Raw genomic sequence first — 57,671 nt, 5'->3', positions numbered from 1 at the left:
CTCCCCGTGGTGGTGAGCGTCATGACCTGGCCGCGGCGCGCGAAGAGCAGCCCGTCTCCCGATGGGGCGGGAGTCGGGGTGCTGCCCTCGGTGATGCGTTCGGCCACGGCCGCGTTCGTGTCGAGCCGCACCCGCCAGATCGCCTGCTCGGCGCCGGCCGGGTCGCTGGTGGGGTTGGGGTGCTCCCCTGCACGGTTGGGACCACTGCCGCGAACGAACCAGAGCGTCCGTCCATCGGCCGAGAAGGCGAGCTGGGCCACCTCCTGTCCGTCATCGGCGCCGAAATGCACGACGCGCCGTGCGGCGTACGCGGGCGCCGCGGCCACGACGATGCTGCGCGCCCCTTCCGTGTTGTGCACCCAGGCCACCAGGTCACCCTGTGGCGAGGCCACCATGGCTGATGGAAACGGGGCGGCCTCGATGGCGCGAATCGAGGGCGGTGTTTGCGCCGTGGCGGGTGCGGCAGCCACCACCATCAGGGCGGCAAGCCGCGCCATCGGCGCACGGAGAGAGAGCGGCCAGTGCATCAGGGCTCCGTCGGGCCGCCGGGCGTGGCTCGGCGGGAATGGGCTTCGGTATCGACCTCCTGCTCCCACGCGAGCAGGCGCTGCCGAAGCCGGCGGGCGATTGCGGGGTGCAGGCGCGTGAGATCGCGGCGCTCCCCGGTGTCGGTACTCAGGTCGAACACGAAATCATGATTGGCATCGCGCACGTACTTCCAGCGGCCGTCGCGCACCGCGCGTTGCGTACGGCCCTCGAACGTCGACCGCCAGAAGAGCGTGCGTGGCATGATCGGTCGTGCGCCGCGCAGCACCGGGAAGAGATCGATGCCCTCGAGACGAGCGGAATCGGGCACGGGCGTGGCGGTCGCCGCCAGCACCGATGCCGTGAGGTCCATCGTGATGCCGACCTGCGCCGTGCGCGCATTCGCCGGAACCCGCCCCGGCCACCGCACGATGGTGGGAACGCGAATACCACCTTCCCATACCGTGTACTTGCGGTTGAAGAAGGGCCCGTTGTTCGAGAGCCACTCGCCGCCGTTGTCGTTGGTGAAGATCACGATGGTGCGTTCGCGCAGCGCCAGCCGGTCCAGCGCGCGCAGAATCGTGCCCACCCCGCGGTCCAGGCGCTCCACCATGGCCACATAATCGGCACGCGTCCCCGCCGCCGAATCGCTGGGGCTCAGGAGTCGGCCATTGTCACGAGCCACGGTGGGGCGATCGGGGGGCTGGAAGGGCCAGTGCGGCGCGTTGAAGGCCACGTCGATGAAGAAGGGACGGTCGCGCTCCCGCTCGATGAAGGCCACGGCCTGCTGCGCAATGAGATCGGTGCTGTACCCCTCCGCCCGAATGGGGGTGTCGTTTTCGAACAGGTCGGGGCGCCCGGCACCGTCCGTGTGCCGGTAATAGTCGTGATAGCCGCTCTTGAGCCCCCAGAACCAGTCGAACCCATGCGCGCCCGGGGACATCGTCGGGGCATAGCCCAGGTGCCACTTGCCCACGAGGGCAGTGGTGTAGCCGTTGGCCCGCAGCAGCTGCGGCAGCGAGGTGCCCGTCGGCACGAGACCGCCACGTTCACCGGATGCCGGCCCGCCCAGCGGCACCTCGAGGCCGTACCGCTGCTGATAGCGTCCGGTGATGAGGCCGGCGCGCGTGGGAGTGCACAGCACGCCGTTGGCGTAGAACTGCGTGAAGCGTGTCCCCTCGCGTGCGAGACGGTCGAGATGCGGCGTGCGCACGTCGGTGGCGCCGTACGGCCCGATGTCGGCGTAGCCCAGATCATCGGTGATGATGAGGACCACATTGGGCCGCGCCGCAGGAGCGGGCGGCGGTGCCGAGTGCGCCGGCGCCGCCGGCGGCACGGCGGTCAACACGCCGCAAGCGAGTATGCCGCACGCGATTACGCGCCACCGGTGAGACCGCGAAGCAAGGACAGCGAAACGGGCCATGTGCCAATATCCGACCGCGGGCATGGCGTCGGCTAGAGCAATCGGCGAGCTTTGAAGAACACAAACTATCCAGACCAGACTTCGTGACTGCTTCACACACGTTTACTTCGCTTCAGCTGCACCCGAGCCTTCTGCAAGGCCTCAAGGACCTCGGCTTCGCCCGGCCCACGCCCATTCAGGGCGAGAGTATCCCGCCGGCACTCGAGGGGCGCGACCTGCTGGCCTGCGCCATGACCGGCAGCGGCAAGACGTATGCCTTCCTGCTTCCCATCCTGCATCATCTCATGACGCGGCCGCGTGGCAAGACACGCGCCCTGGTGCTCACGCCCACGCGTGAACTGGCCGCCCAGATCGTGCAGAGCTTCAACGATGTGGCCACGCATACGCCGCTCACCGGTGCCGCCGTGTTCGGCGGCGTGGGCATGGGGCCGCAGGAGCACGCCTTCCGCAGTGGCGTGGATGTCATGGTGGCCACGCCGGGGCGTCTGCTCGATCACTTCCGTCAGCCGTATGCCAAGCTGGACGCGCTCGAGTTCCTCGTGCTCGACGAGGCCGATCGCATGCTCGACATGGGCTTCCTCCCCGAGATCAAGAGGATCTTGCGGCACCTGCCCACGACCAAGCGGCAGACGCTGTTCTTCAGCGCGACCATGCCGCCGCCGATTGCGGCGCTTGCGCAGGAGATGCTCAACAAGCCGGCCACCCTCAACCTCCAGCGCCAGGCCGCCCCGGCCAAGGGGATCACGCAGGCGGTGTACCCGGTGTCGCAGGACCTCAAGAGCGCCCTGCTGGTGGCGTTGCTCACGCGTGGCGACATGCCGCAGGCCCTGGTGTTCACCCGCACCAAGCACCGCGCGAACCGGCTGGCCAGCCAGCTCGTCACGGCCGGCATCAAGGCCGAGCGCATTCACGGCAACCGGTCGCAGAGCCAGCGCACACAGGCGCTCGCCGGCTTCAAGGACGGCACGTATCAGGTGCTCGTCGCCACCGACATTGCCGCGCGCGGCATTGATGTGGAGGCCCTGGGCCATGTGGTGAACTTCGATGTGCCGGTGGCGGCGGAGGATTACATCCACCGGGTGGGGCGCACCGCGCGCGCCGAAGCGACCGGTGAGGCCTTCACCTTCGTGAGCCCGGAAGAAGAAGGCGAACTCAAGCTCATCGAGCGCGCCATCAAGAAGCAGCTGCCGCGGGTCACCGTGCCGGACTTCGATTACACGGCCAAGCCGCAGGCGAAGCTCGAGGTGCCCATCGCCGAGCGTATCGCCGAAATCCGCAAGAAGAAGGCGGAGGATCGGGCGCGCGCGGCGGAAAAGGCGGCACGCCGAACCGCCGCGCAGGATGCCGAGGCGGCGCGACGCACGGCCAAGCCGGCGAAGACCGAGCGGGGGGCGCGTTCTGCGCCGGCTGGCGGCAGTCGCTCGACGTCCGTGGCTGGCGAGGCGCCCAAGGGCGGCGCCCGTCGTCGTCGTGGTCCGCGCCGTCCCGGCGGCGGTGGCGGTGGCGCTGGTGGGGGTGCCGGTGGGGCCCGGAACGACAGCCCCTACAAGTAAACCACGGCTGCCGCATGGATGACGTGCGGTATCCGATTCCCCGCGGTCCCCACCGTGTGGAGCAGGTGATCGAGCGCAGTCGCTTCATCTGCTCCATCGCGCCGGCTACGCGCACCGACGCGGCGCAGGCGTTCATCAAGGCTGTGGGGGCCGAGTTCGCGGACGCCACCCACAACTGCTGGGCGTACGTGATTGGTGCGCCCGGCCGCACCGATCGCATCGGCCTCAGTGACGACGGCGAGCCGCACGGCACCGCCGGTCGCCCGATGCTCACGGTGCTGCAGCACGGTGGCGTTGGCGACATCGTCGCCGTCGTGACGCGCTACTATGGCGGAACGAAGCTGGGCACCGGCGGTCTGGTGAAGGCCTACGGCGGTGCGGTACAGGAGGCGCTCGCGTCCCTGCCTACCGTAACGCGGGTGGATACCGTGCTGGCACGCGTCGCCGTGGGATACGCGCACATTGGTGCCGTGCAGCAGCTGCTCCCCACGGTGAACGCCGAGGTGGTGACGCAGGAATTCCACGAACAGGCCGCTTTCACCGTGAAGCTGCCGCGCGCCGAGGTGGCCGCATTCGAGACGGCCATCGCCAACCTCACCCGCGGCAGCGGCGCCGTGCAGCTGCTGGGCTGAGGTCGGCGGCTTCGCTCAGCTGAGCCCCTCGATCGTCCCGTCGGGACGCAGCCGCATCCCCTCGGCGGCGGGCTTCTTGGCCAGGCCGGGCATGGTCATGATGTCGCCACACTTGGCCACCACGAAGCCGGCGCCGGCGCTGCCGTACACTTCGTTCACCGTGATGCGGAACCCCGAGGGGACGTTCAGTTTCGTCGCGTCGTCGGTGAGCGAGTACTGCGTCTTGGCCATGCACACCGGCGTGTGGCCCAGTCCATTGGCCTCGAGCCAGTCGATGCTCTTCTCGGCGGCACTGGAGAAGTCCACCCCGTCGGCGCCGTAGACCTGCTGGGCCACCGTGCGGATCTTCTCGCGAATGGGGCGGTCGGTGTCGTACAGCGGCCGGAACTGCGCGCGCCCGCTGTCCAGCAGCGTGAGCACCTCGCGTGCGAGCGCTTCGCCGCCTGCCCCGCCCTCGGCCCACACGTTGCACAGCGCCACCGGCACTCCGAGCTGCTCCACGAAGGTGCGCACCATCTCGAGCTCCGCCGTACTGTCGCTGGTGCGACGATTGATGGCCACCACCACCGGCACGCCGAACTGCTGCACATTGCGCACGTGGTGCGCCACGTGCGGCAGCCCGCGCTCGAGAGCGCCCACATCCTCACGATCGAGTTCGCTCCTCGGGACGCCGCCCTGCATCTTGAGTGAGCGCACCGTCGCCACCAGCACTGCGGCTTCGGGGGTGAGTCCCCCGGCCCGGCACTTGATGTCGAAGAACTTCTCGGCGCCCAGATCGCTGCCGAAGCCTGCCTCGGTCACGACGATGTCGCCCAGCGCCAGCCCCGCGCGGGTGGCCGCGAGGGAGTTGCACCCGTGCGCAATGTTGCCGAAGGGGCCGGCGTGCAGGATGGCGGGCCCGCCTTCGAGCGTCTGCACGAGATTGGGGCGCAGCGCATCCTTGAGCAGCAGCGTCATGGCGCCGGTGGCGCCGAGCTCCCGCGCGTACACCGGCTTCTTGTCCTTGCCCAGGGTGGTGCCGACGATGATGTTGCCAAGCCGCTGCTCGAGATCGTCCGCGTCGGCAGCCAGGGCCACAATGGCCATGATTTCGCTGGCGGGAATGATCACCCACCGCTCCTCGCGCATGGTCCCGTTGCCGGTGCCCACGCCGATGATGGCGCTACGCAGGGCGCGGTCGTTCATGTCGATCGTGCGTGGCCACGTGATGCCCTTGGGGTTGATCCCCAACGCGTTGCCGTGGTAGAGGTGATTGTCGATCATCGCCGACAGCAGCGCATGGGCACTGGCAATGGCGTGGAAGTCGCCGGTGAAGTGCAGGTTGATATCGTCCATGGGCAGCACCTGCGAATACCCGCCCCCCGCTGCGCCTCCCTTCACGCCGAAGACCGGGCCGAGGCTTGGCTCGCGCATGCAGAGGATGGCGTTGTGCCCGAGGCGCCGGAACGCCTGCGAGAGCCCGACGCTGACCGTGCTCTTGCCCTCGCCCGCCGGCGTGGGGTTGATGGCGGTGACGAGCACCAGTCGTCCCTTGGCCGGGGCGGCCGCCAGGGAGAGCGGCAGCTTGGCCTTGTACTTCCCGTACAGGTCGATGTCGTCCTCGCCCAGCCCCAGATCGGCGGCAACCTCGCGAATCGGGCGCATGACCGCCTGTTGGGCGATCTCGATGTCGGTGGGGACGGCGGCAGGCAGCACTGTCATGGCGGTCCGGCGGGTTGCGGGTGCATGTTGTGGGATGGCGCTTTTTTTCATACTAGCACAGAACGCCGGGACTCGCCGCGCGCCCTGCGCCCCACCGCCTGCCCGTTCCAGCGGGGCATCGCGATGATCATCGCGGTGTACGGCGCCTCGAGTCGGCTGGGGCACCAGTTCATTGGCGTCGCGGCGGCAGGCGGGCATGCCCTGCGCCTGCACTACCGGGCCAAACCGGCCGAACAGGTGCCGGAGAACGCCACGGTCATTGTCGGCTCGCTGGCTGACCCCACCGCCGTGCGCGAAGTGTTGCGCGGCGCTGATGCGGCCCTGATGCTGCTGGGGCACAAGCAGGACGCCCGCGTGCCGTACATTGCCGCCGCCACGAAGCTGGTGGTGAGCACCATGAAGACACTCGACCAGTCACGCCTGCTGGTGGTGACCGGGGCGATGGTGGGGGAGAGTGCCGGCAACATGGGGCTCACGATGAAGCTCAAGAACCTGTTCGCCCGCCGGTCGGCGCACGACGGCATGATGGAAGACCGGGACGAACAGGAGCGCCTGATACGCGCCAGCCAGCTGGAAGGCTGGACGGTGGTGAAGCCGGGCACGCTGACCGATACCCCGGCGACCGACCACGTGCAGGTCGACCGCACCCTGTCCATGGGCGTCGGCAGCCAGGTGTCGCGCGCAACGCTGGCGCGCGTGCTCCTGCAGGAAATCGAGCAGCCGCGATTCATGCAGCAGGCGGTCTACGTGGCCGAGCGCTGAGGGCCGGGTTCCGTTCCTGATGCTGCCGTACGATACGCTGCTGACTTTCGGCGCCGGGATGCTCTTCTGCGGGTGGATGCTCTGGGACCTCCGCAAAGAGAACAAGAAGGCGGAAGCGCGCAAACAGGCGGCACTCGCCGCCGCTGCGCGCTTTGGCCCGCCTGCGCCGCCCCTCCGGGTGGCCGCGCCGCCACGGCCACCGTCGGCCGCCCCCGCTGTTGTTCGTCCGCGTCGCCCATCGGGCGGCGCGCCCCGCATGCCCACCCTGCCTTCCTCCCTGCATATGACCGACGTTCGCAAGCTGTCGTGGGACGACATGGCCGTCGAGGAGCTCACGCCACTGATTGGCCGGCGCCTCATCTACACCGATCGGCAGATGCTCGCCCACGTGTATCTCAAGCAGGGCGCCATCGTGCCCGCGCACGACCACGTGAACGAGCAGATCACGTACGTGCTGAGCGGCGCCCTGCGCTTCTGGATCGGTGAGCACGCCGACAACCCGGGCGACACGTTCACGGATGTGCGAGCGGGTGAGGTGCTGGTGCTTCCCAGCATGGTGCGGCATCGCGCCGAGGCGCTCGAGGACACGCTCGACGTGGACATCTTCAACCCGCCGCGGCAGGACTGGATCGACAAGAGCGACGATTACCTGCGCACGGGTGTGCCCATGAGCAACGGAGGACAGGGCTGATGGATCTCGGCATCCAGGGGAAGGTGGCGCTCGTCTGCGGTGCCAGTCGGGGCATTGCCTACGCCACGGCCGAGGAGTTGGCGCGCGAGGGGGTGGATCTCGTCATCTGCTCGCGCGATGGCGCCGCCATTCGCGAGGCACGCAGCCGGTTGAGCGCCCTCGGGGTGACCGTCATTGCGCTCGAGGCCGACCTGTCCACCATGGCCGGCATCGAGCACGTGGTGCAGCGCACGCGCGCCGCGTATCCCAAAGGGGTGGACATTCTCGTGTGCAACACGGGTGGCCCGCCAACGGGTGCGCCCCTGTCGCACGACTGGACGGCCTGGAGCGCGGCCAGCGACCTGCTGCTGCGCAGCGTGGTGGAGCTCACGCGCGCCTTCGTGCCGGCCATGCAGGAGAAGAAGTGGGGGCGCGTCATCGCCATCACGTCGTTGGCCGTCCGGCGCCCGCAGGGATCCCTCGTGTTGAGCAATGCCCTGCGCGCGGCGGTCACCGGCTTCCTGCGCACGCTGGCCGATGACGTGGGCAAGGACGGCGTGACGGTGAATACGGTGTTGCCGGGGTTCACGGCCACGGAGCGCCTGGATGATCTGGCGCTCGCCACCTCGCGCCGCACGGGGCAGTCGCAGGAGGCGATTTTCGCCGGCTGGGCGAGCGAGTCCCCGTTGGGGCGGGTGGGGCGCCCCGAGGAGCTGGCGTCGGTGATAGCTTTCCTCTGTTCTGCGCGGTCCGGTTTCATGACGGGGCAGGCCGTCCTGGTGGACGGTGGTGCCGTCAAGTCGCTCGTCTGATCACCGCTCCGTCACCTCCGCTCCCTCAGCACCACCACACATGAGCCGCATCACCGAGACGCAGTGGATCTGGCGCGATGGCCATTTCATTCCGTGGGCCGACGCCACGATTCACGTGCTCAGTCACTCCGTGCAGTTCGGATCGTCCGCCTTCGAGGGCATTCGTGCCTACAGCACGCCCCGCGGTCCGGCGATCTTCCGGCTGCGCGAGCATCTCGAGCGGCTCTTTCATTCGTGCAAGATCTACCGCATGGAAGTGCCGTACACGATGGAGCAGCTGGTGGAGGCCTCGCGCGAACTCGTGGTGCGCAACGGGCTCGACGCCTGTTACCTGCGCCCCATGGTCGTGCGCGGCTACGGCACGGCCGGGATGGTGCCCATTGGCGCGCCGGTGGAGACCTACCTCCCCTGCTGGCCGTGGGGAGCCTATCTGGGCGACGAGGCGCTCGATGCCGGGGTGGATGCCTGCATCTCGAGCTGGCATCGCGTGCAGCCCAACACCATTCCGGCCATGGCCAAGATCGCCGGCAACTACCTCAGCGGGCAGCTCATCAAGATGGAGGCGCTCGCCAACGGGTACGCCGAGGGCATCGCGCTCTCCCCGAGTGGGGTGGTGAGCGAAGGGTCGGGGCAGAATGTGTTCGTCGTGTCCAAGGGAACGCTCATCACCACGCCCCTCGACGGCAGCATCCTGGGCGGCATTACCCGCGCCACCATCATGCAGCTGGCGCAGGACGCGGGCATCCCGGTGCGTGAGCTGCACATTCCCCGCGAAATGCTGTACATGTCCGACGAGGTGTTCTTTACCGGCACGGCTGCCGAGCTCACCCCCGTGCGCAGCATCGACAAGATCACGATCGGCGCCGGCAAGGTGGGGCCCATCACCAAGCGGCTGCAGCAGGAGTATCTGGGCATCGTCAAGGGCCAGATCGAAGACCGGCACGGATGGCTGACGTACTGCCGGTGAGCTGAACGGAATTGGGGAAGCCGGATTTCCGACGTCGGATTTCGGACGTCGGAGGTCCGATGGATGCCGGAGGTCGGAGGCCGGAGACGGCGGTCCGAAGTCGGAGGCCGGATGAATACGCGGCCCGTGCTGTACGCGCAGGGCATCCGGCCTCGGACCTCCGACTGCGGTCTCCGGCCTCCGACCTCCGGCATCCATCCGGCCTCGGACGTTCGGGCTACTCCGACGTCCGGGCTACTCCGACGTCCGGGCTACTCCGACGTCCGGCACTGCCGACGTTCGCGCCCTTCCTCTCCCACGATCAGCCCCCTCAGCATGTTCACTGTTGTCCCCGGGAGTGCGTGCCCCTCTCATGCGCACCGCGGTCACGCCAGCGGTGCCGGTAGGCCGTGCGGAGGAACGTCGTGGCCCTGACGAGCACCATGTACACCCTGCAGGTGGAACTCGCCCACGTGGACCGCGGCGTGTACGAGTCGCTCGCGTTCCGCATGGCCATGCATCCGTCGGAGGCGCCGGAGTACTTCGTTGCGCGCCTCCTCGCCTACTGCCTCGAGTATCGCGAAGGGATGGCCTTCTCCAAGGGGGTGTCCGATCCCGATGATCCCACCGTGAGCGTACGCGACCTGACGGGTACGATCACCCACTGGATCGAGATCGGGCTTCCCGACGCGGCACGGCTGCACAAGGCCAGCAAGGCGGCGCCGCACGTGATCGTCTACACCCACAAGGATCCCACCGTGTGGCTCCGACAACTGCAGGGGGCGCGCATTCACAAGGTCGAGCAGATTGTCTGCCATGTGCTCGATCGCGCCCTGGTGGATGCCCTCGTCGAGCGGCTCGATCGCCGCCTGTCGCTCGACCTGTCGGTCACCGACGGGACGCTCTTCGTGAATGTGGGCAACGCCACGCTGACGGGCACGGTGGAGCGGGTACCGCTGAGCGTGTGAACCATGTGGGCACCGGACGGTGGCCCCCCGCGGTGGTCGTGCTCATGGCCGGGTGCCCGATGCCGACGGGTACGGATTGACGGATGGCGGCTGCGGGCTGAGGTTCAGGCATGCCGGTCACCGCCACCTACCGTGCCTTCGTGCTCGAACGGCTTCAGCGCGCCCTGCCGGACGTGCGCGCCCGTGACATGTTCGGCGGGGTGGGCATCTACGCCGGGGCCACCTTCTTTGCCCTCATCGGCAACGATGTGCTGTACTTCAAGGTGGATGAGCACACTCGCGGCGAGTTCGAAGCGCGTGGCATGCGCGCCTTTCGTCCCTTCGGCGAAGGCGGCGAGGTGATGCAGTACTACGAGGTGCCGGTGGACGTGATCGAGGATACCGACGCGCTGCGCGAGTGGGCGGCGGTGGCGGTGTCGGTGGGGCGCAAGTCGAAGCAGCGAAAGGCCAAGCGGTCCGCGTAGTGCGCGACGTGCCTGATCGCGCCTCGGTGCTCGACGTGGTGCGGGCCCACCCGCTGTGCGCCGAAACCCCCCTGGCCCTGCTGCAGCAGCCGGTCACACCGGCGCCCGGCGTGTACGTGCGCAGCAACTTCGAGACGCCTGCCGCCCACGCCAATTGGTCCATTGTCATTTCGGGCGACGTCGAGCACGTCACCCGCGTTACGCTCGACGCGTTGGCCGCCATGCCGCAGCACGAGCTGCTGATGACCATGGAGTGCGCCGGGAATGGGCGGCTGGGGATGGACCCGGTGCCCGAGGGTGAACCGTGGCAGTACGGGGCGGTCAGTACGACGCGGTGGCGCGGCGTGTCGCTGGCGACGCTGCTCGCTCAGGCGGTCCCGGCCCGCACGGCGGTGGAAGTGCTGGCGTGTGGTGCCGATGCGGGACCGCGCGACGACGCCACCGGCATCGTGCGCTTCGAGCGGGCGCTGCCTCTCGATGTGGCCATGCACCCCGACACGCTGGTGGCCACGCACATGGATGGTGATCCACTCACCGCCGATCATGGCGCGCCCGTGCGTCTCGTGGTCCCCAACTGGTACGGCATGGCGAGTGTGAAGTGGCTTGCCGGGGTGCAGCTGCTGAGCGCGCCCTACACGGGGTACTTCCAGCAGAAGCGCTACGTGTATGACGTGGACGGCGACGTGCGCCCCGTTTCGCGCGCGCTGGTGAAGAGCATGATCGTCTCGCCCATGCCGCAGCAGACCACGACGCCCCAGTGCACCGTACGCGGCTGGGCCTGGTCGGGGTCGGGCGCCATCACGCACGTGGATGTCGCCGTGAACTCGCGATGGCATCGCGCCACGCTGTCGGCCCCGGCGTCACCGTATGCCTGGACGCCGTTCTCCCTGGAGGTCGCGCTCCCCACGGGCAACGTGATGCTGCGCAGTCGCGCCACGGACGCCACAGGGGAGACCCAGCCCGAGGCGATCGTGTGGAACCGGCTTGGCTATGGCAACAACGCCGTGCGCGCCATTCCGGTGCTGGTGCGGTCGTGACGCACACGGACTCGGCGACGCTACGCATGCGCCGGGCCGAGATCGACGATGCCGACGTGCTGAGTCGCTTTGCGCGGCGCACATTTTCCCACACCTTCGCTGCCGACAACGATCCCGCCGACATGGCGGCGTATCTGGCCTTGGCGTTCAGTCCCGAACGGCAACGGGGCGAACTGGCGGAGCCCCGGCGCACCGGTCTCCTGGCCGAGCTGGACGGCGCGCTGGTGGGGTATGCGTACCTCATGAGCGGCACGCCGCACGAGGCCGTGGTCGCCGCGCATCCTGTACAGCTGGAACGATTCTACGTGGACCACGCCTGGCACGGTCGCGGCGTGGCCACCGCGCTCATGGAGGCGGTGCTGTGCGCCAGCCGTGAAGGCGGTGGCGATGTGCTGTGGCTCGGCGTCTGGGAGCGCAACGCGCGCGCCATTCGCTTTTACGCCCGATGGGGCTTCGCGGCCGTGGGCACGCAGACCTTCATGCTTGGCGCCGACCCCCAGCGTGACGCAGTGATGCGGCGGGCGCTGTAGGCACGCCGTGCGCCGTTGGCTCAGCCGCGCTTGCGGGCGAGAATGGTACCGCGACAGGTGATGGCGCCGCACGCACAGGGATAGCGTCGCTTGGCGGTCGGCGTGTGACGCTCCTCGAGCACGAAGGCATAGTCGTACACGAGCTCTTCCCCCACCTCGATGTCGTGCAGCGCCTCGATCCAGAGCCGCTTCTCGTCCACGACGACATCGCAATTGGGGGCACACGAGTGGTTGAGGAATCGCGCCTCGTTCCCGTTCACGGAGGCGTCCACCACCACGTCGTCGTCAATGGCGAACAGGAACGTGTGATGGCGCGAGCCCGGCTCGTCGGGGTACCGCGCCTCGGCCTCGGCGGGGGTGAGACGCTCGCCGGCGTACTCGATGATGCGCGTCCCGACCGCGATGGGGCGCGTGGCGAAGGCTCCGAGGCCCTGGATGGGGCTCGGTCGGACCTCGAAGGGCAGGCCGCTGATCACGTTCATGATGGAATTTCACCATCGGCGCCCCGGATGTGCTACCTTTGAGGGCTACAGGAGAAAATCATGACGAATACTGACGCGGACATGCCCGTGGGCGGCGCCAACAACGGCTTCGCTACCCTCGGCGTCGACCCGCGCATCGCCGACGCGCTGTCTGCCCTCGGCTACGAAGAGCCCACGCCGGTGCAGCGTGCGGCCATCCCGGCGTTGCTCGCCGGTCGCGATGTGCTGGCGCAGGCAGCCACCGGCACCGGCAAGACGGCTGCCTTTTCACTCCCGCTGCTGACGCGCATCGGGGCCGGTCACAAGGCGGCTGTGGGTGGCCCCTCGGTGCTCATCCTCGTGCCCACGCGCGAATTGGCCATGCAGGTGGCCGAAGCGGTGCACCGCTACGGCAAGCCGCTGGGGCTGCACGCGCTGGCGGTGTACGGCGGCGCCAGCATGGAGCTGCAGATCCGTGCCCTCAAGCGCGGCGTGGATGTGGTGATCGCCACGCCGGGCCGTGCGCTCGACCACATCAAGCGCAACACGCTCAAGCTGAGTACGTTGCGGGCGGTGGTGCTCGACGAGGCCGACGAGATGCTCGACATGGGGTTCGCCGACGAACTCGAGGCCATTCTCGAGGCCACACCGGCCGAGAAGCAGACTGCGCTGTTCAGCGCCACGCTGCCGCCGCGCATCGCCGGTATCACGCGCAAGTATCTGCGTGACCCCGAGCACGTGACAGTGGAGCGCGAAGTCGTGCCCGAAGGGGAATCGGCGCGGGTGCGGCAGATGGCCTACATCGTCTCGCGGGCGCACAAGATGCCCGCGCTCGCGCGGGTCCTCGACATCGAGCAGCCCACCAGTGCGATCGTCTTCTGCCGCACGCGCACCGAGGTGGACGAACTGAGCGAAACCCTCACCGCGCGCGGGCTGCGTGCCGAATCGCTGCACGGTGGGCTCTCGCAGGATCAGCGCGATCGGGTCATGCAGAAGTTCCGCGCCAAGAAGGTGGACCTGCTCATTGCCACCGACGTGGCCGCGCGCGGGCTGGACGTGAAGCACGTGAGTCACGTGGTGAATTTCGATGTGCCGGCCGATGCCGAGACCTATGTGCATCGCATCGGACGCACCGGTCGCGCCGGACGCGAAGGGGTGGCCATCACGCTCGCCGAGCCGCGTGAGCACCGGCTGCTGCGCAACATCGAACGGCAGACCAACCAGAAGATCGACGTGGCGCAGGTGCCCACGGTGGCCGACCTGCGCGCCCACCGTCAGGAGCTGGTGAAGGCCACGCTGCGGGAAGCCGTGCTCGAGGGGAATCTGGACGCGTTCCGCGGCATCGTGGAGTCGCTCGCCGGCGAACTCGATCTCATGGATCTGGCGGCGGCGGCGGTGAAGCTCGTGGCCGCGCGCGATGGCGGCGAGGAAGCGGAGATTCCCGCCGTCACGCCGCGCGAACCCCGCGAACGCAGTGAGCCACGCGGTGATCGTCCCTTCGGTCGGGAACGGGACGCGTCGTCGCGTGGTGACGTGCGCGAGCGTCGCCCGGAAGGCGGCGCGAAGGGGAAGAAGGCCAAGCGCGAAACCGCGTGGACGGCAGCCACCCTCTGGATTGGTGCCGGACGCAAGCTCAAGATGCGTCCGGGTGATCTCGTGGGTGCCATCGCCAACGAGGCCGGCCTCGACTCGGCGCACATCGGGTCGATCCAGATTGCCGACAACTTCAGCACCGTCGAAGTGCCCGAAGCCATGGCCGACGAGGTGATCTCCGCGCTCAAGAACACCAAGATCAAGGGACTGCGCGTGCAGGTGCGGCGCGACCGGATGCGCTGAGCCCGCGATGCCGCCGTCCCGGGCGGTGCACAAGGCTGTTGTGGTGGCGATCTGCGTTGGGGTCGCCACCCTGCACCTCGTGACTGGTCCCCAGTATCGTGGCCCGTTCCGGGGGTTCGTCACCGGGTACCTGATGGACCTGCTCTTGCCGTTCGCCATGGTGCTGCTGCTGGGCGTGGCGACCGAGGATCTCCCCGTGCGGGTACCGGCCCTGGCGCGCGCCGGGGCCGTGGCATTGGTGGGGCTCGTGGTCGAATGGATGCAGTTCCGTGGTGTACCACTGTTCGGTCGCACGGCTGACCTGCTGGACATCGCGGCGTACGCCGGCGGTGCGTTGCTGGCGTTGGGCTGCGAGCAGACCCTCATCGCCAGGCATCGTTCGTCCTCGTCGTGAGCGAACGGCTCGCGGAAGTCCGGCGCGCGCGGCGCCGTGGCTGGCCACGGCGTGATGGCCGCGCCGTGTGGCACCGACGGCGCGGCTGCTCGAGGTGAAGCGGTACGCCGTCAGGGGTCTGCCAACAGGGCGGCGGCGTCCACGCGGTCGGACTCGTGTGACGCGCCCGGGAGGTCGGTGGAGCGACCGCGCTGCGCCACGGCCACGGTGGCCGCCGCCGAGGCGGCACACAGGGTGGTGGTGGCCCCGGCGACCACCGCGTACAGCAGGGCCAGCGGAATCCGCCCGGTCGGGCTGCCAATGAGGAACGGGAGACTGCCGACGGCCAGCCCGGCCAACCCGCCCCAACGCGCCACGCGTGGAACGGAAAGATCCGCCACGCGGCGATGGTGCGCGCGCCGGGCGAGGAGGATGGAGAAGAGCACGCCGCCGGCGAATCCCGGGTACGCGAAGATGAGGGGCCAGGGTTCGTCCAGGCGACCGTGAGGGTCGACGGCCAGGCCAACCAGCACTCCAACGGGCGCCCAGCCGAGGGCCCAGGTGAGGCCGATGGTCAGGGCGGCACGGGTACGACGGAGCCAAGCGGGCACCAGCAGGTCCGGATGAGGCGGGAGACGGCGTCAGGGTTTCGATTAACTTCATTGCACAAAGTACTTGACACAAGCGTTTCCCCAAGGAATACTCCGCCCTATGGCGGCCCCCACCTCGTCTCCTCCGGCGTTGCACGACCGGGCATTGCAGGACCTGTCGTTCATCCGGCGCACCATGGAGGGCGCGGCCTCGTTCACCGACGTCCCGGGCTGGGGGCTCGTAGGGGTCGGGGCACTGGCGCTGCTGGCCGCGCCGGTGGCGGCCTCGCAGTCCAGCGCCGAGCGCTGGGTGGCGGTGTGGGTCTGCACGGCGGTCTTGGCCGCGATCGCCGGCAGCTGGACCATGTGGCGCAAGATGCGCCGGCGCGTGCGCGACCAGGCGGAGTTCACCCTCAGCGTGCCGGCCCGGAAGTTCCTGCTCGGATTCTGGCCGTCCATGCTCGCCGGGGCCGTGCTCACGGCGGCCCTGCTCGATCCGTTCACCCCGGGCGTCGACGCCCGGCTGCTGCACCGCACGCTGCCTGGTCTCTGGCTGCTGCTCTACGGGGTGGGGGTCACGACCGCGGGCGCACACTCCATCCGCGCTGTGCCGCTCATGGGGGGGGGATTCCTCGGCCTCGGCACCTGCGCGCTCTTCCTCCCTTTCGCTCACGGTGATGTCCTCATGGCCCTCGGGTTCGGGGTGCTGCAGATCGGGTTCGGTGTGTACATCGCCAGGCGGTACGGTGGCTGAGTCCCCGGGGCGGGCCCGACGGGACGAAACGAGTCCGGACGCGGGTCGTCCTCAGAAGGCACGGCCCCCGCTGACAGCTGTCACCGGGGACGCCGCGCTGCCGATCGCGCTCGACCGGCTCATTCACGAGCGCGTGCGTCTGGCCATCGTCAGTGCGTTGGCGGTGCATGACGGGCTCTCATTCACCGATCTCAAGACGCTGCTCGACACGTCGGATGGCAACGTGTCCGTGCATGCGCGCAAACTCGAGGACGCCGGCTACGTGACCTGCACGAAGCGCTTCGACGGGCGCGTGCCGCGCACCGAGTATCAACTCACCGCCGAGGGGCGACAGGCCCTCGAACGCTATCTCGCGCACATGGAAGCTCTCATCAAACGGGTAGGTGGCGCATGACCGGCGTGCCGGGGCACCTCGCCGTCATCATGGACGGCAACGGCCGCTGGGCGGCCAAGCGGGCGCGCCCGCGGTGGATGGGGCACGCGCGCGGTGCGCAGACAGCCCGCGAGGTCGTCGCGCACTGTGCGCGACTGGGAGTGCAGCACCTCACGCTGTACGCCTTCTCGAGTGACAACTGGAAGCGTCCGCGCGAAGAGGTGGGCTTCCTCATGGACTTGTTCGCCTCGCACCTCGACCGGCAGCTCGCCGAGCTGCGGGCGAACGGCATTCGTCTCTCCATCATTGGTCGTCGTGACCGGCTGCCGCCGGCGCTGGTGGCCAAGATGGAGGAGGTGGAGGCGCGCACTGCCCAGTGCACGCGCATGCACCTGCGTGTTGCCATCGACTACTCCAGCAAGGCGGCCTTGCAGGAAGCGTTCGCCCGCGTGAGTGCCGGGGAAGGCGAGTGGCCAGGTGACCCGTTGCTGCCCAATGTGGACCTGCTGCTGCGAACGGGTGGGGAGCGGCGCCTGTCGGACTTCCTGCTCTGGGAGTGTGCGTATGCCGAGCTCGCGTTCGTCGATGCGCTGTTCCCCGACCTCACCACGTCGGATCTCGATGCGGTCTTTGCCGATTTCGTGAAGCGCGACCGGCGCTTTGGCGGCCTCAACGCGGTCCCGGTTCCCGTAGGCAGCGCGTAGGCGTCGGGTCGGGTTGCGTCGGGGTCCGGGTTGCACTGACAACAGCAGAAAGGGAGAACGGGAGCACATCCTCCCCTTCTCCCTTTCTCGTGTTCTCCCATGGTCAGTTCGGCCGTGGCGACACGCGCCATGGCGCTGGGTTGCCGACGGCGCGCCCGCACGCGAAGTTCGTCGGCGATCGTTCGTCGAAGCTGCCGCCACGCTCCTCCCTCCCGAGCCTAATGCGCCCCGTTCGATACTCTCCGCTGCTGCTGGCGGCCGCCACTGCGCTATTCGTGGCAACGCCCGATGCCCTCGTGGCGCAGGCCGCCTCCATGAAGCCGGCGCCCCCCGTCTTCATCGACGAACTCACCTGGACCGAGATTCGCGACCGCCAGCAGGCGGGCACGCGCACGGTGCTCATTGGCACGGCGGGGCAGGAACAGAAGGGGCCCCATATGGTAGATGGCGAGCACAAGTACGTGCTCACGCACACCACCGCGCGCATTGCCCAGGCGTTGGGGGACGCGCTGGTGGCGCCCATCATCACCTACGTGCCCGAAGGCAGCTGGGATCCGCCGCGCGGGCACATGACCAAGCCCGGCACCATCACGCTTCCCGAAGATCGCTTCGTGGAGCTGCTGCTGCACGCCGGGCGCTCGCTCAAGGCGGGCGGCTTCACGCAGATCATCTACATTGGCGACAGCGGTGGCAACCAACGCGGCATGCAGAAGGCCGCCGAGCAGCTGAACACCGAATGGGCGGGCAGTGCCCGCGCGTTGTTCATTGGCGACTACTACACCAAGGCGGCCGAAGCCATGCGCGTCATGCTGCGCGGCCGGGGCTTCACCGATGAGGACATTGGCAGCCACGCCGGGATGCTCGACACCTCGGAGCTGCTGTACGTGAACCCGAAGCTGGTGCGCAAGGAGCGGCTCGCGCGCAACGGCGGGGCACCGGACAGCGGCGTGAACGGTGATCCCACGAAGGCCAGCGCCGAGCTGGGCGCCGAACTCCTCACGATCAAGATCAACCACGCCCTCGACCAGATCCGTGCGCTGCGCGCCGGAGGGAGCCAGTGATGCGCGCTGCTGTCATTCGCCGTGGTGTCATGACCACCGCGCTCTCGCTGCTCGCCGCGTCGCTGCTCGCCGCCTCGCCGGCGTGGGCGCAGGAACGTCCGGACCCTGACGCGGCGCCGTACATGGAAGCGATGACATGGACCGAGATCCGCGATGCGATCGCCGGTGGCCGCAAGATCGCCATCATCCCCACCGGCGGCACGGAGCAGAACGGACCGCACATGGTGATGGGGAAGCACAACTACATCGTGACCTTCGCGGCCGGGCTGCTGGCCCAGCGCCTCGGCAATGCGCTGGTGGCGCCCACGCTGCAGTACGTGCCCGAGGGCGACTACACGCGCCCGGGTTTCGGGGACAAGCCCGGCGTGATCTCGCTGCTGCAGCCGGCGTACGAGCAGGTGCTCGACGCGGCGGTGCGCTCCCTCAAGGTGCACGGCTTCACCGACATCATTCTCATTGGCGACAGTGGCGGCAACCAGCGCGGCATGGTGAATGTCGCGAAGGCGCTCAATGCCGAATGGGGCGGTGGCGGGGTGCGGGTGCACGCCCTCACCGATTACTACGAGCAGGGGCGCCTGCTCATTCGCGACTATCTCAACAAGACCTACGGCTGGAGCGAGCAGGTGGTGGGCTCGCACGCCGGCACGAGCGACACGTCGCAGCTGCTGTACGTGCATGCCCAGGGCATTCGCATGGACAAGCTCGCGGTGAATGGTGGCAGCCCCGACGCGGGTGTGCAGGGTGACCCCACCAAGGCCAGCGCGGCGATCGGCAAGATCGCCATCGACTTCAAGGTGAATGCGGCGGTGAAGCAGTTCCGCGGTGGGCAACCGTAGTGCCGGTCGCACGTCGCCAAAGGGCGGATGCGCCACGGGGCACGCCGATCCGGCGTGCCCCGTGGCGTTGTGCCCGTATCCGGCCCCTTACGCGAGGTCGAACCGGTCGGCGTTCATGACCTTGTTCCACGCGGCCACGAAGTCGTGCACGAACCGCTCCTGATTGTCATGCTGGCCGTACACCTCGGCCACGGCGCGCAGCTCGCTGTGTGAACCGAAGATGAGGTCCACGCGCGTGGCGGTGTACTTCACATCACCGGTCACGCGATCACGGCCTTCGAACACTTCCATACTGCCGGCCATGGGCGCCCACGTCGTGTCCATGCTGAGCAGGTTCACGAAGAAGTCGTTCGCGAGCGTTTCCGGACGGTCGGTGAGCACGCCGTGCTTCGTGGCGCCGTAGTTGGCGCCAAGCATGCGCATGCCGCCCACGAGCACCGTCATCTCCGGCGCCGTGAGCCCCAGCAGCTGTGCCTTGTCCACCAGCAGTTCTTCGGCCGGCTTGCGGAACACCGTCTTCTGGTAGTTGCGGAAGCCATCGGCCTGCGGCTCGAGCACCGCGTACGAATGCGCGTCAGTCTGCTCCTGCGTCGCATCCATGCGGCCGGGGGTGAACGGCACCGTGATGTCGAAGCCCGCCTTCTTGGCCGCCGCTTCAATCGCCGCGGCGCCGCCGAGCACGATGAGATCGGCAATCGACACCTTCTTGCCGCCCGTGGCCGAGGCGTTGAACTCCTGCTGGATCGTCTCGTAGATGTCGAGCACGCGCGTGAGCTTGGCAGGCTGGTTCACCTCCCACTGCTTCGCCGGCTCGAGGCGAATGCGCGCGCCGTTGGCGCCACCGCGCTTGTCACTGCCGCGGAAGGTGCTGGCCGACGACCACGCCACGTACACGAGCTGCGAGATCGGCAGGCCGGCCGCGAGGATCTTGCCCTTGAGCGCCGCGATGTCGGCCGCGTCGATCACGGGGTGATCGCAGGCGGGAATGGGATCCTGCCAGAGCAGCTCTTCCTGCGGAATCCACGGACCCGCGTATCGCGTCTTGGGCCCCATGTCACGATGCGTGAGCTTGAACCACGCCCGCGCGAACGCGTCGTGGAACGCCTGCGGGTTCGCGTGGAAGCGCTTCGAGATCTCGAGGTACGTGGGGTCGGTGCGCAGCGCGATGTCGGCGGTGCTCATGGCCGGACGCACCTTCTTGCCCGGGACGTGCGCATCGGGCACGACGAGCGACGCGTCCTTGTCGGTGGGCTCCCAGATGTGCGCGCCGGCCGGGCTCTTGGTGAGCTCCCACTCGAAGCCGAAGAGCGTGTCGAAGTAGCCGTTGTCCCACTTGGTGGGGTTGGGCGTCCACGCGCCTTCGAGACCGGACGTGGTGGTGTGCGCGCCCTTGCCCGTGCCGAAGCTGTTGAGCCAACCGAAGCCCATGGCTTCGATCGGCGCGCCTTCCGGCTCCGGGCCCACGAGCGCCGTATCGCCCGCGCCGTGCATCTTGCCGAAGGTGTGACCACCGGCCACGAGCGCCACGGTCTCCTCGTCGTTCATCGCCATGCGGGCGAACGTTTCGCGGATGTCGCGCGCCGACGCCATGGGGTCGGGCTTGCCGTCGGGACCTTCGGGGTTCACGTAAATGAGGCCCATCTGCACGGCCGCGAGCGGATTCTCGAGCTCACGGTCGCCCGAGTAGCGGCTGTGTTCCTTCTCGCTCGTGGCGAGCCACTCCCCTTCGCTGCCCCAATAGATGTCCTGCTCGGGCTCCCACACGTCTTCACGACCGAAGCTGAAGCCGAAGGGCTTGAAGCCCATCGTTTCCATGCCGATGTCGGCGGCGAGAATGAACAGGTCGGCCCACGAAATCGTGTTGCCGTACTTCTGCTTGATGGGCCACAGCAGGCGACGGGCCTTGTCGAGATTGCCGTTGTCAGGCCAGCTGTTGAGCGGGGCGAAACGCTGCGTGCCGCTGCCGGCGCCACCGCGGCCATCGGCCGTGCGGTAGGTGCCCGCGCTGTGCCACGCCATGCGCACGAAGAAGGGACCGTAGTGGCCGTAGTCGGCCGGCCACCAGTCCTTCGAGTCCGTTTGCAGCGCCACGAGATCGGCCTTGAGCGCCTCGACGTCGAGCCCCTTGAGCGCGTCGGAATACTTGTAGCCCGGCAGCGGATTGGAGAGCGACGAGTGCTGGCGCAGGATGCCCACGTTGAGGGCGTTCGGCCACCAGTCGCGGTTGGTGCGACCACGCGGCGCCGGAGCGGCACTGTTCGTGGCCGTCGCACCGTGCATCACGGGGCACTTGCCCCCGTTTCCAGCGGAATGTCCTTCCATCGTGCTCTCTCCGAACGGAGGGTGTGGAAATGCGCAGCAAGGACGTGCGCGCGGAGAGGACCCCTGTGCGCACGTGTACAGTGATGGTGAAGACTAGAGCGTCCAGCTATAGGCAGCAATGGGGGCATTCCTATAAGTCCCATAGCCAAGTATGATAGCGCGTCATGGACATCGATCTCTTGCGGGCGTTCGTGGAGACGGCCGATGCCGGGAGCCTCAGTCGGGCGGCCGGGGGGCTGGGGATTTCTCAGCCGTCGCTGTCGGGGCAGATCCAGCGGCTGGAAGCGGAGCTCGGCGCGGTCCTGTTTGCCCGCCACGGCCGAGGGGTGACCATGACGGACGCTGGCCGCACGTTGTATCCCCGCGCCCGGCGGCTGCTGGACGAAATGCGGGCCACCGCCGAAGCGGTGCGGCGGGATGGGGCCAGCGGGGGCGGGGTGCTGTACGTGGGGGCCATTCCCACGGTCGCGCCGTACGTGCTGCCGGGCGCCCTGCGCCGCTTCCACGCCCATCACGCCACCACCACCGTGGAGCTGCGTGAGGACTACAGCGCGGTTTTGGCGCGCCTGCTGCTCGAGGGAACGCTGGATCTGGTTATCGCGGCGCTCCCATACGCGTTCGACCATCTCGATACCGAGTCACTGGGCACCGACGCCCTGGTGGTGGCCGTGCCGGCCTCGCATCCGGCAGCACGCGCCGGCCGAATCACCCTGGCCCAGCTGCACGATGCACCGGCGGTGACGCTCGACCCGGCGCACTGCCTGGGCGAACAGGTGGCCGGCTTCTGTTCGAGCCGGCAGGTCAGGCCGTCGGTGGTGTGCCGCAGCGCGCAGTTGGCCACGGTGCTCGAGCTCGTGGGCGCCGACGTGGGGGTCTCCATCGTGCCGGCCATGGCCGCCAGCCGCTACAACACGCCGCAGTGCGTGTATGTCCCGCTCGTCGATCATGATCTGCAGCGCGACATCGTCGCCGTGTGGCGACGCGGCGCGGTCCCGTCGACCGAGGCGCGCGCGTTCGTGGACGCGGTGCGGGATGTGGTGCGCGGCTGGTAGGGTGGCGGTTGCGGGGGGAGGGGCGTGACGGTGAGCTTGGGGAGTCCGCCGTCACTCCCTCCAGCCCCATGCCCATGCTCGTTCACGCCGTGTACTTCTGGTTGCGCCCGGACCTGTCCGATGACGAGCGCGCCAGCTTCGAGAGCAACCTCAAGGCGCTGTCCGCCATCCCCTCGCAGGGGTGCTACATCGGCACGCCGGCGTCCACCGACCGGCCGGTGATCGACCGCACGTACACGTGGGCGCTGGTGCTGCTGTTCCGCGACATGGCCGAGCATGATGCCTATCAGGTGCACCCCGCGCACCAGCAATTCGTGGCACAGAACAATTCGCGGTGGAGTCGCGTCCAGATCTACGATTCCGAGTGATGTCGTGACTGCTCGTCGGCGGCACGGAGCGGCGGAGACACGGAGAGTACATCCCGCGGTGCTCCGTGCCTCCGCGGCTCCGTATGCTCCGACGAGCTGTTTCCCGCAGCCAGCGAGCCATGCCCCGGCCCACCGAGGCCATGCGCGCGGCAGACCCGCGGCACTACGCGGAGCTCATGGCGGTTCCGGTGTTTCTGGGCATTCGGGCACACCGGTGAGGGTACGGGGGGCTCCCCATCCATGGCGTCTGGCCGCCGGTGGTGTGCCCGCAATGGACGGGGCTAGCTTGCGGGGATGAAACCCCTCGAACGCCTTGGCGAGGCGCACACCCCCGACGGCACGCTGCTGCAGCTCTTCCGTCACGATGGGGCCTATCTCATTCGGGCCGACGGCGTGGAGCTCATGTCCACGCGGCGGCATCATTCCGAGGACAAGCTGGCCGAGGTGGCGTGTGCCCCACTCGCCGCCACACGTGGCGCCCGGGTGCTGATTGGTGGTCTGGGGCTGGGGTTCACCCTGCGCGAGGCGCTGCGGCACCTCGGCCCCGACGCCGAAGTGGTGGTGGCCGAACTGGTGGCCGAGGTGATCCAGTGGAACGCCACCCCCGAGTTTGCGCTGTCCGCCGTGGCCATGGCCGATCCCCGGGTGCGCGTCGTGCATGATGACGTGAGCAATGTGCTGCGCAAGAACCGCGGCGGGTTCCACGCGATCATGCTGGACACCGACAACGGGCCGGAAGGGATGATCATGCAGGAGAACTCGCGGCTGTACGCCACCCGCGGCATTGCCAACACCATGGCGGCACTCAAACCCGGGGGCACGATCGCCTACTGGTCGGTGGGCGACGATCCCGACTTCGAGCATTCCCTCAAGCACGCCGGGCTCGATGTGAAGGCGATGAAAGTGCGGGCGCACGTGACCTCGGGGCCCTGGCACACCCTCTACATCGCCCGTTGAGCATGGCGATGTGAGGCGCGAGGGGAAGCGGGCAGAGGCTCAGCGTTCAGCCTCTCCATTCCCTCACCGCTTCCGTCTCACGTCTCAGCCGCCGATGGCCGCGGCGGGGGGGAAGCGCATGCTGGCCCACTGGTCTTCCGCGCGTTCGCGCCGGTACTCGCCCGGTGAGCGTCCCACGGCGCGCTTGAACGCCTTCGAGAAGCTGAACGCGTCGGTGTAGCCCACCTGCATGGCGATGCGCTCGAGGGTGTCGTCGCTTTCGGCGAGCAGGCGCATGGCTCGCTGCAACCGCACGGTGCGCAGATACGACAACGGTGTGTCGTTCATCGCGTCGCGGAACCGCTCGGCCAGCACGCTCCGCGACATCCCCACGGCCCGGGCGAGTGTGTCGAGGGTCCAGTCGTGAGCACAATCCTCGTGCATGAGCGCGACGGCACGACGCACGAGCGGGTCGCGCACGGCGAGACTGAACGAGGCGCCCTGCGCGGCGCGCGCGGCGGCGATGTCGCGCAACAGGTGCGTGAACATCACGTCGAGCAGGCTGTACACCACCGTGTCGCGTCCCAACTGCTCGCCGTGCATCTCTGCCGCGAGCATCGCCACGCACAGCTGCAGCGGTTCGAGCGTCGCCGTGCGGCTGGCGCGTACCAGGTGCCATGCCGGCCACTCGGCGAAGAATGGATGCAGCGGCGCGTTCCAGAGTTGGTAGGCGCCACTCACGACGCGCGTGCCGGCGGTGCCGGTCGTGCCGCCGGTGCCGGGCCTCTTCGCGGCATGGGCGGTGAGCGTGTACACCGGGAGTCCGACGGCGTGCTCGCTGGTGGTCAGCAGGTGGGTGCACCCGCGAGCCATGACGGCCACATCGCCCGCCTCGAGGCGAAGGGGATGTGGATCGCTGTCGGTGTGCACGTACAGCGTGCCTTCGAGCACCACATGAAAGCCCACGCTGCGCTCACAGGGGAAGCGCAGCGCCGTGTGCTCGGGCACCTCTCGCAGATCGAGCAGCCGGCGCCGCAGCCCAGCCTCGCGCAGCAGATTGCTCAGGATGTCCATATCTTGAATACTAGACTGACAGGACGGAAAAACAAAGAATCAGGATTTTCTGCCATTCTTGGTATGGTGAATACGCGGCATTGTACGTCCAACAACTCCCCTCACCATACAGGAGCAGGCTGCATGTCCACGTTTCTCGTCATCGGAGCCGGCGGTAATGTCGGCAGTGAAGTGTCCCGCCTTCTCGAAGCCGCTGGTCACACCGTACGCCGCGCCACCAGCCGCCAGCCCGGTCCTGGCCAGGTGCCCGTCAACCTGGTGACGGGCGAAGGGCTGCGCGACGCTGTGGCCGGGGCGGACGGCGTGTTCCTGCTGTCACCGCCGGGCCACACCAATCAGGACCAGCTGCTCGGCCCGGTCGTGGATGCCGCCAAGGCACTGGGTGTGCACAAAGTCGTCCTCCTAAGCGCCATGGGGGCCGATGCCGACCCCAACGGCGCCATGTGGAAGGCCGAGCGGCATCTCGAGCAGTCGGGGCTCACGTGGAACGTGATTCGCCCCAACTGGTTCATGCAGAACTTCCATACGTTCTGGCTGCATGGCATCAAGACGGCCGGGGTCATTCAGCTGCCGACCGGCACGGCGAAGGGCAGCTTCATTGATGCGCGTGACGTAGCCGCCGTGGCCGCCGTGCTGCTGCAGGGTGATACCCATGCCAACCGCGCGTTCGATCTCACGGGCGACGAAGCGCTCGATCACGACCAGGTCGCGGTGCTGCTGTCGCAGGCGCTGGGTCGCACCATCCGGTACGAGGACATCACACCGGAGACCATGCGGCCGGGACTGCTCGCCGCCGGACTGCCGGCGGATTACGCCGACTTCCTGCTGACCATCCTGCACTTCTTCAAGCTCGGGTATTCCGAGCGCATCACGACGGCCGTGCAGGACATCACCGGGGTCGCCCCACGCCGCTTCGCGGCCTACGCGCACGATTACCGGGCGGCGTTCGCCTGACGCGCCACTCCGGGTAGCGTATGCGCTCCGTTGCTCCTGTTCCCCGATTCACATCCCGTCCGCCCACGTGACACTCCCGAACGCCGTGCGGGGGGGTGATCGTGAACAGCATACGGGAGAAACGGGGAATCGGAGAAACGGGGGAGTTCATGCCTGCTGGACCAACGCGCCTTCGTCGCTTGCCTACACACGAGCTCAGTCCGGTCCAGCGCGACGACGTGCTGGCGCTCTGTGCGGAGGCCTACGAAGAAGACCTTTCCCCCTACCTCGACTGGATCGGCCCCGGCCTGCACCTGCTTCTGCACGAAGGGGACACCTTGGTCAGCCACCTCATGCTGGTGGAGCGGCAACTGCAGCCCGAGGGGTACCCGTTGCTGCGCACCGGTTACGTGGAACTCGTGGCCACGCGACCGGCGCGGCAGGGGCAGGGGTTCGCCTCGGCGTTGCTGCGGGCCGTGACCGATGATCTGGAGGCGTTCGACTTGGGGGCGCTATCGCCGTCGGATGCGGCCTTCTACGAACGGCTGGGGTGGGAGTCGTGGCGCGGTGCGCTGTGGGTGCGTACCGCCGCGGGCATGGAGCCCACCCCCGACGAGGAGGTCATGATTCGGCGTACGGTGCGCACGCCGTCGCCGTTGACGCTGTCCTTGCCGCTGTCGGTGGAGTGGCGCCCGGGCGAGGTGTGGTAACATCCGGCTCCTGTCGCCTGCTGCCGCCCTTGCTGGCTGCGCTCGCCTGCCGCACGCAGAAGGCGCTGCGCGGAGCGCCGCCACACGTTGCCGACTTCCGGGTCGGCACGAACGCGCGCGCGGCAGATACCGCTACTTCCACACCTCCACCAGGCGCGAGGCGATCTTGCCGATCGTGGCCTCGAGCACCGCAAAGTCGCCACGGTTGCTGTTGGTGAAGACGCTGATCACGATCGGGCCGCCGGGATAGTCGATGATGCCCACATCGCTGCCGCTGATGGGCGGGAAGTCGCCGGTCTTGTGCGACACGGTCACGCCGCTGGCATAGCGCAGGGTGGCGGGCAGCCGTGAGTTGTAGAACTGCCCACGCAGATGGCGCAGCATCGCGTCGCTGTGCTCGCGGTTGGCATAGCTGGCCGTCATGATGCCGCGCAGCATGGTATTCATCTCGCGCGCCGTCGTGCTGCCCAGCCACATGGCCGCATCGGCGGTGAAGCGGTAGCGGGTCTCTGCCATTGTCGCCGCCGACATGTCGGCGGGCGGTCGCGCCCGGAACACCTGTACATCCGACCAGCGGGCCCGCTGCGGGTCGTACGCCGCCTGCAGCAGGCGGAAGAAATCCCCGATGGTGTGGATGACGCGGGTGTCGCGGAAGCCCAGGGCCTGGAGCGAGGCGTTCACCCGATCCTTGCCCACGCGCGCGAGGATCATGTCGGTGGCCGTGTTGTCGCTGGTGATGATCATCTGGTCGATGAGATCCCGCATGGTGGGCGCGAGCCCCACCGCGAACCGCTGCAGCAGGCCGGAGCCGCCGCGCAGATCCTCTTCGCGAATGGTGTGCCGCTCGTCCAGTCGCAACCGTCCCGCCTCGGCATCGCGGTAGGCCTGCACCATGATCGGAATCTTGATCACGCTCATGGTGCTCATGGGCTGATCGGCGCGCACGGCCACCGTGCGGCCGCTCGGCACGTGCAGCGCGTGCATGCTGCTCTGGGCGGGCAAGGCGTCGAGCAGCCGCAGCATTTCGCTCTGGAGCGCGCTGTCGGCCGGGGCCACCGGCGGTGCCGCCGGCGCGGCCGGTGACTGCGCGCGCAGGGAGGGAACACACGCCAGCAGCAGCACGCCGGCGACGGACGCTAGGCGCAGGAAGGGAAAGGCGCGCATGATCGGAGCAGGCGGAAGGGAGCGTGAGAGGCAGGGCCGGTGGTCCGGCTCCCGGAGCATGGGGCGCGGGAAATCGGAGCGCCACCCCTTGCGGCGCCCCGGCCGGTGCGAGAGGATGGCCCCATGACTGCGCGCCTGCTGACGCACCGGCTCACGCTCGGGACGACACGAGCCATCGAGATCCTCGACCTCACCGAGACAGTGCGCCACTGGGTGCGGGAAACGGGCGTCCGCCAGGGGCTGCTCACCGTCATGTCGCCGCACACCACCGCGCGCATCACCATCAACGAACGCGAGGTGGCGCTGCAGCAGGACATGGTGGCGTGGCTCGAGCAGTTGGCGCCGGCGGACCGGCCGTATGGTCACAATCGCGCGCCGGTGGATGACCGGGCCAATGCGCACGCGCATCTGCTGGGGCTCTTTCTGAACGCCTCGGAGAGCGTGCCGGTGGTGTCGGGTGAACTGGTCCTCGGCAGCTGGCAGTCGCTCTTCCTCATTGAACTCGACGGCCCGCGCCCGCTGCGTGAGGTGCAGCTGCACCTGCTGGCGCTGGACTGACCGGAGATCCCATGCAGCCACACGACATCGACGCGTTCTTCGCTCCCCGGGCTTCGCTCGACATGGAGGCCTATCTCACGCTGACCTTCACGTTCGAGTGCGCCGGCGATCCGCGCGTGGCGGCGGCGCATCTGGCCAGCGAGCAGTCCACCGCGCAGTGGCGTCGCATCGGCGTGCACGAGGACTTCCGCCCGCGGCACGCGGCGAAGGTGCTCGAACTCGACGCGACGCCACTGCCGGCGTTCTCCGTCCCGCTGGGCGTGATTCCCCCGGGCCCGGTACATCGATGCCGTGCGGTCATCGCCCACCCGCACGGCAACTTCGGCGCACGCCTGCCCAACCTCATCTCCGCGGTGCTGGGAGAGGGCGTCTATTTCGCCCCGGGGATCCCGCTCATCCGCCTCGAGGACATCGGATTTCCCGCGTCGTATCTCGCGCACTTCGATGGCCCGCAGTTCGGGGTGGCGGGGGTGCGTGAGCGGCTGCAGGTACACGGTCGGCCGCTCTTCTTCGGGGTGATCAAGCCCAACATCGGGCTGGCCCCTGGCGACTTCGCCCCCCTCGGGTACGAGGGGTGGATGGGGGGGCTCGACATCGCGAAGGACGATGAAATGCTGGCCGACGCCCCCTACTCGCCACTGGCCGAGCGCGCGGCGCTGCTGGGTGCCCTGCGGGCACGTGCCGAGCAGGAGACGGGGGTACCCAAAGGGTTCCTCTGCAACATCACCGACGAGGTGGACCGACTGGCTGCCCTGCACGATACCGCGGTGGCCGCCGGAGCCAACCTCGTGATGGTGAACGCCATGCCGGTGGGCGTCAGCGGCGTGCGGGCGCTGCGCCGGGTGGCGCGCGTGCCCATCGTGACGCACTTCCCGTTCATCGCCGCCTTCGGCCGGCTCCCCGCGCACGGTGCGCACTCGCGGGTGTTCACGCGGCTGCAGCGGCTGGCCGGCGCGGACATCGTCATCATGCCGGGGTTCGGCGATCGCATGATGACGCCACCCGACGAGGTGCTGGAGAATGTGCGGGCCTGCCTGGAACCCATGGGGCCACTCAAGCCCAGTCTCCCGGTGCCGGGGGGCAGCGATTCGGCGGCCACGCTGGAGGCGGTGTATCGCCGCGTGGGGACCGTGGACTTCGGGTTCGTGCCCGGGCGGGGGGTGTTTGCCCACCCCATGGGCCCGCGGGCGGGGGCGGCCAGCCTGCAGCAGGCGTGGGCGGCCATTGCTGCGGGGGTGCCGGTGGATGGGCATGCCCGGCAGCACCCCGAGCTCCGTGCCGCGCTCTCAGCCTTCGCGCCAGCGCAGCATGCCGCCGGCGAGTGAGTGCACCGCCGGAAAGCCGGCGGCCATGAGCTGACGCGCGGCCCGCGCACTGCGCACGCCGCTCTGGCACACGAGTACCGTGCGCACGTCGCGCGGCAGGGTGTGGAGCGCCTGGGCCAGCGTGCCAAGCGGAAGGCAGTGGGCTCCGGCGATGATCCCGGCCGCCGTTTCGGTTGGCTCCCGCACGTCGATGAGCTGCAGCGGTTCGCCGGTGGCGAGCCAGGCGCGCAGTATCGCGGGAGCCACCTCGTCTACACGTGCGTCGGCATGGGCGTGCAGCCCCGGTGTCCCGCAGAACTGGTCGTAGTCGATGAGCTGCGTGAGCGTCCGCGTGCCGCACGCGGGGCACGAGGAATCCCTGGTGAGACGCACGGTGCGAAACTCCATGCCGACGGCGTCGATCATGAGGAGTCGGCCGGCCAGCGTGTCGCCCAATCCCAGCAGCAGCTTGAGGGTCTCGGTGGCCTGAATGGTGCCAACGAGCCCCGGCAGCACCCCCAGCACGCCGCCTTCGGCGCAGTTGGGCACCATGTCGGGGGGCGGGGGTTCGGGATGGAGGCAGCGGTAGCACGGCCCGTCGGGCGTAGCGAACACCGACGCCTGGCCATCGAAGCGGAACACCGAGCCGTACACATTGGGAATGCCCAACAGCACGCACGCATCGTTCACCAGGTAGCGGGTGGCGAAGTTGTCGGTGCCGTCCACCACCACGTCGTAGCCGCGCATGATCTCCAGCGCGTTGGCCGACGTGAGCCAGCAGTCGTGGGAGACGACCTGCACGTGCGGATTCACGTCATGCAGGCGGTCGCCGGCCGATGCGAGCTTGCTGCGTCCCACATCCCGCGTGCCGTGCAGCAGCTGGCGCTGCAGGTTGGTGAGGTCCACCACATCATGGTCGACGAGCCCCAGCGTGCCCACCCCGGCGGCGGCGAGGTACAGGGCCACCGGCGAGCCCAGGCCGCCGGCCCCCACGACCAGGACGCGGGCAGCCTTGAGGCGTTGCTGCCCCTCGGACCCCACGCCCGGAAGAATGAGATGTCGCCGATAGCGGTCGCGCTCGAAGGCCGAGAGCGCGGGCAGTTCGTGGTCGGGATCGGAAGCCATGGGTCGGGCGGATGAAGTCGGCATTGGTACGGGCGTCTGACGTGAACTCCGTGGCTTCGGCTACGGCGCGAGCTCCGTCGACCACAGCTTCCTGCCCGTCACATCCCACAGTGCGGCCGTGAGCGCCCGCGTTCCGGGGTCGATATCCAAGGTGCCATAGAACTGCAGGTTGTCGCTGGGCGGCCGGTTGGGCGACGGCGCCGCACTGGAGAAGCGCACTGCCGGACCGAAGGTGCCGTCGAGCGCGTTGGGGCCGAAGGTGCCGGCGTGCATGGGCCCCGCCACGAACTCCCAGAAGGGATCGAAGCGGGTGAACGCGGCCCGCTCGGGGGCATAGTGATGGGCCGCGCAGTAGTGGACGTCGGCCGTGACCCAGACCACGTTGCGCACCCCTGCTTGCTGCAATCGCTGCAGCAGGCGGGCGATCTCGTGCTCTCGCCCACGCGGCGCGCCGTCGTTGGCGTTGGCAATGGCCTCGTAGTTCCGTACGCCGTCGCGCACGGGATCGTTCACCACGAGGCCAATGGGCATGTCACAGGCCACCACTTTCCACGTGGCGCGACTGACCGTGAGCGAACGCTCCAGCCACGCGAGCTGCGACTCGCCCAGGATGGCCGTGGCCGGAGACGGCTCCGCCTGCAGGTTCGGGGAGTTGGCGCCGCGATAGCTGCGCAGGTCGACCACGAAGAGGTCGGCCAGGGGGCCCAGACTGAACGCCCGATAGACCCGCTCGCGATCGACGGCGTGCCGCCGGATGGGGAGAAACTCGAACAGCGCCTGCCGAGCACGGGTGGCCAGCACCCGCACGCGCTTCTCCGTGTAGCGCACGTCGTCGGTCAGCATGAGATCAGGAAACCAGTTGTTGACCACTTCGTGATCGTCCCACTGGGCGATGACGGGGACACTGGCACCGAACCGCTGCGCGTTGGCATCGAGGAGATTGTAGGCAAACGCGCCGCGGAAGTCGTCGAGCGCTTCGCAGACTCTGCTCTTGGCCTCCGTGACGAGGTTGCGCCACACGGTGCCGTCGTCGAGCGGAACTTCGGCCTGCAATGGCCCGTCGGCGTAGATGTTGTCACCCGAATGCACGAAGACGTCCGGCTCGGCACGCCGCAGGGCGTCGTACATGCGGATGCCGCCGCGTGCCTCATCGATGCCCCATCCCTGGCCGACCATGTCGCCCGACCAGGCGATGCGCACCGGGCGTGTGGCGCGCGCGGTCGCGCGGATCGGTGTCCGCAGCTGTCCAACGACCGGTTCGCTGAACGCGCCCGGTGACGCGAGGCTTTCGTAGCGCGCGCGGTAGAAAATGGTCTGCCCCGGGGGGAGGTCGTGCAGGTCGAGGTGGGTGGTGAAGGCATGGGCCGCCCGCGCCACGGGACCACGCACCCGGCGCACGTCGCGAAACCCCTCGGTGGTGGACCACTCCACCTGCAGCTGCGCCGCGCGATCGGTACGGCCCCAGAGGATGGCCCGTGTGGGCCACGGATCACCCGTCTGCACCCCGCTGGGCCACTGGGGCCGAAGCCGTTCGCTGGTGATGATGGCGGGGGCTGCCGGCAACCGGCTGCCGACGGCGGCCCAGAGGTCACGGGGAGCGAGCGCCGCGGTCGTGCCGGCCACGATGGCACGGGCGAGAAACGCGCGACGGGGCAGCGAACAGTCGGACATGCGCCGTGCTCCAGGGCTGTGGGGAATCCCCCAAATCTGCACGTCGCCGCGACGTCGTGGGAGCAAACGACACGAGGGCGCGATACCCGTTGGTATCGCGCCCTCGTGCGTCGTGGCGTTGGCTCAGTCGCCGAACACGGCAGCGTCTGGGGTGGCGTCCTTCGTGCCATAGGCAGCAGAGGCCGGCGGCTCGGTGGCCCCAAGACGCGTGCTGATGGCCACACCGCCAAAGGCGACGAACACCACGGCGATCACCATCACGGCACGATTGATAAGCTTCAGCGAATGCGCTTCGTGCGCATCGTCGCAGAGATCGTTGAACATGTCAGCGGTACCCGAACGAGAAGGTCGGTGAATGACGAGCGGTACACGCAAATATCGGCTGGTGCACTGCGGAGATGCAGTCCTGTTCGTCATTCCCCACCGTCGAGCCGCCGCTCCCCGTGCGGCGCAGGCGTTCCTGCGCCGCATGCTCGTCCCCGCGCTGTGCGTTCCGTCCCCAGCTGACGCGGGTGTTCATGCCGCTGGTGCGCTTGAACCGATTGGGAACGCCACGCCGCCGACCCCGGTACCGGGTCAGCGGAACGGCAGCGGTCCCTGTCCGTCCTTGAGTTCGCGGATCATGCGGTCGTCTCCCGTGAGCTCCCAGTAGATCAGCGAGACGGGAATCATGCCGGCCGCGTTCACTTCGTCGAACAACCGCTTCATGGTGAAGGCGGGACCGAGCTGCCGGGCGCGTTCGGCAATGGTTTCTTCCATCAGGCGCCCTCCCGTGACGTACGACGCACCGTAGCCCGGCTGGCGCAGGTACAGGTGCTGTTCGAAGCCAAGGAGCGGATCGCGCCGCATCCACCCCCGCGGTGTCCACGACACGTGCAGGTCCCCGGCGCCCGCCATGTCGAGATCGTTGGCGTGGGCGTACAGATTGCCCAAGCCACGGGCGGCGCGGGCGGCCAGCATCGTCCACACGATCTCCCGCGAGCGCGGGCTGTCGTCGTAGAGACCGGCGTGCATGGCCCACTCTTCCATGACCGTGGCCATCCCCTCGGCGCGGCTCATCCACACGTTGTAGCGGAGCGGCTCACGGCGAATGGGGTTGGCGTGGGGCGCCACGCGGATGCGCATGTTGTCCCACCAGTGCCACAGATGCGTCCAGAGCGTGCGCGGATCGCGATGCGTGGCCTGCGCGAAGAAGTTGCGCGTGGGCTCGGGGGAGAAGCCCATGAAGCGCTCGCGCAGCGCCCGCTCCATCCACGGCTCCATGGTGATGAGCTGCTTGTCGCGCCAGAATCCGAGGTAGCGCGGCAGCATGGTGTCCTGCAGCGCCGCGAACTCCGCCGGGTTCGCCGCCACCGGCATGGGGGGGAGCGCCGCGTTGCGCGCTTCCTCGAGGCGCAGCGAGGCGTGGGCACGGGCGAGTTCCCGCCGGGTAATCGTGACCTCCTCCTCCCAGGTGAGGGGCATCAGCAGCACGTTGCGCAGATACCACGTGTACTGCGCCTTGCCGATCCCCGACGGCCCGGTGCGCTTGGGGGCTTCGGCGCGCAGCCACGTTGCAAAGCGGTCGGTGGCCGTACGGGCGTCCGCAATGGCCTTGGCCAGCGCCCCATCCTGCGGATGACGCTCACGGGCACGCATGGCGAGCAGCCCGAGGGCCTCATGCTGCTCCTCGAACGCGCGCACGCCGCCCACCCAGATATCCTTGGCAGTGGCATCGGCGAGATTGTTGCGGGCCTGCTCGAGCAGTGGCGGTACGCCACGCAGGGCGGCCGTGAGGCGCGCGCGTTCGTCGGGGGTGAGTGCACGCACCGTATCGAGGACCGTACGCGGCCAGATGCCATACTGCCACAGACGAATCGCGCCGTGGATCGTGGGCCCTTCCTCGGCAGGGGTATCGCTTTCGTCGGTACGCACGGAGGCGTAGTAGGCCGGGTCGCGCGCGAACGGCTGCAGCACCGTGAGGTGATACAGCATGCCGTTCATCTCCGCGCGGACCAGATGCCAGTCGACCTGTTGCGGCACGCTCCAGCCGGTGGTGTCGATCGCCGTCAACTGCTGCTGCATGGCGCGGAGCTCGCCCAGGCGCCTGGCGTTCGTCGCCGGTGTGTAATCAGGGGCGCCGTTCACCTGTGGCGCTTCCTCGAAGGTTCGCCACCGCTGGAAGAGCTGCTGCAGTTCGGCATAGCGATCGGCAGGTGGCTGCGCGACCAGGAGCGGCATGGCCGCGATGAGCAGGGGTCGAAGGAGAGGCATGTGACGAAGCTGCGGAGCAATGCGCCGCGGCGCCAGTTGCCTCCCGGCACCGGGGCGCCGGCCCAGCCGTCACGGGCGGCGGATCTCCGGGCCAGGGTGTTTCGCTGGCGTGTGCCGCACTGCAGCTTTCCGACCTCGCGCCCCGGTGGTCATCACCGCGCTGACCGCCCCCGCTTATCCGGAGTTTGGAAACGATGAGTGACGAGACGCCCCCGTGCCCGTGCCCCCGTTCGTCACCACGGCGGGATCGTGAGTGACCTGCACGACGGACCATCCGGCGGCCGGCTGCGACGTGATCTGGGGCTGGTGGGGCTCGCGGCTGCCGGCATCGGGTCCATGGTCGGCGCCGGCATCAACATCGTGCCCTTCGCGCTCCAGCGCTCGGTCCCGGGGATCGGCGAGTATGTGCTGCCGGCGTACTTCATCGCGGCCGTCCCGGCCGTTCTGGCCGCCCTCTGCTACGCGATGCTGGGCAGCGCGATGCCGCGCGCCGGTGGGTCGTACGTGTATGCGAGCCGCGCGATCGGGCCGTACACGGGCTTTCTGGCGTCGTTTTCGCAGTGGTTCGGGCTGTGCATCGCCATTGGTGTGGTGTCGTATGTCATTCCGCCCTTTCTCCGGGATACGGCGCGCGCGGCCCAATGGACGGACCTGGCGGCCGCGCTCGATCAGCGGGGCGTACGCCTCGCCCTGGCGCTGGGCTTTCTCTGGCTGTTCGTCCTGGTCAACCTGCGTGGCGTGCGGGCGGTGACCCGCACCCTCGTCCCGCTGGTGGGATTGGTGTTCGTGTGCAGTGGCCTGGTCATCGTCACGGGGTTCAGCCACGGCCCCGACGAGTACCGGGCACTGGTCGCGGCACGCGGCGAGGGGGCCATGTTGGCTGGTCAGTCGGGTGACTTCTGGACCGTGGTGCCGCCCGCCGCCGCCGTGCTCTTTTCCAGCTTCATTGGTTTCGACGTCATCGCGCAGGCCGGCGGCGAAGCCCGCAATCCCTCGCGTACGCTGCCGTTGGCCATCGGCCTCGCCATCGGCACCGTGGGCATCTTCTACTTCGCCTTCACCGGGGCCGTCTACCGCGCCGTGCCCTGGCAGTACGTGGCGGCGGCGAGTGCCACGGGGGACGTCACCGCCCCCGGGCTCCTCACACCGCTCGTGTCTCCGGCCGTTGGCGTGCTCATGATGTCCGGAGCCGCGCTGGCGCTCATCAAGGATCTCCCGGGCATGCTGCTCGGGGTGTCACGGCTCTGTTTCGCCTGGGCCGAAGATGGCGTGTTTCCGCGCGCGATGGCCTCGGTCGACGCCGCCAACGGTACACCTCGCACCGCCCTCTTCGTCTCGGCGATCCTGTCCACCCTGGGGATCCTGGGCGGGCACTTTGCCGGCGATTTCTTTCTGGGTGTCGACATTCTGGTGACGGCGATGCTGGTGAATTTCATCATCATGGCCTGCTCGGTGCTGCGCCTGCCGGGGCACAATCCGGCGCTGGCGCGCGAGGTGCGCGTGTTGCGGGCGCGCTGGGCGCAGGTACTGGTTGCCATCGTGGCGCTGGTCACGTTGAGCGCCCTCCTGTGGGTGCACAGCTACCGCGATCTCACGGCCGATGTGCCGGGGTGGTACGCGCGCAGCACACTCGTCTGGCTGGCGGTCATGGCGATCGGTACGCTGGTCTACTGGCGCGAAACCCGCGCCCTGGCGGCGCGTGGTGGGGATCTCCGTGCCATCACGTACGTGCTCCCGGCGGAATGAACGCCGTGCTCCGTCCTTCGTCTCCCACATCCCCCCGCTCATGATCGATCGCTTCACCCTGGCCCCCGGCCTCACCATCTCCCGTGCGCTCACCGGTCTGTGGCAGATCGCCGACATGGAACGTGATGGTCGCACGCTCGATCTGGATGCGGCGGCGCGGGCCATGGCGCCCTATCACGAGGCGGGGCTCACCACGTTCGATATGGCCGATCACTACGGATCGGCGGAGATCGTGGCGGGGCGGTTCCGACGGGATGTGGTGGGTGATGCCACGACGGTGCAATGCCTCACCAAGTGGGTGCCCGAACCCGGCCCCGTCACGGCGGCCGACGTGCGTGCGGCCATCGACCGCGCCTGTCAGCGGCTGCAAACCGAGTGCCTGGACCTGCTGCAGTTTCACGCGTGGACCTTCGCCGATCCGCGGTGGCTGGATGCGCTGTGGCTGCTGGAGGACGCGCGCGATGCGGGCCGGCTGCGAGCCGTGGGAGTGACCAACTTCGACACGGCTCACCTGCGCGTGGCCATCGCCTCGGGCATTCGCCTGGTGAGCAACCAGGTGAGCGGCAGTCTCATTGACACGCGGTTCACCGGCACGCTGTCGGCGTTCGCGCAGCAGCACGGCGTGGGGCTGCTGTGCTACGGGACGGTGCTGGGCGGGTTCCTGAGTGAACGCTGGCTGGATGCGCCGGAGCCGGACTGGGCCAACCTCGAGACGTGGTCGCAAATGAAGTACGGACGGTTCATTCGTGCCGCAGGAGGCTGGGCGCCGTTCCAGCAGGTACTGCGTGCTGCCCAGCAGGTGGCCACCAGGCACGGCGTGTCCATTGCCACGGTCGCCAGTCGCTGGGTACTCGAGCAGCCGGGGGTGGCCGGGGTGATCGTGGGCGCACGCTTGAGCCATTCGCAGCACGTCGCCGACACGGCGCGACTGTTCGCCTTTGCGCTCGACGACACCGACCGGGCCACGTTGGCGGCGGCACAGGCAGCGCTGTCTCCCATCCCGGGCGACTGTGGTGACGAGTACCGCACGCCGCCGTACCTCACCGCCAGCGGTGACCTGTCACATCATCTCGCGAGTTTCCCGGCGCCCTTTACCACGCAACCGGGACGCAATGGCAGCACGCTGGCCCTGAGTGGCACGGTGTGGGAACCCTTGGCCGGCTACAGCCGCGCGGTGCGCAAGGGTCAGCGCATTCATGTCTCGGGCACAACCGCGACGCACGGCAGCCGCGCCATTGGCGGCAACGATGCGGCGGCGCAGACGCACTTCTGCATCGACAAGATCGCCGGGGCGCTGCAGTCGCTGGGCGGGACGCTCGAGGACGTGGTCCGCACCCGCGTGTTCGTGGCCAACGTGGAGCGCGACTGGGAAGCCGTGGCGCGCGCCCACGGCGAACGCTTCGGTCACATCCTGCCGGCCAACACCATGGTGCAGGCGCCGCTCATCGGCGACGAGTACCTCGTGGAAATCGAGGCCGAGGCCGACCTGGGGGCCGCGTAGCGCCCTAGGCGCGCTGCCGCTGCAGCAGGGCCCGCACGTGGTCACGCTGGAGCACATACAGCTGGTGGCCGGTCATGGACGCCACCTGGGTGAGCAGGAACAGCAGCAGGCTGGCACCGGTCGCCGGCTGAAAGCCGCGTGCCGCCTGCAGCAGCGCCGACACGACGGCGCACCACGCCACCACCTGCAGCATCACCGCACCTTGCCGGCGTCGGTCGCGACCGCGGAATTCGGCGGCCATGTACCCCACCAGGGTGAAGGCCGCGACCTGTTCGAGGGCGCGAAACACGGTGCCTTGCGTGAGGGTCGCGTCGGCGAGGGTGAGTGCCAGGGTGCCCCGCCACTGGCCGTCCGCATCACCCAACGGCCAGAGCGCCGACAGGGTGAGATAGGCGGCGAACACGGGCAGGACGCGCCGCAAGGTGGGGACTTCGAAGCGGCGGCTGCCGCCGGCGGGCGCCCCCTGGAGCACGCGCCGCGTGGCGAGATGACAGGACACGGCCACCGCGACGACCAGTGCCGAGGTCGCAGCGACCAGGGGCAGATCGCCGCGCCCCCCGGGCACGAGGGCCACGAGCGACCAGCCGAGCGAGGTGGCCGCCAGCCACCAGCCCGGACCGGTGCGACTCACCACCGCGCCGTGCACCGTGCCCAGAATGCCCCCGGCCATGAGCGCCGGACCAAGCACCAGCACCCGGCGACTTTCCTCTTCGCTCCCGAAACCGATGAGCCAACAGAGGGGGACGAGCAGATAGACCAGCCCCATGAGCGGCAGTTCGAGCGCCAGCCGCTGCACGGCCGCGTGTCCCGGGACGCGCTGCGACAGCCGGGTGTAGGCCAGGGCGCCCAGCACGGCCCCACTGGAGTTGGTGGCCAGATCGAAGAGCGACGGATAGCGCAGTGGCGAAAAGAGCTGCGCCACTTCGATGGCGCTGCTCGCGGCCAGCCCCAGCAGGAAAACCCGCCCCAGATCGGGAGCGACGCCGCGCGGTCGGGTGAGCTGGTACACGAAGCCCACGGGCGCGAACATCACCAGGTTGAGCACGAGATCGGACCAGGTCCACACGAACGACAGGCCGTGAACCGGCGCGCTCGCAAAGCGGAACGGCGCGAGCGTGATGATGCCCACCATGATCCCCAGGTAGGCCAGCACGGCGCGGCCGAGGCGTAGTGCCGTGCGATCGGCGACGCGGCGGAACAGCCGACGTGTCGGTGACGTCGCGGCCGGTGGGGTCGCGATGGGTGCGGTGACGGGAGCCATGTCGTCACGCGCCATCCCCCCGCTCGAGCCAATTCCCGCCGTGTTGCCTGCCTGCATGTCCCCTGGATGAAGCGCCACTGACCAATGCCGGCAAGCAGGACCGGACGTCCCCCTCCGCCCTGCTGGGGTATCGGCCGGCCGGAACGGCGGCTTGAAGTCCCGCTATCTTTGGGCATCGTCCGACCCCCCTCCACAGGAGCTCGACCCGATGGCTCGTCGTTCCCCCCTCGCCCGGCGACCCGGTGTCGCCACGCTGGTGCTGACGTTTCCCCTCGCGCTCTCCTTGGCGCTCCCCGTCACTCTTGCCGCGCAGTCGCGCGCGGCACGCCCGGTGGCCAGCGTCCGCAGCGGGCCGTCCGCCTTCGACTCGGCAACCTTCGCGGCGTTGCCCTGGCGCAACGTGGGGCCGTGGCGCGGTGGGCGCTCGGTGGCCGTGGCCGGCCTGCCGTCGAACCCCATGACGTACTTCGCCGGCTACACCGGGGGCGGCCTGTGGCGCACCGATGATGCCGGCACCAACTGGCGCAACATCTCCGACGGCTTCTTCACGTCGAGCAGCATCGGGGCGATTGCCGTGGCGCCGAGCGATGAGAACGTCATTTACGTGGGCACCGGCGAGCACGCGATTCGCGGGCAGTCGAGCACGTACGGAGACGGGATGTACCGCAGCACCGATCAGGGGCGGACGTGGTCCAGGATCGGGCTGGCAGCGTCGCGCCAGATCTCGGCGGTGCGTGTGCATCCGGGGAACCCCGACGTGGTCTATGTCGCGGCACAGGGCGATCGCTGGCAGGGGAGCGCGGAGCGCGGCATCTATCGCAGCACCGACGGCGGACGCACCTGGACGCAGGTGCTCAAGGGCACCAACGCGACGAGCGGCGCGAGTGACCTCAGCATGGACGCCACCAATCCGCGCATTCTCTACGCGGCCTTCTGGGATCATCAGCGCACGCCGTGGATGGTGCGCTCGGGCGGCGCAGGGAGCGGCCTCTGGAAGAGCACCGATGGCGGCGACACGTGGACCCGCCTCAGCGACGGGCTGCCGAAGCTGATGGGCAAGATCGGCGTGTCGGTGTCCCCGGCGAATCCCGACCGCGTGTACGCCATCGTGGAGGCGGAGAACGGGGGCCTCTACCGGAGCGATGATGCCGGCAAGAGCTGGCGCCTGGTGAACGGCGACCGGCTCATCCAGACCCGCTCGTGGTACTACATGCACATCACCGCCGATCCGCAGAACGCCGACGCCGTGTGGGTGAGCAACGCCCCGTTGCTGCGCAGCACCGACGGTGGGCGCACCTTTGCCGTCGTTCCCGCCACGCACGGTGACAATCACGGCATCTGGGTGAACCCGCGCGATTCGCGCTACGTGATCAATGCCAACGACGGCGGCGCATCGATCTCACTGAACGGTGGCAAGAGCTGGAGCACACAGGACAACCAGCCCACGTCGCAATTCTATCACGTGGCGGTGGACGACGCGTTCCCCTACAAGCTGTACGGCGGCCAGCAGGACAATACGAGCGTGATCATCAAGTCGCGCAGTGATGGCGGCGCGATCGGCATCCGCGACTGGAACGAGGGCCCCGGCTGCGAAAGCGCCAACATGGGAGTGAGCGCGAAGAATCCGCGCTATGTGTACGGCGGCTGCTACCAGGGGCTGATCGACGAGCAGGATGCGCAGACGGGGCTCACGCGCACGATCATGCCGTGGCCGGAAATGAACCTCACGGAGCCCACCGACAAGACCAGGTACCGTTTCAACTGGACGGCGCCCATCGAGGTGTCGCAGCACGACGACAAGGTGGTGTACCACGGTGGCAACGTGCTGTTCAGGACCACCGATCGCGGCCAGAGCTGGACGCCGATCTCGGGTGACCTCACGCGCAATGACAAGAGCCGTCAGGGGTGGGGTGGCGGGCCGATCACCAACGAAGGCGCCGGCGGCGAAGTGTACGCCACGATCGTGGTGATCGAGGAGTCGCCGCACGAGGTGGGCACGATGTATGTGGGCACCGATGACGGGCTCATCCAGCGCACCCGTGACGGGGGCAAGAGCTGGACGAACATCACGCCCGCCGCGTGGGGCGACGGACTCGTGAACGAAATCGCCATCTCGCCGCACGACGCGGGCACCCTCTACGTGTCGTTCCGCAAGGACCGTCTGGGCGATCCCACGCCGCACATGTTCGTGTCACGTGATTACGGCGCCACGTTCACGCGCATCGTGAACGGGCTGCGTGACGGGGAGCCGGTGCGTGTCGTGCGTGAGGACCCGGTGCGCAAGGGGCTGCTGTATGCGGGCACGGAAACGGGGGTGTACCTGTCGTACAATGCCGGTGCCCAGTGGCTGCCGCTGCGCAGCAACTTCCCGGTGGTGCCCGTTACCGACCTGCAGGTGAAGCACGGGGACCTCATTGCGGCCACCGAGGGACGGGCCTTCTGGATTCTCGACGACCTGTCGGTCATTCGGCAGCACGCCGACAGTCTCGAACAGGCCAAGGCGCACCTGTACGCGCCGCGCGAGGCGGTGCTCTTCGCCGGCGGCGGAGGCTTTGGTACCCCGGCCAATGCGGGGAAGAATCCGCCCAACGGGGCCACGGTGTACTTCCGCCTGGCCACGGCGCCCGACAGCGCCACCGCCGTTTCCCTCGAGTTCCTCGACGCCAAGGGCGCCGTGGTGCGCAGCTTCGCCACGCGCGACTCGACGAGCCGTCTGGCGGTGAAGCCGGGGCTCAACACCCTCACGTGGAACCTGCGGCGCGCGATGCCGGCCCGCATCGGCAACGTCATGCTGTTCGGCGCACCGGGTGACGGCGGCGCGCGCGTCTCGCCGGGGAACTACACCGTGCGCCTCACGGTGGGCACGACGGTGCTGTCGCAGCCGCTCGTGGTGAAGCAGGACCCCCGCATTGACGCCCCAACGGCGGTGATCGCCGAGCGGGACAGCGTGGCCAACCTGCTGGCCATGCGCATCAACGAGATTCACGAGTCGGTGCTGCGACTGCGCGATGTGAAGACGCAGGTGCAGGGGTACGTGACGCGCGCGCGCGAAACGACGGCCGCCGACACGATCGGCAAGGCAGGACGCGCGCTCACGGGGAAGCTGGACAAGATGGATCCGCGTCTCACTACCAAGGCGGCCAACGGGCAGGACATCATCAACTACGCCAACGGCATCAACGGCCAGTACGGCTTCCTGCTGGGTCAGGTGGAGGGGAACACGCGCCTCACGCAGCCGGTGAAGGAGCGGCTGGCCGAACTGGAGAAGGTGTGGGCCGGCATTCGCGCCGAAGTCGAGGCGATCGAAACGGTGGACGTGCCCGCGTTCAACGCCCTGCTCAAGGCCAACAACGTGCCCGGGGTGATCAGCAAGGCGAAGGGCAAGGGGCCGATCGCATGATCGGCGGCGCAGAGGAGGCGCGGCGGGGAGGGCGGCGCGGAGGTGCGGGGCTCGCGGCGGTCGCGCTGCTGCTCCTCGCTCCCGCGGCGCAGGCGCAGAAGGCGCGTGCGGCGGCCACGCCCTACGTCCCGCCGGCGGGCTCGTGGGAGCGGCGGGCGCCCGCGGCGGTGGGGATGGACTCGCTGAAGCTGGCCGATGCGGTGGCGTTTGCGATCAGCAAGGAAAGCCGCACGCCGCGTGATCTCGAACTCAACCACCTGCAATCGTTCGGGCGCGAGCCGCTGGGTGAGGCGATTGGGCCGTTGCCGCCGCGTGGTGGCGCGACCGGCGTGATCGTGCGCCAGGGCTACGTGGTGGCCACGTGGGGTGACCCCACGGCCAACGAGACCACCAACAGCGTGACCAAGAGCTTTCTGAGCACGGTGGTGGGGCTGGCCGTGGACGACGGCCGCATTCGGAGCGTCCGCGACACGGTGGCCCCGTACATGCCGCCCATCGTGCGGGCACGGCCGAACGGCACGGCGTACGGGCGCGACTGGCCGGGTACCGACCGGCTGCTCATGCCCTTCGAAACGCCGCACAACCGGACCATCACGTGGGACGACCTGCTGCGTCAGACGAGCGACTGGGAGGGCACCCTGTGGGGCAAACCCGAGTGGGCCGACCGTCCGGCGCAGGACGCGAGCACCTGGACCGCGCGGGCCCGCAAGGCACCGGGGAGCAGCTATGAATACAACGACACGCGCGTGAACGTGCTCGCGCTGGCGGTGTTGCAGCTGTGGCGGCGGCCGCTGCCGGAGGTGCTGAAGGAGCGCATCATGGACCCCATCGGCGCCTCGCACACGTGGCGCTGGTACGGTTACGACAACTCCTGGATCGTGCTCGACGGCCGTGAAGTGCAGAGTGTGAGCGGTGGTGGGCACTGGGGTGGCGGCATGGTGCTCAATGCCTGGGACATGGCCCGCTTCGGCCTGCTCACGCTGCGGCGCGGCAACTGGGGCGGGAAGCAGCTGTTGAGCGAGTCGTGGGTCACGCAGGCGCTCACGCCCACCCCGGCCCAGCGCACGTACGGCTACATGAACTGGTTCGTGAATCCGGAAGGCGCGTATCTCAAGGCGGCACCGGAGCAGGCCTTCGTGCATGTGGGCGCCGGCAACAATTTCATCTATGTCGATCCGGTCAACGATGTCGTGGCGGTGATCCGCTGGATGGACACGAATGCCAGCCTGAACACGTTCGTCGAGAAGTTGCTCGGGTCGTTGCGCTGACCACCTCCTCATCCCCACTGCCTTCACCTCATGCCCTCCAGTCTCCTCGCCCTGCTCGATGACATCTCGTCCATGATGGACGACGTGGCCGTGCTGTCCAAGGTGGCCGCGCGCAAGACCAGCGGGGTCATGGGCGACGACCTGGCGCTCAATGCCGAGCAGGCCAGCGGCGTGCGCGTCGAGCGCGAGTTGCCGGTGGTGTGGGCCGTGGCGAAGGGCTCCTTCTGGAACAAGGTCATTCTGGTGCCGGTGGCACTGCTCATCAGTGCGTTTGCGCCGTGGGCGGTGATGCCGCTCATGATGATCGGTGGCCTCTTCCTCTGCTTCGAAGGGGTGGAGAAGCTGGCGCACAAGTTCCTGCACGCCGATGAACCGACGGTCCATTCCCCGGTCCTCACGCAGCCGGAGCTCACCGAGGCGCAGCTGGTGGCCATCGAGCAGGGGAAGATCAAGGGTGCCATCCGTACCGACTTCGTGCTGTCGGCGGAAATCATCGTGATCGCGCTGGGCACCATGAGTGCGGCACCGTTGTCCCAGCAGGTCGTCTCGCTCTCCCTCATCAGTCTGGCCGCTGTGGTGTTCGTGTACGGACTCGTGGCGGGGATCGTGAAGATCGACGACGCCGGCTTGGCGCTGCACCGGCGAGGCAGCGCCCTGGGCGCCGTGCTGCTCAAGGCGGCGCCGCTGCTCATGAAGACGCTCTCCGTGCTGGGCACGGCCGCCATGTTCACCGTGGGCGGCGGCATCATTGCGCACGGCTGGCATGCCGCCGACGTGGTGCTGCAGGCGTGGGCCGCGAGCACCGGGCCGGTGGCACCGGTGACCAAGACGGTGCTGGACGCGCTGCTGGGCGTGGTGAGCGGCGGTGTGCTGGTGGTGCTCTACTCGCTGGTGCAGAAGGTGCGCGGCAAGGGCACGCCCTGAGCGGCACCTTCAGGCGAGCGGCACCACCTCGGTTCCGGCGATCGCGTACTGGCGATCGCCGGTCTGCATTTCGTACATGCCGCCACCGGTAAAACTCGAGAAGGCGGGCAGCACGCCGCGGGTGTCTCCGAACACGAACGCCGGCAGGCGAAGCGACTGCCGGCCGCGACCGCGTACCGTGACACAGGGGTGGAGGTGCCCGCAGAGCACGTAGCCGTGCGCGTGGTGCGCCGGCTCGTGCACGCCCACGAACGGCCCCAGCCGCGCCGGTTCGTCGGTGCACCGGATGCGCAGCGTTGCCGGTGGATCGCCGGCATGCTGGTCATGATTGCCGCGCACCAGGGACATGGTCACCTGCTCGTGCCGCTCCCGCCATTCGCCGATGGTACGAATCGTTTCGTCGTGCCGGCCGCTGCGGGCATGCAGCAGGTCGCCCAGAATGAGCAACTGCCTCGCCCCGGTTGACTGGAGGGCGCTCGACAGTCGAGCGAGATCGCTGCTCGTGGTGCCCATCGGCACCGGCACGTGTGCGGCGCGGAAGGCGGCGGCCTTTCCCCAATGCAGGTCGGCCACCAGCAGTGTGTCGTGCGCCGGCAGCCAGAGCGCGCGTTCCGGGAGCAGAAGCACCCGTTCGTTGGCGACGGACAGCTCGAGCGCCCCCTCCAGCTGCCCCTCCAGTTCGCCCTCTGCGGCAGTCAACGGCGCGGCTCGTCGTGGCTCATGAGCCGCGACACGGTGGCGCCAATGCGGAACACACTCGCCACCCCGTGCTTCGCCGGCTTCTCGGCGGCCACCGTCATGCGCTTCACCCGGTCGGCGAGCTTTTCGGTGCTCAGCTTGGCGCGCGTCATGTCCACCATGAGCGGAAAGGCGAGCGGAGTGGGGCGTTCCACATCCACCACGCGCACGGCACTGCGCGACAGGCGCTCGAGGACACGCCCCAACCGGCTCGCCTCCAGCTGCCGCTCCAGCACTTCGCGCCGCGCCTGGGCCACCAGGAGATTGCCGGGATCGTGGTTCACGAAGACATCGTACAGCAGGCTGCTGCTGGCCTGCAACTGCTTCACGCTCTTCGACTGCCCCGGATAGCCCTGGAAGATGAGCCCCGCCACACGCGCAATCTCCCGGAACTGCCGACGTGCCAACTCGGCGGCATTGAGGCTCTGCGTCACGTCGTGCAGCAGGTGCGCGGTGGCCAGAAGCCCGGCTTCGAGGGCCTCCTCCAGCGGTGCCGGCTCGGGGCTCAAGAGCTCGAAGCCATAGTCGTTGCAGCTGAAGGAGAAGGAGAACGGCTGCAGCTGCGCCATGCGATAGGCACAGAGCGCTGCCAGCCCTTCGTGCACGAGCCGCCCTTCAAAGGGATAGACGAACAGATGGTGCCCGTCGCGCGTCTCGGTGCGTTCGACGAGCAGTTCGTCGGGGCGCGGAATCACACTGCGCTCGGCCTGCATGGTGAGCACCGGCCGCACGGCCTGCATTTCGGGTGAGCGATACTCGCCACGGCGCGCCTCCTCGAGACGGTCGCGCACGGCGGCCGCGAGCTCGGTGGACAGCGGCATGCGTGCTCCCATCCAGCGCGGGATGGCCCCACTCATGCCCTTGGCGCGCTTCACCCACGCGGTGAGGTCACGCAGCCGCACGAACTCGAGGGGCGTGCCGGCGAAGATGAACTTGTCCCCCGGCGCGAGGCGCGACACGAACGACTCCTCAACGGTGCCCAGGCGTCCGCCCTTGAGATAGCGCACCGCAATGGCTGCGTCGCTCACGATGGTGCCGATGTTGAGCACATGCCGCAGTGCCACCCGGCGGTCGGTCACACGGAAGACCCCGTTGTCGTCCACCACGCGCGCGTACTCGGGGTACGCCCGCAGTGCCTCGCCACCGCGCGTGACGAAATCGATGACCCAGTCCAGCTCCTGCCCGGTGAGCAGGCGATAGGCGCGTGTGGTGCGCAGCTCGGCGAGCACGTCGTGGCGGGTGAACCCGCCGCCCAGTGCCAGCGTGACGAGATGTTGCGCCAGCAGATCGAGCGGGCGGTCAAGTGGATCGCGGCTTTCGATGGCGCCCGCCTCGATGGCTGCGCGCGCGGCGGCGACTTCCACCAGCTCGAAGGCATGCGTGGGCACGCACACGATGCGCGACACGCGCCCGGGGTTGTGCCCGGAGCGGCCCGCGCGCTGCAGCAGGCGCGCCACCCCCTTGGGGCTGCCTACCTGCATCACCAGATCTACCGGGGCAAAGTCCACGCCGAGGTCGAGTGAGCTGGTGGCCACCACCACGCGATACCGACCGGAGCGCAGTCCGTCTTCCACGTCCTCGCGCTGGGTGCGCGAGAGGGAGCCGTGGTGAATGGCGGTGAACTCGAACCACGACGGATTGGCCGCGATGATGCTCTGGAACCAGATCTCGCACTGCGAGCGCGTGTTGGTGAAGACGATGGCACTGTCTGCCGCCTCCAGGCGGCGCATGACCTCGGGGAGCAATTTGGTGTTGAGATGCCCGGCCCACGGAAAGCGGTCCATCGTCTCCGGCACGAGCGCTTCCACTTCCACCGTCTTGGGCACCACGCCGCGCACGAGCCGGCACGGGCGCGGCGCGCCCGTGGCATCGAAACCCAGCAGGGTGTCGGCTGCCTCCTGCAGGTTGCCCAGGGTGGCCGACACGCCCCAGGTGCGCAGGGCCGGGCAGAGGCGCCGCAGGCGGGCCAGGGCCAGCTCCACCTGCACCCCGCGCTTGGTGGACAGCAGCTCATGCCATTCGTCCACCACCACACAGCGCAGATCGCGAAAGAGCTCCGCACTGTCCTTGCGGCAGAGCAGCAGCGAGAGCGACTCGGGGGTGGTGACGAGCGCGGTGGGCAACTGCTCGCGCTGGCGCGCGCGACGCGATGGCGAGGTATCGCCGGTGCGCGACTCCACGGACCATGGCAGGCCGAGTTCCTCGACGGGCAGTCGGAGCGCCTGCTCGGTGTCCGCCGCGAGGGCGCGCAACGGCGTGATCCAGAGCACGCGCAGCGGCATGGTGTCGGCGCGCCGCCGCGCCTTCTTTGCCTGCGGCTGCTCGGCCAGTGCCTCGAGCACGGGTCCCATCCACGCCGCGTACGTCTTGCCGGTGCCGGTGGCGGCGTGGATGAGCCCCGATTCACCATTGGCGTATGCGGCCCACACGTCACGCTGGAAGGCAAACGGTTCCCAGCCGCGTGACGTGAACCACGCATCGAGGCGCGTCGTATGCAGTTCACCACTGCTCGGCTTCTCGGGTTCTCCGACCATTAGATCAGCATACCAGGCAGCGTCGCGGGGGGAACTGCCAACAGGAGAATCGGAGAAAGGGAGGCGCCGCAGCATCCGGCCTCCGACTTCCGACCGCTCCCTCCGGTTTCGGACCTCGGACATCTATCCGACCTCGGAAGTCCGATATCCGAGCTCGGAGGTCCGATGCACGTCCGAAATCGGAGGCCCGAAGTCCTCGGAAGTCCGAAGCCCAAAGGGTTGCGGTGGCCAGTGCCGCGTTCCGTCGGCACGGAATCAGCAAACCTGTCATCTACTCACCCAGCAGCGCTCGCACCGAGTCCAGCGTGTCGGCCTCGTGCGCGGGCTTGTCTTGCCGCCAGTGCGCGATGCGCGGAAAGCGCACGGCAATGCCGCTCTTGTGGCGCGTACTCTTCTGGATGCCCTCGAACGCCAGTTCGAACACCAGCTCCGGCTTCACGGTGCGCACGGGTCCGAACTTCTCCACGGTATTGGCGCGCACGAAGCGGTCCACCTGGCGGATCTCCGCATCGGTGAGACCACTGTAGGCCTTGGCGAAGGGCACGAGCGTATCACCGTCCCAGATGGCGAAGGTGTAGTCGGTGTAGAGCCCCGCGCGGCGGCCGTGCCCGGCCTGCGCGTACACGAGCACCGCGTCCACCGTGAGCGGATTCACCTTCCACTTGTACCAGTCGCCCACACGCCGCCCCACGCCGTAGGGTGACACGCGGCGCTTGAGCATGAGCCCCTCGGCCATCGCGCCGCGTGCATTGGCGCGTGCTGCGTGCACCTCCTCCCACGACGGCACGTCGAGTACCGGCGATAGGGCAATGCTCGCCCCGCTCGGTAACGCACCAACAGACGACGCAGCCATGGCACGCCGATCGGTCATGCTGTGCGCACGCACATCGATGCCGCCCTGCTCGAGGCAATCGTACACCAGCAGCGCGCACGGCACATCGGCCAGCAGCTTCTTGCCCACCGCCTTGCGATTGATGCGCTTCTGCAGCTCGCTGAAGGGGAGGGGGCGGCCCTCACGCCACGCCAGCAGTTCGCCGTCGAGCACCGTGCCATCGGGGAGCCATTCCGCGCACGACTCCACTTCGGGAAAGCGGCCGGCGAGCAGTTCCTCGCCACGGCTCCACAGGAACGTGCGACCGCGACGGCGCACGAGCTGGCAGCGAATGCCATCCCACTTCCACTCCACCTGCCAGTCGCGCACGTCCCCCAGCGTGCTCACATCGGCTTCGAGCGGATAGGCCAGAAAGAAGGGATACGGCCGGCTCCAGTCGGCATCGGTGGTCTCGGTGCCCACCAGCTGCGCGTACCAGGTGGCACTCGGCTCCCACTGCCCCATGAGGCGGTGGGCGATGGTCTCCGCGTTCACACCACTCACCTGGGCGAGGGCGCGCACCACGAGCCCATCGCTCACGCCTACGCGGAACGCACCGGTCAGCAGCTTGTTGAACACGAAGCGCGCCGACCCACCCAGCGTGGACCATGCGTCGAGCAGGTCGGCCTTCTGCTCCTCGGCATCGCGAGTGGCGAGGGGCAGCAGGCGATGCTCCACCCACCACGCCAGCCCCTCGCTCTCCCGGGGCTCGCCCTCGGGAACGAGCAGCGACATGGTTTCGGCGAGATCGCCCGCCTGGGCATAACACTCCTCGAAGAGCCAGGGGGGAACGCCGGCCGCCTCGCCGGCCCAGGCCCGCAGGTCGGGCGCCTTCACGAGCCGCTTCGGTCGGCGTCCGGTGAGGAACGCCACCGCCCAGGCGGCATCGGCGGGCGGCGCATCGCGGAAGAACGTCACGAGCGCCGCCACCTTCGACGACGTGGCCGTGCTGGCATCGATCGCGTCGTAGAGCGCGGCGAACTGCTTCATGACGTGGACTCACCGACCACCGGCACCTCGGTCACGGTGGTCGCCCCATCGTTGTCGTCGGCGGCGGCATCGACCGCCGCGTCGTCACGTTCGCCTTCCCACCGCGTCGCCATGACGCGCGCCTCGAGGCCGCGTTCGGTGAGCCACTGGACCACCGGCCCGGTGAAGCCGTGCGTTACCCATACGCGCTCTGCCCCCGTGGCGTCGATCGCCGCGAGCAGCTGCGGCCAGTCCACGTGATCACTGAGGGTGAAGCCAGCATCCACGGCGCGACGGCGGCGCTCCCCACGCACGCGCATCCAGCCGCTTGCAAAGGCCGTACGCACTTCGCCGAAGCGGCGCAGCCACGTCGAGCCGGTCACACTGGGTGGCGCGATGACGATGGCGCCGGCGGTGGCCCTGGTGCGCAACGCGTCCGTGGCGTGCACGGTGAGGGGCAGCGCCACCCCGCCGTGGCGATACAGCGCCGTCATGCGTTCCACGGCACCGTGCGTGAGCATGGGGCCAATGGCGGGGTCGAGTCCGGCGAGGAGTCGCTGCGCCTTGCCCAGCGCGTAGGCGCAGAGCAGCGACACCCGCCCCTCGGCGGCGTTGGCGGCCCACCACCGATTGAGCTCGTCGAAGACCTGGCGCTGCGACGGCCAGCGGTAGATCGGCAGGCCGAAGGTGCTTTCGGTGATGAACGTATGGCAGCGCACCGGCTCCCAGGGTGCACAGGTGGGATCGGGATCGGTCTTGTAGTCGCCGCTCACCACCCACACTTCGCCGCGATGTTCGAGGCGCACCTGCGCGGAGCCGAGGATGTGGCCGGCGGGGTGCAGCGAGACGGTGACGCCGTTCACGAGGCGCGTTTCGCCGTAGGCCACCGACTCCACGCCGCTCCCCCAACGGCCGAGCCGTTCCCGCGTCACCCCTTCGCCGTCGTGGCTCACGAGGTACGCGTCGCACCCCCACGTGAGGTGGTCACCATGCGCGTGCGTGACCACCGCCCGTGGCACAGGGGCCCACGGGTCGATGAAGAAGTCACCGGCCTCACAGTAGAGGCCGCGGTCGGTGGTGCGCAGCATGGCACAGGGGTAAGGCGCCCCGCGTCCGCGAGGTTTCCGGCGTCACGCCGGCGTTGACGCCAAACCGTCAGCGGAACGCCGGGCCCCCGGTGCGATCGTCAGGCACGAAGATGCGACGCGCCGGCATGGCCACGGCCGGCAGGCTCTTCGCGTCCATCACGGCGGTCGAGTCGATGATGCCGTTCTGGTGCAAGAGCCAGGCAACCACGCCGTACGTCTCGTTGGCGGTCAGCGAACCCGGTGACGACAGCGGCATGGCCCGGCGCACATAGTCGAACACCGTCGTGGCGTACGGCCAGTAGTTGCCGATGGTGCGCGGCGCGCGCTCCCCCTTGGAGAAGTCGTAGCCCACATCGGGGGTGCGTCCCACGAGGGCCGGCGACGGGGCAATGCCCTCGCCGCGTGCGCCATGGCACGAGGCGCACTGCGCCGCGTACACCACGGCCCCGCTGGTCACGCTCCCTGAGCCCACAGGTAGTCCACGTCCCGTGGGGTCGACATCGATGTCGATGGTCGCGAGCGCCGCCGGCGCCGGTGCGTGTCCCAGGCCGTAGGTGGGGTCGGCGGGTGCCGCCTCTGGGGCGGAGTCGGTGCAGGCGGTCATGGCCGAGCCGAAAAGCAGGCCAGCCACGGCGACGGTACGAGCGGTAGCAGACGCGTGGCGCATCAGCCCCCTCCAAAGGTGACGGTCCCATCGGCGGCCACGTCCCACGCGCGAATGGCGGTGTAGTGGTACCCCGGTGCGTCGCCGCGCACGCGACGGAATTCGTCGGCGGTCGGCTGCACGGCCCCGGTCTGGTCCACGGCGCGACTCAGCAGGCGCGCCGGTTTGCCGTCCCATTGCCACAGATACTCGAAGCGCGTGTGCGCCAGCGGTGGCGCGCCGTTGGGCAGCGTGGCCGGGTGCCACGTGCGCCCCCCATCCGTGGACACATCCACGCGCGTAATGGGGCCGCGACCGCTCCACGCGAGGCCGCGAACGGCGTGCCACCCGCGACCGGCGAGCGTGCCCGGGTACGACGGCGACGTGATGAGCGACTTCACGTCCATGACGAAGCTGAACTGCCGGGCCTGCCCGCCGGGCAGCGGGTCGGTGTACTTGGAGGTTTCCTCGCGCGTCATGGCCGGCTGGTCCATGACCTCGAGCCGCCGCAGCCACTTCACGCACATGTTCCCTTCCCACCCGGGGAGCAGCAGTCGCACCGGATAGCCGTTGGCGGGACGCAGCGCCTCCCCGTTCTGCGCGTACACCAGCAGCGCATCGTCCAGCATCTTCGTGGTGGGGACGCTGCGCGTCATCACCGCGGCATCACCGCCTTCCGCCAGGACCCACGTTCCGCTCGCCTTGGCCCCAACGGCACGCAGCAGCGTGGAGACGGCCACCCCGGTCCACTCGCTGTTGCTGGTGAGTCCGTCCACTACCTGCGGGGACATCTCCGGCTTGGGGTTGTTCCACGCCCGTCCGCCGTTGCCGGAGCACTCGATGAAGCGGGTGCGCGTCACGGAGGGAAACCGCTTCAACTCCTCGAGTGTGAACTCGAGTGGGCGATCGACAAGACCGTGAATGGTGACGGTATGCCGCGCCGGGTCGATGGCCGGGATGCCGTTGTGATGCCGCTGGAAGTGCAGGTCGGCCGGCGTGATGGTGCCGTGCAGCAGATGATGCGGCGTCCACGACGACCCGCCGGTGACTCCCACCGGCGTGAGCCGTGGGGTCTCGAAGGGGGAGCGGGTGCCGAGGGAATCGCTGGGCGCGCCCGGTGTGCGCGTCGGATCGGGCAGCGGCGCCGCCGAGGGCACGGTGTCCTGCGCCACGGCACCGAGCAACGACGGGGTCAGCGCCGCACCGGCGAGCAGACCACCGGTGCGCAGGAGGGAGCGTCGCGAAAGCGAATCGCGGGAGCGCGACTCACGCGGGTGCGATTCGCTTGGCGGCGAAGAATCGAAAGGGGTCGGCGGCGCGTCCACGGGAAACTCCGAAGTTGGGGCAGGGAAGCTGCCAGCGCGCCTAATGTACGCTCAGGCCCGGCGTCGTGTGCGAACGCCGGGCCGAGGACGGCGTGTCAATAGGAAAACGTGATGCCGCTGGAGAAGAACGTGTCCGTGGTCTTGAGGGGCACGTTGTTGCGCACCGGTGGTGCGCTGTTGTAGCGGATGACGTAGCCCAGCTTCACGGCCAGGCGCTTGGAGAGCGGCGCCACCAGCGACGTTTCCGTGTTGACCAGGTACGTGCCGCCTTCGGCGAGATTGGGGAGATACTCCCCCGTCTGCTGCAGGTAGGCGAGGTCGGTGAACAGGTGCTTGTAGTCGAGCCCCAGGCGCGCCGCCGGGAAGTTGCGCCCGGCGCTCGCGGTGGACCCAGGGGTGAGGCGCTGCTGAAAGAGCGAGCCACCGAACTGCATGTTGAGCTGATCGCGCTTGGTGGCAATGACCTTGGCGTCGAGACCGAAGCCTTCCTCGAAGCGGCTGGCGATGCCCTGCAACACGTTGCGGTCGAAGCGCGTGGCCACGAACACCCCAAGGCGCGGATGCAGCGCCCGTTCGGCGCGCAGGCCGCCGTTCCAGAAGTTCGCGTTCACGTCATCATTGGCCTCGCCGTAGAAGAACGCGAGATCCTCGTTGAGCGTCCACCCCTTGGCCGTGTACTTGATCTTGTTGCCGAAGTTGGTGCTGATGGCACTGGCGTTGCCGCTCGTTTGGGCGAAGCCGGCGGTGCCGGAGAACTCGAGGTTCTTCTTGGGTGCATCCTGCGCCACCAGCGTGTTGGCAGAGAGCAGGAATCCGAGCGGCAGGGCAAGACGGCGCATGGGGAGGGGTTCGGGTCAGTCAGGTGGTGAAGTCGATCTTGCGGGCGGGCGTCACCGGTGCCGGGCCGGACTGCGCACCACCGTGGGGTGCCGTGGCGGCCAGGAGCGCGACGAGCGCGAGGCACGTGGTCGGGAGTGACCACGTGCCTCGCGGAACGACCAGAGTGTCTGCTACGGGGGGAGTATGCCGCACGGGACCACGGAAAAACGGGACTAGTGCTTGATGAACGTGCCCGCGCGCAGTTCGCGCACCGCCTCCTGCAACTCGGCCTGGGTGTTCATCACGATCGGACCATACCACGCGACGGGTTCCCTGATGGGCGTGCCGCTGACCAGCAGAAAGCGGATCCCCTCTTCGCCGGCGCGCACGACCACCTCATCGCCCGAGTCGAAGAAGATGAGCGATCGGTTGCCGCTGCGGTCGCGCACCAGGTCGTCGTCGTTGCCCGCGGTGCGCTCGGTGAGCACACCCGTGGGATCGGAGGCGTGCCGGAACGTGCCGCTGCCCTGGAAAATGTAGGCGAAGGTGCTGCGATAGGCGTCCACCGGCAGCGACTTCTTCACGCCGGCCGGGACGTACACATCGAGGTAGCAGGGGTCGGCGGCAATGCCATCCACCGGACCGCGCTTCCCCCAGAATTCTCCGCAGATCACGCGCACCGTGGTGCCGTCATCGTCGATGATGTCCGCGATCTCCTTGGCCTGCACATCCTGATAGCGCGGCGCCACCATCTTCTGCGCCGAGGGCAGGTTCGCCCACAGCTGGAAGCCGTGCATGCGCCCCTGTGCGTCACCCTGCGGCATTTCGTGGTGAATGATGCCGCTGCCGGCGGTCATCCACTGCACGTCGCCTGCGCCGAGCATGCCGCGATTGCCCAGAGAGTCGGCGTGTTCGACGTTGCCGGCGAGGACGTAGGTGATGGTCTCGATGCCGCGATGCGGGTGCCAGGGGAATCCCGCCTGATACTGCCGCGGGTCGTCGCCGCGGAAATCATCGAACAGCAGGAACGGATCGGTTTCGCTGGTTTCTCCGAACCCGAACCCGCGATGCAGGTGCACCCCGGCCCCTTCCATGGTGGGCTGGGCGGTGACGATACGCTTGACGGGACGAATGGACATGGCGGCTCAGAGAGAGGATGCCTGAAATCTATCTCAGTAGTGAGTTAGTGCAAGGCGTGCTGCAGGCGGCGTCCGACGTCTTCGCCAGCGGGGGCTACACCGAGCGCGCGGGCGCCAGCCTGGCGGTCGAAACGGTGGGCGACCTGGCCGCGGTGCTCGGGACGCTGACGGCCGTCGCCGGTAGGGCAGCTCGTTGGCTACATGCTCATCATGAAGAAGTCGTCCCCTCTCGTGGTGAGCGGGGGCTTGGTGTTGGGCAGGTCACCAAAGACGTCGAGCGCGCGGAGGCCGGCATTGATGGCGTCGAGGGCAGCGTTCAGTTCGGCCTCGGCCTTCCCGATTTCCCACCGGTAGAGCGGACCGCTGAGGGCGGCGAGGGCCACGCCGCCGACGATCGCCGCGGCGGCAGCCGGGGCCAGGAGGGCGAGGCCGGCCATGCCAAGGGCAGCCTTGCCGGCCACGGCGCCGAAGAGCCCCGCCAGGCCAGCTCCTCCACCGGCCGTCAGGCCGTAGCCCCACAGGTTCACCCCAAGGCCGGCGCGCAGGTCGATGGTAATGGTGACCTCGCAGGCGCGCGAATCGCCGGCTGCCGCGGCCAGCGACACCCGTAGCTGCGGCACGTAGACGCCGAAGCGGGTCCACGTCCACTTGTACTCGGTGGAGGTGGTCATGCCGGGGAGGTCGAACACCATCACCCCCCCGTCCAGGGGGTGCCCGCCAAGGGTGTCGCGGAGGGTGAGCGCCCACGGGTAGCTCTGCCAGGTACGGCCCAGGGCCTGCAGCGCCGCCCGCGGCGGCAGGGCGAAGCGGCGGGTGACCGACAGCGTGCGCTGCGCCGTGCCGAGCAGGCGGGTCGCGAAGCGCTCCTTGAAGTCCGAAAGGCCCGGGGCCACGGCCACGGCGCCGGGCTGGGCCCGGAGCTCATCGAGAGCGAGCGCGACGTAGCGCTGCGAGATGCCGGCCTCGATGGCCGCGGCCTCGACGTCGCGCAGCCGGTACGCGTCGGTTGGCACCGTCGCCACCTCGGTGCCGGCTGCGGGCTCGGCGCTGTCGCCGGACGCCACGGTTGCCCCTGGCATCAGGGCCCGCGCCTCGGTGCCGGTGCGCATGCGCTGCTCGAGCCGCGCGGCGGCCTCGGCCTGCAACTCGGCGGCACGCCGCCACACGGCCGCCGCCTCGTCGCTCGACAGCACGGCCGTCCCGGGCGCGTCGCGCCCCTCGATCTCCATGGCCTGCAGCGCCTTGCCCAGCGCCTCGGCCAGCGCCTCGCCGCTGTCGTAGCGGTCGGCCGGGCGCTTGCGCAGGCAGCGGTCGATCACCGCCGCCAGCGCCGGCGAAGCGCCGGGCGCCACACTGCGCAGCGGCGGCGGCTCCTTCGTGGCATGGGCCACGAGCACGCTCTGCGGCGTGTTGCCCTCGAAGGGCAGTCGCCCGCTCAGCGCCAGAAACCCGATGCACCCCAGCGCGTACAGGTCGCTGCGCCGATCGATGGCTTCCCCGCTCGCCTGTTCGGGGCTCATGTAATGCACCGTACCCAGCACGAGCCCATCCTGCGTGAGCGCCGGGTTGAAATCCGCGCGCGCGATGCCGAAATCGGTCACCACGGCGCGTCCCGACGCGCGCTCGAGCAGGATGTTCTCCGGCTTGACGTCACGGTGCACGATGCCGCGGGCGTGGGCGTAGGCGAGCGCCCAGGCGACCTCGCGGAGAATGCGCACGGTTTCGGACGGGGGCAGTGTGCCGCGGTCGCGGATGCGATCCCCCAGCGTTTCCCCGTCCACATAGCCCATGGCGAAGAAGGCAAAGTCGCCCACTTCATCAGCGCGGTAGACGGGCACGATGTTGGGGTGCGACAGCTGCGCGGCCATGCGCGCCTCGCGCAGGAACCGCTCCCGGGTATCGCCGTCGGCCGCGAGGTGCGGCGGCAGCACCTTGATGGCGACCGAGCGGTCAAGCCGCTCGTCCCGGCCCAGGAGCACGATCCCCATGCCGCCCCGCCCGAGTTCACGCTGAATGGCATACTGGCCACGCAAGGCCGCGCGGAAGGTGGCCAGGTCGTCGGGGGCGCTGGATTCGGGCAGACTCATTTGCGACAACCTACGCAGGAGGGGCAGGTGAGTTGCAGGGGTGGGCGGCAGCGGCCCTCGCTCGCCGGCACGGGCGCGGGGGCCTGCAGCGAGGAGGCAACGTCCTGCACGGTGCCTGACCGCCTCACGAGGGGATGAAAGGGCTTCCAGATATTGGAGTGGACAAGGCGTCCGGTTACTGATACGCTCCCCGCGTTATCATCTGTCACCCTATTTATCCCCCCCCGTGTATCCGCAATCGCGACTTCTCCGTGCCCTGTGCGCGGCCGCCTTCGCCGCCGCCGCTGCTGCCCCCGCGTACGCCCAAACCGCTCCGTCCCCGGCCGCGGGCATCTCGGCTCTGACGATTCGCGGACAGGTGGTCGATCCGGACGGGAAGCCGATTGCCGGGGCCGAACTGCGCCTGACCGATCCGAACGGACGCCTGGTGCTGGGGCGCACGGCCTCGGAGGGGCGCTTTGCGATCGAGGCACCCGGGCTGGGGCGGTTCACGCTGCAGGCGCGCGCCATCGGATTCGTTGCCGCCGTCCTCGACGTGACGGTGCCGACGGGCGACGCGCCGGTCCGGCTGCGACTGGTGCGGCAGCAGCAGCTGAGCACGGTGCAGGTCATTGGTGGCACCACCGGTTCGCGTGACCTGCATCCGGGCGCCGATGCGCTGCTGGGAGCGGTCTCGGTGCTGGGCGGTGATCAGATTGCCCGCGAAAACGTGGCTTTTGCGCAGGAACTGCTGCGCAAGGTTCCCGGCGTGTATCGCGCCGAGTTCAACCAGGGCATTGTGTCGGGTGACATCGGCATTCGCGGCTTCAATACCGAAAGCGAGATCGCCAGTACCAAGCTGCTCATCGATGGCATCCCGTCGAACTTGAACAGCGGG

The 57,671-nt window shown here is 68.8% G+C and carries 52 protein-coding genes (1 of these 52 running past the window's edge); 30 read left to right on the top strand and 22 right to left on the bottom strand.

Annotation, left to right across the window (positions count from 1 at the left end; translation table 11 throughout):
* Positions 1-497 carry the beginning of a prolyl oligopeptidase family serine peptidase gene (locus tag LW840_RS02950; protein ID WP_291276384.1) on the bottom strand. 1,603 nt of this gene lie to the left of the window's left edge, so the window shows 497 of its 2,100 coding nt (coding positions 1-497); it begins with the start codon at positions 495-497; its stop codon lies beyond the left edge, outside the window.
* 29 nt (positions 498-526) lie between these two features.
* Positions 527-1,873, bottom strand: a complete 1,347-nt coding sequence (locus LW840_RS02945) for a sulfatase-like hydrolase/transferase (protein ID WP_291276383.1) — start codon at positions 1,871-1,873, stop codon at positions 527-529.
* 158 nt (positions 1,874-2,031) lie between these two features.
* On the opposite strand from LW840_RS02945, the gene LW840_RS02940 reads away from it, so the two are divergent.
* A complete protein-coding gene (locus LW840_RS02940) occupies positions 2,032-3,501 on the top strand; it encodes a DEAD/DEAH box helicase (protein ID WP_291276382.1) in 1,470 nt (489 codons plus the stop codon).
* A gap of 14 nt (positions 3,502-3,515) precedes the next feature.
* A complete protein-coding gene (locus LW840_RS02935; RefSeq protein ID WP_291261452.1) occupies positions 3,516-4,133 on the top strand; it encodes a YigZ family protein in 618 nt (205 codons plus the stop codon).
* A 15-nt stretch (positions 4,134-4,148) separates the two neighbouring features.
* Here the strand turns inward: LW840_RS02935 and LW840_RS02930 are convergent, their stop codons facing one another.
* Complete coding sequence (locus tag LW840_RS02930; protein ID WP_291276381.1) at positions 4,149-5,834, bottom strand: formate--tetrahydrofolate ligase; 1,686 nt, start codon at positions 5,832-5,834, stop codon at positions 4,149-4,151.
* 123 nt (positions 5,835-5,957) lie between these two features.
* On the opposite strand from LW840_RS02930, the gene LW840_RS02925 reads away from it, so the two are divergent.
* The 8 genes from LW840_RS02925 to LW840_RS02890 all read left to right on the top strand — a co-directional run bounded on the left by LW840_RS02925 (position 5,958) and on the right by LW840_RS02890 (position 12,023).
* The gene (locus tag LW840_RS02925) at positions 5,958-6,596 is read left to right on the top strand and encodes an NAD(P)H-binding protein (RefSeq protein ID WP_291276380.1); all 639 of its coding nucleotides are present in this window, start codon (positions 5,958-5,960) and stop codon (positions 6,594-6,596) included.
* A gap of 19 nt (positions 6,597-6,615) precedes the next feature.
* Positions 6,616-7,287 (top strand): cupin domain-containing protein, encoded by a 672-nt coding sequence (locus tag LW840_RS02920; protein ID WP_291261449.1) that lies wholly within the window; start codon positions 6,616-6,618, stop codon positions 7,285-7,287.
* Positions 7,287-8,078 carry an SDR family oxidoreductase gene (locus LW840_RS02915; RefSeq protein ID WP_291261448.1) on the top strand — a complete coding sequence of 264 codons (792 nt, stop codon included), beginning with the start codon at positions 7,287-7,289 and terminating at the stop codon, positions 8,076-8,078. Before LW840_RS02920 ends, LW840_RS02915 begins: the two co-directional genes overlap by 1 nt.
* Positions 8,079-8,118: 40 nt before the next feature.
* A complete protein-coding gene (locus tag LW840_RS02910; protein ID WP_291266077.1) occupies positions 8,119-9,045 on the top strand; it encodes a branched-chain amino acid transaminase in 927 nt (308 codons plus the stop codon).
* 404 nt (positions 9,046-9,449) lie between these two features.
* A complete protein-coding gene (locus LW840_RS02905; protein ID WP_291266078.1) occupies positions 9,450-9,992 on the top strand; it encodes a YaeQ family protein in 543 nt (180 codons plus the stop codon).
* A gap of 110 nt (positions 9,993-10,102) precedes the next feature.
* Positions 10,103-10,456 carry a TfoX/Sxy family protein gene (locus LW840_RS02900; RefSeq protein ID WP_291261445.1) on the top strand — a complete coding sequence of 118 codons (354 nt, stop codon included), beginning with the start codon at positions 10,103-10,105 and terminating at the stop codon, positions 10,454-10,456.
* Positions 10,457-10,464: 8 nt separating this feature from the next.
* Entirely contained in the window at positions 10,465-11,493 is a 1,029-nt protein-coding gene (locus LW840_RS02895) for a molybdopterin-dependent oxidoreductase (protein ID WP_291266079.1), read from the top strand.
* A 26-nt stretch (positions 11,494-11,519) separates the two neighbouring features.
* Positions 11,520-12,023: a GNAT family N-acetyltransferase gene (locus tag LW840_RS02890; protein WP_291276379.1), complete on the top strand. Its 504-nt coding sequence runs from the start codon at positions 11,520-11,522 to the stop codon at positions 12,021-12,023.
* 20 nt (positions 12,024-12,043) lie between these two features.
* Here the strand turns inward: LW840_RS02890 and LW840_RS02885 are convergent, their stop codons facing one another.
* Positions 12,044-12,505 (bottom strand): SET domain-containing protein-lysine N-methyltransferase, encoded by a 462-nt coding sequence (locus tag LW840_RS02885; RefSeq protein WP_291266080.1) that lies wholly within the window; start codon positions 12,503-12,505, stop codon positions 12,044-12,046.
* A gap of 60 nt (positions 12,506-12,565) precedes the next feature.
* Between LW840_RS02885 and LW840_RS02880 the strand changes: the two genes are divergently transcribed.
* On the top strand, positions 12,566-14,320 hold the full coding sequence (locus LW840_RS02880; RefSeq protein ID WP_291266081.1) for a DEAD/DEAH box helicase: 1,755 nt from the start codon (positions 12,566-12,568) through the stop codon (positions 14,318-14,320).
* Between the two features lie 79 nt (positions 14,321-14,399).
* The gene (locus LW840_RS02875; RefSeq protein WP_291276378.1) at positions 14,400-14,714 is read left to right on the top strand and encodes a hypothetical protein; all 315 of its coding nucleotides are present in this window, start codon (positions 14,400-14,402) and stop codon (positions 14,712-14,714) included.
* 110 nt (positions 14,715-14,824) lie between these two features.
* On the opposite strand, the gene LW840_RS02870 is transcribed toward LW840_RS02875, so the two are convergent.
* Positions 14,825-15,304, bottom strand: coding sequence for a hypothetical protein (locus tag LW840_RS02870; protein WP_291261439.1), 480 nt, complete (start codon positions 15,302-15,304; stop codon positions 14,825-14,827).
* Positions 15,305-15,404: 100 nt separating this feature from the next.
* Here LW840_RS02870 and LW840_RS02865 point away from each other — a divergent pair, with 100 nt between their 5' ends.
* The 5 genes from LW840_RS02865 to LW840_RS02845 all read left to right on the top strand — a co-directional run bounded on the left by LW840_RS02865 (position 15,405) and on the right by LW840_RS02845 (position 19,011).
* A complete protein-coding gene (locus LW840_RS02865; RefSeq protein ID WP_291261438.1) occupies positions 15,405-16,037 on the top strand; it encodes a hypothetical protein in 633 nt (210 codons plus the stop codon).
* A complete protein-coding gene (locus LW840_RS02860) occupies positions 16,030-16,431 on the top strand; it encodes a transcriptional regulator (RefSeq protein ID WP_291261437.1) in 402 nt (133 codons plus the stop codon). Before LW840_RS02865 ends, LW840_RS02860 begins: the two co-directional genes overlap by 8 nt.
* Positions 16,428-17,114 (top strand): polyprenyl diphosphate synthase, encoded by a 687-nt coding sequence (gene uppS, locus LW840_RS02855; RefSeq protein WP_291261436.1) that lies wholly within the window; start codon positions 16,428-16,430, stop codon positions 17,112-17,114. The genes LW840_RS02860 and uppS overlap by 4 nt, the downstream gene beginning before the upstream one ends.
* A gap of 221 nt (positions 17,115-17,335) precedes the next feature.
* Entirely contained in the window at positions 17,336-18,175 is an 840-nt protein-coding gene (locus tag LW840_RS02850; protein WP_291266085.1) for a creatininase family protein, read from the top strand.
* Positions 18,176-18,204: 29 nt separating this feature from the next.
* Positions 18,205-19,011, top strand: a complete 807-nt coding sequence (locus LW840_RS02845; RefSeq protein WP_291276377.1) for a creatininase family protein — start codon at positions 18,205-18,207, stop codon at positions 19,009-19,011.
* An 87-nt stretch (positions 19,012-19,098) separates the two neighbouring features.
* Here the strand turns inward: LW840_RS02845 and katG are convergent, their stop codons facing one another.
* A complete protein-coding gene (gene katG / locus LW840_RS02840; RefSeq protein ID WP_291276405.1) occupies positions 19,099-21,291 on the bottom strand; it encodes a catalase/peroxidase HPI in 2,193 nt (730 codons plus the stop codon).
* A 206-nt stretch (positions 21,292-21,497) separates the two neighbouring features.
* On the opposite strand from katG, the gene LW840_RS02835 reads away from it, so the two are divergent.
* From LW840_RS02835 to LW840_RS02825, 3 genes are all read left to right on the top strand, one after another.
* Positions 21,498-22,385: a LysR family transcriptional regulator gene (locus LW840_RS02835; protein ID WP_291269066.1), complete on the top strand. Its 888-nt coding sequence runs from the start codon at positions 21,498-21,500 to the stop codon at positions 22,383-22,385.
* Between the two features lie 68 nt (positions 22,386-22,453).
* Positions 22,454-22,753: a Dabb family protein gene (locus LW840_RS02830; RefSeq protein ID WP_291266088.1), complete on the top strand. Its 300-nt coding sequence runs from the start codon at positions 22,454-22,456 to the stop codon at positions 22,751-22,753.
* Positions 22,754-23,047: 294 nt separating this feature from the next.
* Positions 23,048-23,710 carry a hypothetical protein gene (locus LW840_RS02825; RefSeq protein WP_291266089.1) on the top strand — a complete coding sequence of 221 codons (663 nt, stop codon included), beginning with the start codon at positions 23,048-23,050 and terminating at the stop codon, positions 23,708-23,710.
* Between the two features lie 84 nt (positions 23,711-23,794).
* On the opposite strand, the gene LW840_RS02820 is transcribed toward LW840_RS02825, so the two are convergent.
* Positions 23,795-24,763 (bottom strand): AraC family transcriptional regulator, encoded by a 969-nt coding sequence (locus LW840_RS02820; RefSeq protein ID WP_291269065.1) that lies wholly within the window; start codon positions 24,761-24,763, stop codon positions 23,795-23,797.
* 123 nt (positions 24,764-24,886) lie between these two features.
* Between LW840_RS02820 and LW840_RS02815 the strand changes: the two genes are divergently transcribed.
* Both LW840_RS02815 and LW840_RS02810 read left to right on the top strand, forming a co-directional pair.
* Positions 24,887-25,717 carry an SDR family oxidoreductase gene (locus tag LW840_RS02815; RefSeq protein ID WP_291266091.1) on the top strand — a complete coding sequence of 277 codons (831 nt, stop codon included), beginning with the start codon at positions 24,887-24,889 and terminating at the stop codon, positions 25,715-25,717.
* 179 nt (positions 25,718-25,896) lie between these two features.
* On the top strand, positions 25,897-26,406 hold the full coding sequence (locus LW840_RS02810; RefSeq protein ID WP_291276376.1) for a GNAT family N-acetyltransferase: 510 nt from the start codon (positions 25,897-25,899) through the stop codon (positions 26,404-26,406).
* 132 nt (positions 26,407-26,538) lie between these two features.
* Here LW840_RS02810 and LW840_RS02805 read toward each other — a convergent pair whose 3' ends face one another.
* A complete protein-coding gene (locus tag LW840_RS02805; protein ID WP_291266093.1) occupies positions 26,539-27,570 on the bottom strand; it encodes a serine hydrolase in 1,032 nt (343 codons plus the stop codon).
* A 123-nt stretch (positions 27,571-27,693) separates the two neighbouring features.
* On the opposite strand from LW840_RS02805, the gene LW840_RS02800 reads away from it, so the two are divergent.
* Both LW840_RS02800 and LW840_RS02795 read left to right on the top strand, forming a co-directional pair.
* Positions 27,694-28,128, top strand: coding sequence for a secondary thiamine-phosphate synthase enzyme YjbQ (locus tag LW840_RS02800; RefSeq protein WP_291262918.1), 435 nt, complete (start codon positions 27,694-27,696; stop codon positions 28,126-28,128).
* An 11-nt stretch (positions 28,129-28,139) separates the two neighbouring features.
* Complete coding sequence (locus tag LW840_RS02795) at positions 28,140-29,453, top strand: RuBisCO large subunit C-terminal-like domain-containing protein (RefSeq protein ID WP_291262919.1); 1,314 nt, start codon at positions 28,140-28,142, stop codon at positions 29,451-29,453.
* On the opposite strand, the gene moeB is transcribed toward LW840_RS02795, so the two are convergent.
* The 4 genes from moeB to LW840_RS02775 form a co-directional block, all read right to left on the bottom strand.
* Positions 29,415-30,557: a molybdopterin-synthase adenylyltransferase MoeB gene (gene moeB, locus LW840_RS02790; protein WP_291266094.1), complete on the bottom strand. Its 1,143-nt coding sequence runs from the start codon at positions 30,555-30,557 to the stop codon at positions 29,415-29,417. The genes LW840_RS02795 and moeB overlap by 39 nt on opposite strands.
* A gap of 60 nt (positions 30,558-30,617) precedes the next feature.
* A complete protein-coding gene (locus LW840_RS02785; RefSeq protein WP_291276375.1) occupies positions 30,618-32,228 on the bottom strand; it encodes an alkaline phosphatase D family protein in 1,611 nt (536 codons plus the stop codon).
* 123 nt (positions 32,229-32,351) lie between these two features.
* Complete coding sequence (locus tag LW840_RS02780) at positions 32,352-32,552, bottom strand: hypothetical protein (protein ID WP_291262922.1); 201 nt, start codon at positions 32,550-32,552, stop codon at positions 32,352-32,354.
* Positions 32,553-32,804: 252 nt separating this feature from the next.
* A complete protein-coding gene (locus LW840_RS02775) occupies positions 32,805-34,481 on the bottom strand; it encodes a DUF885 family protein (protein WP_291262923.1) in 1,677 nt (558 codons plus the stop codon).
* 249 nt (positions 34,482-34,730) lie between these two features.
* Here LW840_RS02775 and LW840_RS02770 point away from each other — a divergent pair, with 249 nt between their 5' ends.
* On the top strand, positions 34,731-36,227 hold the full coding sequence (locus LW840_RS02770) for an APC family permease (RefSeq protein WP_291266096.1): 1,497 nt from the start codon (positions 34,731-34,733) through the stop codon (positions 36,225-36,227).
* Between the two features lie 40 nt (positions 36,228-36,267).
* Positions 36,268-37,728, top strand: coding sequence for an aldo/keto reductase (locus LW840_RS02765; protein WP_291262925.1), 1,461 nt, complete (start codon positions 36,268-36,270; stop codon positions 37,726-37,728).
* 4 nt (positions 37,729-37,732) lie between these two features.
* On the opposite strand, the gene LW840_RS02760 is transcribed toward LW840_RS02765, so the two are convergent.
* Entirely contained in the window at positions 37,733-39,067 is a 1,335-nt protein-coding gene (locus tag LW840_RS02760) for a VanZ family protein (RefSeq protein ID WP_291276374.1), read from the bottom strand.
* Between the two features lie 130 nt (positions 39,068-39,197).
* Between LW840_RS02760 and LW840_RS02755 the strand changes: the two genes are divergently transcribed.
* Genes LW840_RS02755 through LW840_RS02745 form a run of 3 tightly spaced genes read left to right on the top strand, consistent with a single transcriptional unit; the run spans position 39,198 to position 44,581 of the window.
* Positions 39,198-42,389 carry a glycosyl hydrolase gene (locus LW840_RS02755; protein ID WP_291266098.1) on the top strand — a complete coding sequence of 1,064 codons (3,192 nt, stop codon included), beginning with the start codon at positions 39,198-39,200 and terminating at the stop codon, positions 42,387-42,389.
* Positions 42,386-43,657 carry a serine hydrolase gene (locus LW840_RS02750; RefSeq protein ID WP_291266099.1) on the top strand — a complete coding sequence of 424 codons (1,272 nt, stop codon included), beginning with the start codon at positions 42,386-42,388 and terminating at the stop codon, positions 43,655-43,657. The genes LW840_RS02755 and LW840_RS02750 overlap by 4 nt, the downstream gene beginning before the upstream one ends.
* A 30-nt stretch (positions 43,658-43,687) precedes the next feature.
* A complete protein-coding gene (locus tag LW840_RS02745) occupies positions 43,688-44,581 on the top strand; it encodes a DUF808 domain-containing protein (RefSeq protein WP_291266100.1) in 894 nt (297 codons plus the stop codon).
* 9 nt (positions 44,582-44,590) lie between these two features.
* Here LW840_RS02745 and pdeM read toward each other — a convergent pair whose 3' ends face one another.
* The 9 genes from pdeM to LW840_RS02700 all read right to left on the bottom strand — a co-directional run bounded on the left by pdeM (position 44,591) and on the right by LW840_RS02700 (position 56,794).
* Complete coding sequence (gene pdeM / locus LW840_RS02740; protein ID WP_291266101.1) at positions 44,591-45,280, bottom strand: ligase-associated DNA damage response endonuclease PdeM; 690 nt, start codon at positions 45,278-45,280, stop codon at positions 44,591-44,593.
* On the bottom strand, positions 45,277-47,853 hold the full coding sequence (locus tag LW840_RS02735; protein ID WP_291266102.1) for a ligase-associated DNA damage response DEXH box helicase: 2,577 nt from the start codon (positions 47,851-47,853) through the stop codon (positions 45,277-45,279). Before LW840_RS02735 ends, pdeM begins: the two co-directional genes overlap by 4 nt.
* Positions 47,854-48,124: 271 nt before the next feature.
* Positions 48,125-49,714 (bottom strand): ATP-dependent DNA ligase, encoded by a 1,590-nt coding sequence (locus LW840_RS02730; RefSeq protein WP_291273643.1) that lies wholly within the window; start codon positions 49,712-49,714, stop codon positions 48,125-48,127.
* Complete coding sequence (locus LW840_RS02725) at positions 49,711-50,781, bottom strand: ligase-associated DNA damage response exonuclease (protein WP_291276373.1); 1,071 nt, start codon at positions 50,779-50,781, stop codon at positions 49,711-49,713. Before LW840_RS02725 ends, LW840_RS02730 begins: the two co-directional genes overlap by 4 nt.
* Positions 50,782-50,848: 67 nt before the next feature.
* Complete coding sequence (locus LW840_RS02720; protein WP_291269492.1) at positions 50,849-51,412, bottom strand: cytochrome c; 564 nt, start codon at positions 51,410-51,412, stop codon at positions 50,849-50,851.
* A gap of 35 nt (positions 51,413-51,447) precedes the next feature.
* Positions 51,448-52,749, bottom strand: a complete 1,302-nt coding sequence (gene soxC, locus LW840_RS02715) for a sulfite dehydrogenase (protein ID WP_291276372.1) — start codon at positions 52,747-52,749, stop codon at positions 51,448-51,450.
* Between the two features lie 95 nt (positions 52,750-52,844).
* Complete coding sequence (locus tag LW840_RS02710) at positions 52,845-53,588, bottom strand: DUF481 domain-containing protein (protein WP_291266107.1); 744 nt, start codon at positions 53,586-53,588, stop codon at positions 52,845-52,847.
* A 213-nt stretch (positions 53,589-53,801) separates the two neighbouring features.
* Positions 53,802-54,707 carry a pirin family protein gene (locus tag LW840_RS02705; protein ID WP_291266108.1) on the bottom strand — a complete coding sequence of 302 codons (906 nt, stop codon included), beginning with the start codon at positions 54,705-54,707 and terminating at the stop codon, positions 53,802-53,804.
* Positions 54,708-54,904: 197 nt separating this feature from the next.
* Entirely contained in the window at positions 54,905-56,794 is a 1,890-nt protein-coding gene (locus LW840_RS02700; protein WP_291273641.1) for a serine/threonine-protein kinase, read from the bottom strand.
* Positions 56,795-57,020: 226 nt separating this feature from the next.
* On the opposite strand from LW840_RS02700, the gene LW840_RS02695 reads away from it, so the two are divergent.
* On the top strand, positions 57,021-57,671 hold a 651-nt coding region (locus LW840_RS02695), incomplete at its 3' end, for a carboxypeptidase regulatory-like domain-containing protein (protein ID WP_291276371.1).

This window comes from Gemmatimonas sp. (assembly GCF_021298855.1).
In the GTDB taxonomy this organism is placed as follows: domain Bacteria; phylum Gemmatimonadota; class Gemmatimonadetes; order Gemmatimonadales; family Gemmatimonadaceae; genus Gemmatimonas.
Note: the sequence above shows the minus strand (reverse complement) of the source record. Positions and strands in the feature narration are given on the sequence as shown.

Bases quoted from the DNA above. Each gene is read 5' to 3' on its own strand.
- LW840_RS02935 (WP_291261452.1), top strand. From the start codon at position 3,516: ATGGATGACGTGCGGTATCCGATTCCCCGCGGTCCCCACCGTGTGGAG.
- LW840_RS02930 (WP_291276381.1), bottom strand. From the start codon at position 5,834: ATGACAGTGCTGCCTGCCGCCGTCCCCACCGACATCGAGATCGCCCAA.
- LW840_RS02925 (WP_291276380.1), top strand. From the start codon at position 5,958: ATGATCATCGCGGTGTACGGCGCCTCGAGTCGGCTGGGGCACCAGTTC.
- LW840_RS02920 (WP_291261449.1), top strand. From the start codon at position 6,616: ATGCTGCCGTACGATACGCTGCTGACTTTCGGCGCCGGGATGCTCTTC.
- LW840_RS02915 (WP_291261448.1), top strand. From the start codon at position 7,287: ATGGATCTCGGCATCCAGGGGAAGGTGGCGCTCGTCTGCGGTGCCAGT.
- LW840_RS02910 (WP_291266077.1), top strand. From the start codon at position 8,119: ATGAGCCGCATCACCGAGACGCAGTGGATCTGGCGCGATGGCCATTTC.
- LW840_RS02900 (WP_291261445.1), top strand. From the start codon at position 10,103: ATGCCGGTCACCGCCACCTACCGTGCCTTCGTGCTCGAACGGCTTCAG.
- LW840_RS02890 (WP_291276379.1), top strand. From the start codon at position 11,520: ATGCGCCGGGCCGAGATCGACGATGCCGACGTGCTGAGTCGCTTTGCG.
- LW840_RS02885 (WP_291266080.1), bottom strand. From the start codon at position 12,505: ATGAACGTGATCAGCGGCCTGCCCTTCGAGGTCCGACCGAGCCCCATC.
- LW840_RS02880 (WP_291266081.1), top strand. From the start codon at position 12,566: ATGACGAATACTGACGCGGACATGCCCGTGGGCGGCGCCAACAACGGC.
- LW840_RS02865 (WP_291261438.1), top strand. From the start codon at position 15,405: ATGGCGGCCCCCACCTCGTCTCCTCCGGCGTTGCACGACCGGGCATTG.
- uppS (WP_291261436.1), top strand. From the start codon at position 16,428: ATGACCGGCGTGCCGGGGCACCTCGCCGTCATCATGGACGGCAACGGC.
- LW840_RS02850 (WP_291266085.1), top strand. From the start codon at position 17,336: ATGCGCCCCGTTCGATACTCTCCGCTGCTGCTGGCGGCCGCCACTGCG.
- LW840_RS02845 (WP_291276377.1), top strand. From the start codon at position 18,205: ATGACCACCGCGCTCTCGCTGCTCGCCGCGTCGCTGCTCGCCGCCTCG.
- katG (WP_291276405.1), bottom strand. From the start codon at position 21,291: ATGCACGGTGCGACGGCCACGAACAGTGCCGCTCCGGCGCCGCGTGGT.
- LW840_RS02835 (WP_291269066.1), top strand. From the start codon at position 21,498: ATGGACATCGATCTCTTGCGGGCGTTCGTGGAGACGGCCGATGCCGGG.
- LW840_RS02830 (WP_291266088.1), top strand. From the start codon at position 22,454: ATGCCCATGCTCGTTCACGCCGTGTACTTCTGGTTGCGCCCGGACCTG.
- LW840_RS02825 (WP_291266089.1), top strand. From the start codon at position 23,048: ATGAAACCCCTCGAACGCCTTGGCGAGGCGCACACCCCCGACGGCACG.
- LW840_RS02820 (WP_291269065.1), bottom strand. From the start codon at position 24,763: ATGGACATCCTGAGCAATCTGCTGCGCGAGGCTGGGCTGCGGCGCCGG.
- LW840_RS02815 (WP_291266091.1), top strand. From the start codon at position 24,887: ATGTCCACGTTTCTCGTCATCGGAGCCGGCGGTAATGTCGGCAGTGAA.
- LW840_RS02805 (WP_291266093.1), bottom strand. From the start codon at position 27,570: ATGCGCGCCTTTCCCTTCCTGCGCCTAGCGTCCGTCGCCGGCGTGCTG.
- LW840_RS02800 (WP_291262918.1), top strand. From the start codon at position 27,694: ATGACTGCGCGCCTGCTGACGCACCGGCTCACGCTCGGGACGACACGA.
- LW840_RS02795 (WP_291262919.1), top strand. From the start codon at position 28,140: ATGCAGCCACACGACATCGACGCGTTCTTCGCTCCCCGGGCTTCGCTC.
- moeB (WP_291266094.1), bottom strand. From the start codon at position 30,557: ATGGCTTCCGATCCCGACCACGAACTGCCCGCGCTCTCGGCCTTCGAG.
- LW840_RS02785 (WP_291276375.1), bottom strand. From the start codon at position 32,228: ATGTCCGACTGTTCGCTGCCCCGTCGCGCGTTTCTCGCCCGTGCCATC.
- LW840_RS02780 (WP_291262922.1), bottom strand. From the start codon at position 32,552: ATGTTCAACGATCTCTGCGACGATGCGCACGAAGCGCATTCGCTGAAG.
- LW840_RS02775 (WP_291262923.1), bottom strand. From the start codon at position 34,481: ATGCCTCTCCTTCGACCCCTGCTCATCGCGGCCATGCCGCTCCTGGTC.
- LW840_RS02765 (WP_291262925.1), top strand. From the start codon at position 36,268: ATGATCGATCGCTTCACCCTGGCCCCCGGCCTCACCATCTCCCGTGCG.
- LW840_RS02755 (WP_291266098.1), top strand. From the start codon at position 39,198: ATGGCTCGTCGTTCCCCCCTCGCCCGGCGACCCGGTGTCGCCACGCTG.
- LW840_RS02750 (WP_291266099.1), top strand. From the start codon at position 42,386: ATGATCGGCGGCGCAGAGGAGGCGCGGCGGGGAGGGCGGCGCGGAGGT.
- LW840_RS02745 (WP_291266100.1), top strand. From the start codon at position 43,688: ATGCCCTCCAGTCTCCTCGCCCTGCTCGATGACATCTCGTCCATGATG.
- LW840_RS02735 (WP_291266102.1), bottom strand. From the start codon at position 47,853: ATGGTCGGAGAACCCGAGAAGCCGAGCAGTGGTGAACTGCATACGACG.
- LW840_RS02730 (WP_291273643.1), bottom strand. From the start codon at position 49,714: ATGAAGCAGTTCGCCGCGCTCTACGACGCGATCGATGCCAGCACGGCC.
- LW840_RS02725 (WP_291276373.1), bottom strand. From the start codon at position 50,781: ATGCTGCGCACCACCGACCGCGGCCTCTACTGTGAGGCCGGTGACTTC.
- LW840_RS02710 (WP_291266107.1), bottom strand. From the start codon at position 53,588: ATGCGCCGTCTTGCCCTGCCGCTCGGATTCCTGCTCTCTGCCAACACG.
- LW840_RS02705 (WP_291266108.1), bottom strand. From the start codon at position 54,707: ATGTCCATTCGTCCCGTCAAGCGTATCGTCACCGCCCAGCCCACCATG.
- LW840_RS02700 (WP_291273641.1), bottom strand. From the start codon at position 56,794: ATGAGTCTGCCCGAATCCAGCGCCCCCGACGACCTGGCCACCTTCCGC.